Genomic DNA, 55,563 nt, shown 5'->3' on the forward strand with positions numbered 1-55,563 from the left:
TCGCCTTCGGCCATGGTCCGTCGCAACGAGCGGATCTTCTGCCCGACCGGCCAATCCTCATAGAACCAGTTTTCGGCGTTCCATACCGGCAGCGCGGCATGATCCGCCGGCATGTTCTTGGGATGCGTCGAGGCGACACCGACGGTGGATGCGAAATCGTTCATGACCGAATCCGCCAGTCCTGCCGAAGGGACCGCGCAACCATTTGAACACGCATCAAGGCGCCTGAATGCAAGACGTCTCCTCCCGTCAATCTTCTTTTGTAAATAGTATTTTCACATATGGGGTTGCGTTGCAAGCGTGAACAGGCGAAATTTTGGCTGCTCCCGCGCGCCGAAGCGCAGGCGGGCAGGGAGGAAATCATGCACAAGGATTGTCTGGTCTTTGTCGGCAGCCTGAACCGGGAGGCGCCGTATTTTCAGGGCGCTCGGGGCGTCGGCCTCAGCGTCTACAGCTTTGACGAGACGACGCTGGAAACCCGAAAGCTGGCTGAAGCCCATGACGTCGACAATCCAACCTTCTTCTCGGTGACGCCGGACGGTTCACACGTCTACGCCAATTCGGAAGTCTTCACCTGGCGCGAGGGAACTGTCTCCGCCTACAGCTTCGATCGTGCCTCGGGCGCGCTCACCTATCTGAACAAGCAGCCATCGCTGGGCAGCATCACCGCCCACAACACCATCACCCGCGACGGGACAAAACTGCTGGTCGCCAATTACGGCATGGGCGGGGGCGGCCCGGACCGCGCCGTGGCGGTTTATGGTTTCGAAAAGGACGGCGCGCTGACGGCCCCGCTGGCCAGCGTCTCGCATTCCGGCACCGGCCCGAATGCGGCACGACAGGAACGCTCGCACGCCCACAGTATTACCGAAACCATTGCCGGCGGGACAGCCATCGTCGCCGATCTCGGCATCGACCGGCTGGTGTCCTACCGGATCGAGCACGATGGCAACCTGACCAAGCTTGCGGAATCCGCTTTGCCGGCGGGCGCCGGTCCACGCCACCTCGCACTGCATCCGAACGGACGCTTCGTCTTCGTTATGAACGAGCTGGATTCGACCATCGTGGCGATGGCGCTGGACGAAGCCTCGGGCAAGCTCACGCTCATCGACGCCAAGCCGGCGGTGCCGGCCGAGGCGCGCGACAGCAACCATTGCGCCGACATCCAGATCTCGCCGGATGGCCGTTTTGTCTACGGCTCCAACCGTGGCCATGACAGCGTCGTCATCATGGCGGTCGACCAGCAGACGGGTTCGCTGAGCCTCGTCGGCTATATCTCTTGTGGTGGCGCGACGCCGCGCAATCTGGCGCTGACGCCGTCAGGCGGCCATCTGTTTTCCGCCAACCAGAACGCCGACCGCATCTCGATCTTCGCTCGCGACGCCGAGACCGGCATACTCAGCGACACCGGGCGCGCCATCGAGATCGGCACGCCGATGTGCGTCAAGATCGTGCGTTGAACGCCGACAACTGTGAAGCCTTGGACAAAATCGCCCTGGGCTCAAGCCTGTTGTATTGCCGAGAGCTTCCAGTTCGAGCCATTCTCACGCACGAATGTCCACAGCTCGGTCGTCTCTGTCGGATGATCATCGTCGCCCGCGACGACCTTGCCGCTGGCCCGTTCGCGCGTCACGTCACGAGACTCGTAGCGCAATGCGGCCGTGGCGTAGTCGCGCTCATCCTCACGCCAGCTTTCAGCGACGTCGGCCTGCAGCAACGTGATGTCCGTTACCTCGTTCCTGAGACCTTTCTGGGCATTGTCGGCCAGCTCTTCCGAGAGATAGGATACCATTTCGGGGGTAACAGCCCGGCGCAGAGCGGCATGGTCTTCGCGCCCGAATGCTTCCTGGACATCGGTCAACAGCTGCTGGAATGCGTCGAGGTCGGTCTGAGCCAGCGTGATCTCATCAGAACCGATGGCCGGAGAGCTTCCGCCCGAACCACCGCCAAAGCCGGGAATTGTGAAGGAGCCTGCAGTCTGCTGCCCTGCCGTTGCGCGGTTCTCAAATCTCGAAGCCTGGGCATTGCCGGCACCGGCGAGCGCTGGCGCAGGACCACGCGCCGATTGCGAGCGGAAGAAGCGGATAGCCAGCATGATCGCGCCACCGATGAGCAGGGCCTGAAGCAGGAAACCGAACATGCCGGCCAAGCCGCCGAAGCCTTGGCCGACGAGCAGGCCGATCAGGCCGCCGAGCAGCAGGCCCCGCATCATCGTTCCACCGAAACCGCTCATGAAGCCGGGCCTCTGCGGGCCTGCCTGCGGCTGCCGGGCCGCGTTGTTCACACCGGTGTTGGGCGTCATCGAACGCTCGACTGGAGCGGTCGGGGCCGGTGCGGTCCTGGTCGGCGGTGCCGATTGGAACGTGCGCATGCCACGACTGCCGAAACTGCCGCCGCGGCGCGCCTCGGCATGGTCTATCGCGACCATCGAAAACGCCAGGAACAGTCCTGCAAAGAGGGCTGCAAATCGGCTTGTACGGGAAGTCATCGGAGATGAACCTTTGTCTCTGCGGTTTCGGAAATTTTCAGCCGTCGCCGGGTGCCGGCGTTATACGGTCAATCGAACAACTCTTCGAAAAATGATTTCTTCCGCTTTGGATAGCGGTGGCCGTGGGAGCGGGAATAATCGTCGTCGCGGCCCTGGCCGTGTTGCGGCTGGGAGAACGCTGCCGGCTGTGGCTGCGGCGCGGGCGCCGCTTCCCTGCCGGAACGCTCGATGATCTTGTCGAGTTCTCCCCGATCAAGCCAGACGCCGCGGCACTGCGGACAGTAGTCGATTTCGATACCCTGGCGTTCGCTCATCACGAGCGCAACGCGGCAGGAGGGGCAAGTCATGCCAAGGAGAGAAGGAGATGTCATACGGCGCTCCAAACCAAAAAAGAAGGAACCCGCTCGACCGAAAAGGATGAAAACGGGCCCGTTACAGCGGTCCGACATCACAGTCGCCAAAAGCGACAGTCAGAGGGGCCCGGCCCGCAGGGGACAATTAGGAATGCAGCGCCGCGCCTTCAAGGGGCGATATTGCCCGCAAGAGTGATTTGTTCGCCATCTCTGCTCAGACCGTGACCACGATTTCAAATCGTCACCACGATTTCAGATCGTCACCACGATTTCAGATCGTCACCACGATCTTGCCGAACTGCTCGTTCGACTCCAGGTGGCGATGCGCCTCGACGATTTGGTCGAACGCGAAGGTCCTATCGATGATCGGCTTTAGAGTCCCGGTCTCGAGTCCTGCGAGGATGAAAGCCTTGGCGGCCTCCAGTTTCGCCGGGTTGCCGGTGATCTCGTGGACGAGATAGCCGCGCAGCGTCAGCGTCTTGGCCAGCACGGCGAATAGCGGAAACGGTGTCGGCGCGTGGCTCAGTCCGCCATATTCGATGAGGATGCCGCTATGCGACATGGCCGCCGTCAGCGGCTCGAAGATCGGGCCGCCGACCGCATCGAACACGACGCGCACGCCTCGCGGCCCGGCGATCTGGTTCAACCGCGCCGCCAGATCTTCCTCCGTCGAGGCCACGACTTCGGCCGCACCGGCCTCGAGCAGCGCCCGCATCTTCGCCGATGTTCGCGTCACCGCAATCGTCGTCGCGCCCACAATGTTGGCGATCTGGATCGCGGCAAGCCCGACACTGCTCGACGCCGCGGTGATCACCACGTGGTCTCCGCTGTGCAGCCCGGCGATATCGATCAGCGCGCCATAGGCGGTGAGGTACTGCATCCAGACCGCCGCTGCCGTTTGCCAGTCGAGCGACGGCGGGTGCTTGACGATAAGTTCCGCGGGATAAGTGGCAAGCTCGCCATAGGCCGGCCAGCGGATCATCGATTGCGGCGGGATGACACTGACGCTGTCGCCCGGCGCGAAATCCTTCACGCCGTCGCCTATAGCCTCGATAACACCCGCCGCCTCGAGGCCAAGCCCGGAGGGCAGCGTCGGCGTCTCGATATAGGCACCCGCGCGCAGCAGCGCCTCGGCGCGGTTGAGGCCGAGCGCCTTGACGCGGATTTGAACTTCGCCCGGACCCGGTGGGGGAAGCTCGGCATCCTCGATGCGCAGAACCTCAGGGCCGCCATGCTGGTGAAAGCGAACCACACGTGTCATTCGGGATACTCCAAATCAACTGGACCGAATGAGCTATGCAGCTAGGCTGCCTGGGGATAAATGGCTGTAAGAGAAGAACAGTAGAAACCAGGAGTTCCGAATATGGATCGGCTCGAAAGCATGGCTGTGTTCGTCAAGGCCGTCGATCTCGGCTCGTTCGCGGCAGCAGCGGTCGCCCTGGACGTCTCGGGACCGATGGTTGGCAAGCATGTCCGGTCTCTCGAAGAACGGCTTGGCGTTCGCCTGCTCAACCGGACCACACGCCGGCAGAACCTGACCGATTTCGGCCGCGCTTACTATGAACGCTGTCGGGTGGTGCTGGCCGAGGCCGACGCCGCAGATGCGCTCGCCGCCGACCAGTTTTCGGAGCCACGCGGAAAACTGCGCGTCACCATGCCGGCGCATTTCGGTCGCCACTGCGTGACGCCCGTGCTGCTGAAACTCGCCCGGCAATATCCGATGCTGGAACTCGATCTATCTCTCAGCGATCGCTTCGCCGATCTTGCCGAGGATGGCTACGATCTCGCCATTCGGACCGGTGCTCTGGGCGACAAAGCGGGGGTGATCGCACGCCGCGTCGCGCGCCAGGACATGGTCGTCTGCGCCGCACCTTCCTATCTTAGAATTCATGGCGAACCGCGACAGATCGAGGATCTCGCCGACCATCAGGCAATTGTCTACCGCCGGCTCGGCCAGATCATTCAGCCCTGGCTATTTGCGCGAGAGGGGCAACCGGTGCAGGAGATCATACCGACCGGCCGTCTGCGGCTCGACGATCTCGATGCCATCGCTGACGCGGCTGCCGACGGCATGGGCCTTGCCTGGTTGCCCTGGTGGCTGGTGCGCGAGCGCATTGAAGCCGGCGTTCTGCTGGCGCTGTTGCCGGATCAGCCGAGATATCTCTACGACTGCTACGCCCTTTGGCTGCAGACGCCGCATCTACCGCTGAAGGTGCGGCTGGCCGTCGATGCGCTGGCGGCTGCCTTACCGAAGTCGATGGCCTAACCGCAGCGTCGCAGTCGCTCTCAGTTGAGATCGCGCGGATACTCCTTGACCTCGTTGCGGTCGACGATCAGCTCATCGCCATCATGGGCGGTGATGTGGGTCTCGATCCGCCAGACGTCGCGCAGCGCGCGCACCGTCGCCTTCACTGAAAGGCGCACCTGCCAGTCGCCGCGACCATAGGACTTGTCCCATTTGCAGGTGCCGACCGCCGAGTTCGGATCGTCGGGGTGGATGGTGAACCGGTCGACATGCCTCGCCGCAACGGTCATCTGCGTATGTGGATGCCGCACCGTGCCGCCATCATTGACGACCTGGTAGACGGTCTCGCCGGTGACCTGGTCCGTCGACACCGAGCGCTGGAAGCCGTCGCCCTTGGCCAGCACCTCCTGCTCCATCGGCGCGGCGCTTTCCGGAGTCAGGAAAACCCCCAGTGTGTCGTCCAGCTTCTGCTGCGCGCGCACCGGCAGGATCAGCCGGCTGTCGCCGCAATGGATCGACAACGTCGCCTGCTCGGCCGTCGGGAAGACGATCGGCCAATGCGATGTCGCCAGCGCCAGCCGGATACGCTCGCCGACCTCGAAACGTTGCCCGCAGCAGCGCAGCTTGATGCGCACCGTTTCCGCCTGGCCAGGCACCATCGGCTCGATGTCCAGATCATCGTTGCGATGGCTCAGATTGAGGATGCCGTAGCTGATACGCGAGGCGGCACCTTCAGGAAATACCTGCGACAGCGTGGCGGACAGAAGGGCGACGGGCTTGTCGGAGGAGAGCTTGACCTCGAATTCGGGGAAGCCAAGAATCTCGACCGCTTCGGTCAACGGCGCCGTCTCGAAGATCAGGGCATTGCCTTCTTCCATGCGCTGGTCGACCGGCAAGGTCGGCATCACGCCATAGCCGCACCAGGCGCCGGATGACAGGCCGGCCGTCTGTGGCGATGAAACCTCCAGGATCGCGTTTGCGCCCTTGGCTTCGCTCAGCACATGCGGCGCAAGGTTCAGCACCTTTTCGCCGGCGCCGGGTCCCGGCCACGCCGGTTCCGCCACCCAGCGGCCGGGCCGCTCGTCATAGATCGCCGCCGGCCGTGCGGGATCCTGAATCCAGGCGCGCAGCATCGGCTCGTCGGCAATGCCGGTGTCGATGCCCTTGAGATATTGATCCCACCAGCGCAGGCACTCCTGCAGGAAGCCGATACGCGGTCCGGGCATGGCGAAGTGCGGATATTTGTGGCCCCAGGGTCCGATCAGGCCCTTGCGAGGACCGCTCAGTTTTTCCAGCATCCGGAAGATCGGATTGGGATAGCCGTCGGCCCAGCCGCCGACGGCATAGACCGGGATCTCGACATCGGAATAATCCTCGCAGATCGAACCGTGCTTGTAGAAATCATCGCGGCGCTGGTGTTCGAACCAGTCCTGCATCCAGATGCCGTTGCCGTTCAGTCGTTGCTCCCAAAGACCGCGCCAGCGGTCGCCGACAACAAGCGGATCCGGTGGCGTCATGGCGATGGCCCAAGCGGTGGTTCCCCACATCAGATTGTCGCACATCATCGCGCCGCCGAGATAATGCACGTCATCATTATAGCGGTCGTCGGTCGAGCACAGCGAGACGACGGCTTTCAGCGCTGGCGGGCGGCGGGCGGCGACCTGCAGCCCGTTGAAGCCGCCCCAGCTGATGCCGATCATGCCGACACTACCCGAGCACCAGGATTGCCGGGCCAGCCATTCGATGACCGCCAGGCAGTCATCCTGCTCCTGCTTCAGATACTCACCCTTGCACAGCCCCTCGCTGTCGCCCGAGCCGCGCATATCGACCCGCACGCCGGCATAGCCGTGACCGGCGAAATAGGGATGCGTCAGCGCATCGCGCTCCACCGTTCCGTCACGCTTGCGATATGGCAGATATTCGAGGATCGCCGGCACCGGATCGGCCTCCGCGTCTTCCGGCAACCAGATGCGTGCGGCCAGCTTGACGCCGTCCGGCATCGGAATCCACAAATTCTCGATCTCGCGGACTTTGCGCGGGAAATCGGTGACGACGCGGATATCTTGCATGGCGGCTCCTCTCAACGCCCCGGCCGACACTTGCGCCGGTGGCGATCCTTATGTGTTCAGCGGGAAATGGCAGGTCAGACGGCTGTCGCCAACTGCGACCGGGACGGGGACATCCACCGCGCAGCGGCCCTGGGCCTGCGGACAGCGTGTGTGAAATTCGCAGCCTGAAGGGCGCGCCAACAAGGACGGAACGTCAGCCGGCAGCGTGATGCGCTGATGCACCCTGTCGGGATCGGGCTCTGGATTGGCCGAGAGAAGGGCCGCCGTATAGGGATGATGCGGCGCGCGGAAGATCGCTTCGGTTTCGCCCTGTTCGATGAAGCGTCCGAGATACATCACCGCCATGCGGTCGGCGATCTGGCGCACGACATGCAGATTGTGGGTGATGATCAGCATCGACAGGCCCATGCGGTCGCGCAGGTCGTTGAGCAGGTTCAGCACCTCTCCCTGCACCGAGACGTCGAGGCCGGCTGTCGGCTCGTCGGCGACGACCAGAACCGGGTCCAGCGCGATCGCCCGCGCCACACCGACACGGCGCGCCTGGCCGCCGGAAAGCTGGTGCGGGTAGCGGTCGGCGAAATCGCGCGGCAGCCCGACCAGTGCAAGAAGTCGTGTGACTTCGGCGTTGAGATCGCGATCCGACAGTCCGTGGATGACGAAAGGCTCCGACAGCAGCGACCGCACGCTGAGCCGTGGTGACAGCGATCCGACCGGATCCTGGAACATCATCGGCATGCGCCGCCGCACCGGTTTCATGGCGGCGTTGGACAGGCCTTGCAGTTCCTGCCCTTCAAACAGGATCGTGCCCGCTTTCACCGGCTGAAGACCGTTGAGCGTGCGCGCCAGCGTCGTCTTGCCCGAGCCGGATTCGCCGACCAGCGCGAAGGTGCTGCCTCGTTGAAGCGTGAAGCTGACACCGGACACCGCTTCGATCTCGGTGGCCCGCCCCGCGAGCCTGGCGGACAGGCCGCCAACCCGGAACGAGACGCGCAAATCGCTGACGCGGAGCAGGTCGTCGGAGCTCATGCGTTCATCGCTCCCAAGGGAATGTCCGCATGCCAGCAGCGGGCGATGTGAGACCCACCGAGGATTGCGCTGGGAGGCGTCGCCAGGCATTGGGCGTCGGCGCGATCGCAGCGCGGCTGGAAGACGCAGCCGCTCGGGCGGCGGCGCAGGTCCGGCAAGGTCCCGGCGATGGTCGGCAGGCGGGCAACCCGCTGCGACAGCCGGGCCGGATCGCAGGCCAGCAGCTTCTGCGTGTAGGGATGTCGGGCGTCGTGGAATATCTCGCGGGTCGTGCCGCTCTCCACCACCTCACCGGCATACATCACGATCATCTCGTCGCAGAGTTCGGCAATCACGCCCAGATGATGCGAGATGAACAGCACCGAGCAGCCGATGTCGCGCTGCAGATCCTTGAGCAGTTCGATAGTGGCCACCTCCAGCGTGGCATCGAGCGCAGTCGTCGGCTCGTCGGCGATCAGCAGCGCCGGTTCCATCATCAGCGCCATGGCGATGGCGATGCGCTGCTTCATGCCGCCGGAGAATTCGTGCGGAAACTGCGTCAGCCGGCTTTCCGGATCGGGAATGCGAACCTTGCGCAGCATTGCGACCGAACGCGCATCCTTGTCCCGCTTCGACAGACCGGAGCGATACTGGATGTCGCGCATCTGCCGCCCCACCGAAAGCACCGGGTTGAGCGCGCCCATCGGATCCTGGAAAACGGTGGCGATCCTTTGGCCGCGCAAGCCGCGCATCGCGGTCGGGCCGAGCCGGGCAAGGTCCTTGTCGCCCTCGAAGATGATCTCGCCCGATGTGATTTCACCATTGTCGGCGAGCAGGCCGAGAATGGCGTTGATGAGCGTCGATTTCCCGCAGCCGGATTCGCCGACCACGCCGACGCTTTGGTTGGCCGGCACGGAAAAGCTCACCTGCTTCAGCGCCTCCAGTCGCCCACTCTCGGTGTGGAAGGCGACGCTCAGATTCTTGACCTCGAGAACCGTCATGAGCGCCCCTTCAGCCGGGGATCGAAGAGGTCGCGCAGCGTCTCGCCGAAGAAGGTGAAACCGAGTGTCGTCAGCACGATCGGCAGGCCGCCGGCAATCACGATCCAGTAGGAATCGCGAATGTTGGCGAAGCCGTCATTGAGGATCGCGCCCCAGCTCGGCGTCGGCGGCCGCACGCCGAGCCCGAGGAAGCTCATGCCGGCCTCGATCGCCACCACCACGGGAATGTCCATCGATATCAAGATCAGGATCGGGCCGATGATGTTGGGCAGGATGTGGACGCGCAGGATGCGGCCCGCACTGGCGCCCATCGAGCGCGCCGCCATGACATGTTCGGCTGATTTGAGCACCAGCGTCTGGGTTCTGATGATGCGGGCATAGCCCGGCACATTGACCAGCATCACCACCAGCACCACCGCGTAGAGCGAGGGGCCGAACAGGGTGACCAGCGTTAGCGCCAGCATGACGGTGGGAAAGCTCTTCACGGCGTCGAAGATAAGCAGCAGCACATTGTCGAGCCAGCGCGGCCCATAGCCTGCGATCAGCCCCAGCACGACGCCGACAACCAGCGACACCGCTGTCGCGCCCAGCGCGATCAAAAGCGCGACGCGCCCGCCATAGAGCACCCGGGTGAGAAGATCGCGGCCGAGATGGTCGGTGCCGAGCAGATGCAGGAGGCTAGGCGAAGCGAAACGTTCGGCCGGCGATATCTTGCTCGGCGCATAGCTGGTCAGGCCGCTGGCGAACACCGCCGACAGCACCACCACCGTCACCAGCGTCAGGCCGATGGCGCCCAGCGGTTCGCGCATGATGCGGCGCACGGTGCGCCATATCATGCCGAGACGGAAGCTGCGGGACGGCAGCTCAGTTGAAACTTGATCTGACACGGGGATCCAATAGGCCGACCAGGAAGTCGGCCGCTACGTTGACGAGGACGAAGAAGACCGTGGTAACCAGCACGGCTCCGGAGACGATTGGATAGTTGCGCACCGAGATCGCCTCATAGACCAGCTTGCCGATGCCGGGACGGGCGAAGACGATTTCGGCGAAGACGGAAGACGACAGCATGTGGCCGATGCCGACGCCGAGCAAGGTGATGGTCGGCAGCACGGCGATGCGCAGCGCATAGGTGTAGACGATCCGGTGCTCGGTCAGGCCGAAGGCGCGCGCCGTGCGGATATGGCTGGCCTCCAGCGTATCCAGCATCGAGGCCCGCACCATGCGCGAGATATAGCCGATCCAGCCAAGGCCGACCGCCAGAGACGGCAGGATGAGGTGCTGAAGCCGGCTGGCGAGGTCGCCCGGTTCGCCGGCGCCGATCGCCGGAAGCCATTGCAGGGCGACCGCAAACACCAGCAGCGAATAGATGGCGACGACGAAGGATGGCACGGCGATCATCGCCACCGACAGGACCCCGATCACCTGGTCGACAAAGCCGCCGCGCCGCACCGCTGCGATGCAGCCAAGCGGGATGCCCAGCGCCACCGACCACGTGATGCCGCCGACCACCAGCGCCAGCGTGAACGGAAGCTGTTCCATCACCACGTCCAGAACTGGCCGGTTCGACAGAACCTCGGTGCCGAGATCGCCATGCAAGGCAGAGCCGTAGAAGTTCACGAATTGCCGCCAGACAGGTTGATCCAAGCCCATACGCTCGCGTAGCGCCTCCTTCATCTCCGGCGTCGCGCGTGGCCCCAGCGCGACGGAGGCCGGGTCTCCGGGAATGAGGTAGACCATGGCGAACATCATCATCATGGCGACGCTGATGATGATGGCGCCAAGCCACAGACGCTTGAGGGCGTAGCGGATCATTTTCGGTACCTGTCGGATGGTCTTTGGCCGGGGCGAGCCCCGCCCGCCGATATCATGCCGGTTTGAAGTCGGTGAACACGGGTTCGCCGTTCGGCTTCAGGCCGGCCACAAGCGTGTCTCGATTCATGATGCCGGTGACCTCATGCGTCAGGAAAACGTAATTGCCGTTCTCCTCCATCAGGTCCTGCAGCTTCTTGTAGATGACATCGCGTTTTGCAGGATCGAGTTCGACCATGCCTTCAGCGTTGAGCTTGTCGAATTCCTCGCTGGAAAAACGCTCCCAGTTCCAGACGCCGATCTGGTCGCGCGTGAACCAAGCGGTCGCCCAGCTCGGGTCCGGCTGCATGGAGAAGCGGCTGATGATCATCTGCAGCTTCTTGTAGTAGTCGCCTTCCTTGGCGCCAAGCGTCCAGAAGGTGCCGCTGTCGTTCTGCTTGATCTCCACAGTGAGACCGACATCCTGCAGGTTCGACTGCACGACCTGCGCCGCGGTCAGCCGCTCGGTCTTGTTGAGGATGTCGAGCGTGATCGTGGTGCCGGCCAGCCCCTCCTTGGCGATCATGTCGCGGGCGCGGTCCGGATCGAAATCGAAGAGGTTCTTCTCGCGATGGCCAGGCAGACCGGGCGCGATGATGCCGGTGGCCGTGGCGGCCGCACCGAAATAGGCTGCGTCGACCACCGCCTTGCGATCCACCGCGTACTGAACCGCGCGGCGCATGTTCGGATTGTTGAAGGGAGCGACATCCTGGTTCATGCCGAGCCAGACAAAGGCCAGCGAAGGCTTCTCGACGACGGTCGTCTTTGGCGGCGGTGTCTGCTTCAGGCGCGAGATCGAGGAGACCGCGGTCCAGGTGTAATCGAGGTCACCCGCCTCATAGCCGAGTTCGGCGGTCTTCTCGTCCTCGATCGGATGGATGTGGATTTCCGCGAAGGCGCCTTGCTCGTACTTCCAGTCGGGATTGCGCACCAGCACGGTGCGCTGCTTGGGCAGCCATTCCTTCAGGATGTAGGGGCCCGACTGGGCCACCGGCTTGACGCCCATCTTGCCACCGAGTTCGGTGATGGCGCGCTTCGACAGGATGGTGCCGGACGGCGTCGGCAAGGTCGACGTCCATAGCGGCGCGAAGGCCTGCTTCAGATGGATCAGGCCGGACAGCTTGTCCTTGACCTCGACCTCCTTGAGCGTCGCCCAGTCGCCGGAATAGGGGCTCTTGTTGGCGGGATCGGCGATGCGTTCGATCGAAAACTTGACGTCTTCGGCCGTCATCTGGCCGTAGCCATCGGTGAAGCCGATATTGTCGCGCAGCTGGAAGGAGACGGTCAGCGGATCGAGCTGCTTGATCGTTTCCGCCGCCATGGGCCGCCAGCTCCAGCTATCGCCCGGCGTGGTGACGACGAGGCCGGCGAAGATGACGCTGGTGATGTCGCCTTCAGGCGCCGCCAGCCGGAAGCAAGGGTCGAGCGTCTGGATGTCGGCGTAGGATCGCACCTTGAGGATCGGCCCGTCGCTCGACCAGGAAACTTTTGGATTGACCATTGAGGCGAGGCCGAAAGCGCCGGCTCCGGCGAGCAAGCTGCGGCGCGAAATCCTGGTGTCGGCTAGAATGGACATGCTCTACCCCTCTGCTGTTTTCGTTGTCTTGTTTTTCAGGCCGCGGGCCATTCTCCAAGCCGGGCCGAATGTACCGGTCCGCTAAAACTGCTAATAATAGACATCTATGTCTAGCGAAAATTTTGCCGGCATGTCCGAATCTTGGATACGGACGATCTTGCGGGAAATCTTGATATCCGATCCGACCCCGCCGCTGCGTCGGCATGGGCAAGCGGCTAAGCGCGAAATGTGATCGCGCACACGGTGCGGCCTGGCCCGCCATTCGGTGGGGCCTGGATCAAGAGCTGGAGCGGAGACGCGCTCTCCGCTACCTTCACTTCCAGATTTCAGCCGCCAGGCGCACGAAATTGCCACCCAGGACATCGCGCACCGTCTGCTCGGACTGTCCGCGGCGGAGAAGAACCTCGGTCAGTTCGCGCATCTGACCTGGAGCCGAGTAGGTAGTCGCCCCCTCTGGATATTCGCTCTTGGGCCAGAATTGCGGGTTGTCGGAAATGATGCGGTCGATGCCTTTGACATCAACCGGAAAGGCGTAGTCCAGCCCGATGCCGACATGATTTGGGCCAGCCAGGTCGACGAGATATTCGATGTGGTCAGCCAGCCTGTCCGAGTCCGTCCGCCCTTCTCCCAGGAAACGATTGAGCCCGACGATCGCGACGATGCCGCCGGTGCGCGCGCAGGCCTTTATCTGCTCGTCGGTGATGTTGCGGCCATGGCCGCACAGGGCCTTGGCGTTGGAGTGCGAGAAGATGACAGGGCGGTTCGAGTATTCCATCACCTCCATCGAGGTGCGGTAGCCGGTGTGGGTGACGTCGACGAACATGCCGAGACGGTTCATCTCGTCGATGACCTCGCGGCCGAACGCCGTCAGGCTGGTCTCGACATCGTGGCAACCGCCGCCGGCGAGGTTGTTCCTGTTATAGGCGAACAGGATCTGGCGCACGCCCAGATGGTGATAGAACTCCACCATCTCGATGCGGCCGTCGAGTGCGTTCATGCCCTCGATGTCGAAGGTGATCGCCAGTTTGCCCTCGAGCTTGGCCTTGCGGATTTCCGCGACGGAGGAGACCAGCGTGTAGTGCTCGGGATTGGCAAGGATCCAGTGACGGAAATTTGCGAGCGTCCGCACTGTCTGCTCCCAGGGCAACAGGTCGAAGCCGACATCGATCGACAGATAGTCGATGCCGGCGTCGCGCCAGATCTGCAGATTGTTCAGGTCCGCAGCCGGATCCGGCATGAAGCCGGAATGCGCGTCCCATATGATTTCACTGTCGAAAATGGCCTTGGCGGCAGTCGAAACGCTCACTTTTTTCCTCGCTCTCTCGGCAACACCAACAACGGAAGGCCAGATCAAGCGGCGTTCCGGACGTGTCATCCAGATGCAGTGCGCATCAAGTATCAGGCCACAGACACATGTGTCTAGACAGCTCCGAACGGGCCTGTATGGTCGCCGTCGCTGCATGTCGCTCCGACCGGACCATCGGCAAAAGGGAGAACAAAGATGAGCTCAAACGGAAGCCATGGCGGGAGCGATAGCAGGCATATCGCCGTGATCGGCGGCGGCATTATCGGCTGCAGCGCGGCTTTCCATTTGCTGCGGTCCGGCGTGCGCCGGGTGACGGTCATCGATGCGGGTCAGCCGGGTGCCGCGACCACCAGCGCCGGCGCGGGCTTCGTCTCCCATTGGTCCGCCGGCATGATCCCGCTCGGTGAAGAAGGCCTTCAACTGCAGCAATATGGCCTCGATTTCTATCGCAGGCTGCACGAGGTCGGCGTCGAGATCGGTTATCGGCCGAACGGCACCTTGATCATGGCGCTGACCGAGGACGGGCGCGAGCGTTTCGTCCGACCGGTGCTGGACTCACCCTATGCCCCACCGGAAATGCAGGATTTGAACGCCGCGCAGATTGGCCAGAAGATGCAGGGCCTCATCGATCCGGCGCGGGTCCATTCGGCCGCCTACAATCCGCATGGCATCCAGCTCGACACCAAGCTGGCGATGGGGGTACTGACCGGCCAGATCAGCGAGCTCGGCGGTGTTTTTCGCAGCGGCACACGCGTGACGGCCGTCCATGATGCAGGCGATCGGGTGACCATCGAGACCGATCAGGGCAGCCTTGAGGCTGACGGCGTGATCGTTGCCGCCGGCGCCTGGAACAACCAGGTCATATCAGGCCTCGGCTGGAAGTTGCCGCTGCTGCGCGTCGTCGCAACGCGCATCGTCACCGACGATCGTGGGCTGCCGTCGACCATTCCCACGGTCCAGTGCCGCGAATTGCGGCTGTGGCTGCGCGAAACATTCGGCGCGGTCATGTGGGGGACCGGCCGGCATTACAAACCTCTCTACAAGACCGACGACAACGAGATCGAACCTGGCCAGCCGCACAATATCGAGCTGATGCGGGAGACATCCGAGCAGGAGCTTGCCGAGCTGCAGACTGTGTTCCCGCCGCTGCGCGGTTCGACGATCGCGAACTGGGCGCAAGGCGTGCCGTGCTACACGCCCGACAACGGCCTTGTCGTCGGCAAGGTGCCCGGCAGCGACAATGTCGTGGTCGTCGGCGGCGACAATGAGAGCGGCGTCACCCATGGACCGGGTCTTGGCCGGCTCTCCTGCGAACTGGTCCTCGGGCAGACCCCGTTCGTTTCCGCCGAGCGGTTCCGTGTCGATCGCTACGCCTCCGATGCCTTCAAGTCGGAGGCCGAGATCGAGGCCGCCATGCCGGCCTGGGGCGCGCGTCATGAAGCGTCGCGGTTTGGTCGCGAGGCCTGATCTGTTAGCTGTCGCCGACGCTGGCCTGCAGCGCCTGCGCCACCGCCCTGACCACCGGGCCGGCATTCTTCCTCATGACGATGTGGAAGGAGCCGGCGTGGCGACGCGAGGCCTTCGTCAGCCGAACGAGCTGGCCGCGGCGCAGATGCTCGTCGGCAAACCCCGCCCAGGCGAGCGCAGCTCCGCGCCCGGCGATGGTTTCGTGGATCATCGACATGTAGCTGGTGAACCGAGGCCCATCGAGTTTCCGCTCGGTTCCGATCCATGACTGCCAACTGTCGATCGCGCCGGGCGGCGTCACCTGGTGCAGCAGCGGTACCGCCAGGAAAGCCTCGGGGTCCTCCGAGGCGAGCCCCGGGTAACGCGCCAGGAACGCCGGTGCGCAGACCGGAAACCATTCGCCGTCGAGCAGTTTTTCGGTCACGAATTCGGACCATTGCCCGGCTTCGCCGAAACGGATCGACAATGCCACCTCGGGTTGGTCGAAATCCCGGTAGTCGGTGGATGTCTGCAAAAGCACCCGGCCATCGGCCACCTGCGATGTGATGAGACCGAAGCGCGGCATCAGCCATGCCTGCGCGAAATCGTGGCTGCAGCCGACCACGAATGTATCGCTGTCGTGCGCGGTCAAATCCTCGACCGCTTGCCTGATGGTGCCAAGACCCTCGCGGATCGCTTCGGCCAACGTGTTGCCGGCCCCGGTGACGGCGACGCGGTTGCCCTTGCGCGTGAACAGCTCGACCGACAACTGGCGCTCGAGATTGGCGACATGCCGGCTGACCGCCGATTGTGCGATGTTGAGCTCCTGCGCGGCCAGCGTCAGCCCGCCATGCCTGGCGGCAGCCTCGAAGACGACCATGGCGTTCAGCAGGGGAAGCGATGTCTTGAGGGTTTTCACGATCCGAACCTGCATTCATGCCTTTTCGATATGGAGGTCTATTATTTCTGTATTTGCCGCATGCCTTTCCGCATCGCACACTCTATCGAAAAATCATCCTAACGCCAGCGAGCAGAAAGGTGTTTGCCGTGCAGGCCTACACACCGAATAGCCAGCCTATCGACAGAAGCGAGACCGTCAGGCTGATCGACCGGCAACGTCCGGACTGGTCGCTGGAACAGGCCTTTTATGCCGACCCTGCGATCTTCGCGCTGGAGCGTGACTTGTGGTTTCCGCGTCAATGGATGCTTGTCGCCCATGCCAGTGAGGTGCCTGAAAGGGGCCGCTACATCGTGCGTCAGCTGTTCGACGAGGAGATCATCATCGTGCGCTTCGGCGATGGCGAGGACGACATCGCGGCCTACTACAATGTCTGCACCCATCGCGGCTCGCGGCTCTGCGCCAAGGATGGTCGCGGCAAGCTTCTGGTCTGCCCCTATCATGCCTGGTCGTTCAGGCTGACCGGTGAATTGCAGTCGCGGCAGGATCTGCCGGCAAGCGTCGATCCGGAAGCGCTGGGACTGCACCGCGTGCCCTGCCAGAGTTTCGGCGGCCTCGTCTTCTGCGGCCTCGATGGCAATTCGTTGCCCGACATCCAGCCCGTCGCGGACGGGCTGACCGGCGGCTTGCGCGAAAACGGCCTCGACCGCGCACGCATCGTCGCGCGCAAGAATTACCTGACCAAGGCGAACTGGAAGCTGGTGCTCGAGAATTTCCTCGAATGCTATCACTGCCGGCCGGCTCATCCCGAATATTACCGCGTCAATGGCCATGTCAAAGTGACCGCGACCCGCGATGCCGACAAGGCGGTCGAGTGGCAGAACGAAATCGAGGCCTGGCACAGCGTCATCGGCGATGCCGAATTCCACAAGGGTGCGTGGCAGGCTGGCGACCTCGACACGATGCCGTTTGCCATGCACCGCAAGCCGATCGGCTCCGGCCGCAACACGCTGTCCAATACGGGTGAGGGTGTCTCGTGCCTGATGGGCGGCCGTCACGCCTATGATGGCGGCGAAAGCGGCTTTCGCCTCGGACGCCTGTCGTTTGCAAGTGCTGCCAATGATTATGTCACGCTGTTCCAGATGATACCGCGCAACGCCATGGAAACAGACGTCATCCTGACCTGGCTCGTCGACAAGGATGCCGATAACGACGTCGACGCCGATGCGATCAGTTGGATGTGGGACGTCACCACGGTGCAGGACAAGAAGATCACCGAAGACAATGCCGACGGCATCATGTCCCGTGCCTACCGGCCGGGGCCCTACACGCCGCTGGAAAGCCAGACCTCGTTCTTCGTGCAGACCTATCTGTCGGAACTGCGTTCGCTAATCACCGGCACGCGCGGCGCGACCGTCAGCCAGTGGTCCGCGCCGAAGGAACTTTTCGCATCGCCGAAGGCGGCGAGTTGCAACACGCGGCTCTGACCCGTGGCCGAAGATGCCTCTTTGAGGCGTCGCATTCCGATGCCATATGAAGGTGGCCGACGGAATGTTGCGGGAGAGACAGTTTATGACCAAAGGTTCGGACTTGTTCGTCGCGGCCCTCGAGAACGAAGGGGTCGAACGGATTTTCGGCATTCCCGGCGAAGAAAATCTCGATATCGTCGAATCCATCCGCCGCTCCTCGATCCAGCTGATCCTGACCCGCCACGAGCAAGCAGCCGCTTTCATGGCCGCCACCTATGGCAGGCTCACCGGCAAGGCAGGTGTGTGCATCACCACGCTTGGCCCAGGCGCGCTCAATCTTTCGACCGGTTCGGCCTATGCGCTGCTCGGCGCGATGCCGATGATCATGATCACCGGCCAGAAGGGCATCCTGTCATCCCGGCAGGCGCGCTTCCAGATCGTCGACATCGTCGCGGCGATGAAGCCGCTGACCAAGCTGTCGCGCCAGATCGTCTCGCCGAAGATGATCCCCTCGCTGGTGCGCGAAGCTTTCCGTGTCGCCCAGGAAGAACGTCCCGGCCCCGTACATCTGGAACTGCCGGAAGACATTGCGGCGGCCGAGTGTGAGCCGATCGCACTGGTGCCGACGCACCCGGTCGAACTGCCGCTGGCCAGCCCGGGTGCGCTTGATCGCGCCGCCCTTATGATCACGGAAGCCAGGCGCCCGCTGCTGATGTTCGGCGCGGCGGCGTCGCGTCCGCGCGTGACCCCCGATGTCGCGCAGTTCGTGCTGCGGACGCAAATTCCCTATTTCACCACGCAGATGGGCAAGGGAACCGTGCCCGGCGGCACGGAGCTCTATATGGGAACGGCAGCCCTTTCGGAGCGCGACTACGTGCACGAGGCCATCGAGCAGGCCGATCTGATCATCACCATCGGTCACGACACCGTGGAGAAGCCGCCCTTCATCATGGGAGCGAAGGGGCCGAGGGTCATTCATGTCGGCTACCAATCAGCCGATGTCGAGCAGGTCTATTTCCCGCAAGCCGAAATCGTCGGCGACCTCGGCCCTTCGCTGGCGCTGCTGGCCGACCGCATCGAGGGCAAGATCCCCAACGCGCAGGTCCTGCTGCCGCTGCGCGAAGGCATTCTGAGCCGGATCGCCGCGCGCGCCACCGAAGATCGCTTCACGCCGCAGCGCATCGTGCACGACGTGCGCGCCGTGATGCCGGCCGACGGGATTCTCGCCCTCGACAACGGCATGTACAAGATCTGGTTTGCGCGCAACTACCGGACGCGCATGGCAAACACGATCCTGCTCGACAATGCGCTGGCCACCATGGGCGCGGGCTTGCCGTCGGCGATGATGGCGGCACTGCTCTATCCGCAGCGCCGTGTCATGGCCATCTGTGGCGATGGCGGGTTCATGATGAACAGCCAGGAACTGGAAACCGCCGTCAGGCTCAAGCTCAACCTGGTCGTCCTGCTGCTCGAGGACCACGCCTACGGCATGATCCGCTGGAAGCAGGCGGTCGATGCGTTCCCGGATTTCGGCATGACTTTCGGCAATCCCGATTTCGTCAAGTATGCCGAGGCCTATGGCGCCAAGGGGACCAGGGTTGCGGAGATCACCGACTTGCGGCCGGTGCTGGAACAGGCCTTCACCGGCGGCGGCGTGCATCTCGTCGTCGTGCCCATCGACTATTCCGAAAACACCAGGGTGCTTGTCGACGAACTGCGCGAGCGGCTGCCAGCGCCGCAGACGCCCTGACGGCAGCGACAAACCGCCGTCAGGATTGCTTGGGCGGAAGACCCTACACCTTGCAGTAAGGCGTCACCGGCTCGATGGTGCCGAAGTCCTTAGCGATCTCGTAGCCGATGCCGTCGGCCGCCGCCTTGCCTACATAGGAATGGCACAGCGTGTGGTTGTTGGTGGCGTCGACACGGATCTTGCCTTGCGGTGCGTCGAACTCGATCGACGGCAGCGCGGCCAGCACATCATCGTCCTTCAACGATCCAGCCTTCTCGGCGGCCAGCGCATAGAGATGCAGGCCGTTGTAGCCGGCCTCGCCGATGCCGTTGACCATCTTCTCCTGACCGAATTTCTCGCGGAAGCTCGAGATGAACTTCTTGTTGACCGGGTTGTCCAGCGCCATCCAGTAGGGTTGCGGTGCATAGGTGCCGGCCGCCACGCCGGGCGGCAGCGCGTCCTTGTTGAAGACCTCGTCGAGCGGGGCGATCAGCGGCTGCTTGATGTCGAAGCTGCGATACTGCTTGAGCTGGGTGACGGCGTCGTTGCCGACCACCATCGACCAGACGACATCGGGCTTCAGTGACTTGATCTTCTGGAAGGCCGGGCCGAAATCGGTGGTGCCGAACGGATAGTAGTCGGCGCCGATGATCTTGCCGCCGGCCTTCTCATAGGCCGCCGTGATCGCCTCGGTCATCTTCTGCGGCCAGGCATAGTCCGAAGCCATGACATAGATCGTCTTGCCGAGGTTCTCGGCCACCCATGGCATCATTGGGTCGACCTGCTGCATCGGGATCGGGCCGGTGGCGACGAAGTAGCGGTTGCATTCGCCGCCTTCGAAATTGGTCGGGTAGAAGAACAGCTTCTTGGCCTTCGAGGTGACCGACAGCGTGGCGCTGCGCTCGGGCGAAATGATCGTGCCCATGATCACGTCGACCTTGTCTTCGTTAATGAGCTTGCGCGCCTTGTCGATGGAGCCCTTGGTCGTGGTCTGGTTGTCCTCGATGATGAGCTCGACCTGGCGTCCGCCAATGCCGTTGGCGGCGTTGAGTTCGGCGGCGGCCAGCTTGTAGCAATTGAGCAGCGTCTCGCCGAGAATCGCCTGCAGCCCGGTGATCGGGATCGACAGGCCGACCTTGACGGTGTCGGCGGCGCGCAGGATCGACGGCGCGCCGACGATGGCGAAGGCGGCCGCGGCGCCGCCGGATTTCAAGACAGTTCTTCTGCTTATCATTGTTGTGTTCCCTTCCAGTCCCAGGCGCGCCCCATGCACGCCTTACAAGTCAACAAGTTCCCAGGCGCGCTTCACGCGCGCTCTATAGGGCCAACAGGTCCTTCAGCAGGGTCTCGTCGGCGAAGGTCTCAGGCGCACCTTCGTGGACGATCCTGCCCTTCTCCATCACCAGGCAGCGGTCCGATGCCTTGAGAACGAGATCGAGATTCTGCTCGACAAGAATGATCGCGATGCCGCGCTCGCGGGCGATGCGCGGCACCAGTTCGGCGATCGACTGCACGATGTTCGGCTGGATGCCTTCCGAGGGTTCGTCGAGCAGCAGCACCGATGGCAGGCCGCAGAGTGCGCGGCCGATCGCCAGCATCTGCTGCTGGCCGCCCGAAAGCGTGCCGGCGACCTGCGCTTCGCGTTCGCGCAGGATTGGAAAATAGCCGAAGATGTCGGCCGGAATGCCGCCGTCGCCACGGTCCTTGGCGGCGCGGGTGCCGACCTCCAGGTTTTGCCGCACCGTCAGCTGGTTGAAGATCCCGCGCCCCTGCGGCACATGCGCGATGCCCGCCCGCGCACGGCGGAAAGCTGGCGCGTTCGTGAGGTCTTTATCACCGAGAACCACCGCGCCTCCGCTCGCCCGCAAGCCGCCGGCGATGACGCGCAGCAGCGTCGTCTTGCCGGCGCCGTTGCGGCCAAGCAGGCCGACGACTTCGCCGGACGCGACACTGAGGTCGATGCCGTTCAGCACCGGGAGCAGGCCGTAGCCGGCCGACACCGCCATCGTTCGCAGCATGATCAGCGCCTCCCCAGATAGACATCGCGGACCATCTCGTCGGTCTCGATGTCATGGAAAGGACCGCTGCGCAGCCGGCGTCCCTGATGCAGCACCAACGTCTCGCAGTTCAGCGCCCGCACGAAGCGGATGTCGTGCTCGACGGCAACGATCGAGAACTCGCCCTTGAGGCGCAGCAGCATCTGCGCCGTCGCCAGCGTCTCCTGCGGCGTCATGCCGGCAGTGGGTTCATCGAGCAACAGCAGGCGCGGCTCTATCGCCAACGCCATCCCGATCTCCAGCCATTGCTTCTGGCCATGCGCGAGCTCGCCGGCCAGCGTGGCGGCACGGTTACCGAGCGCGACCAGTTCCAAGAGTTCACCAACCGGGCGCACTGGCGAAGGCGCGCCCCAGCGCGCGACCTTCAGATTGTCCTCCACCGAGAGGTTCGGGAAGACCGAAGGAATCTGGAATTTGCGGGCGATGCCGAGCCGGGCGATGCGATGCAGCGGCAGTCCGGCAATGTCGTGGCCGAGGAAGCGCACGCTGCCGCTGGTCGGACGCAGCGTGCCGGTCAGCACGTTGAGGAAAGTGCTCTTGCCAGCGCCGTTCGGCCCGATGATGCAGCAAAGCTCCTTGTCTCGTACGGTGAGGTTCAGAGCCTCCAGCGCCTGCAGTCCGCCAAAGCGGATACCGACATTTTCAGCCTGCAGCAGGATGTCGCTCATTGCGCGCGCCTCCTGCCCTTGAACAGGCCTTTCAGCCGCGCGTAGATCGACAGGATGCCATCCGGCAGGACGAAGACGATGATGACGAAGACACAGCCGAGGAGAAGGGGCCACAGGCTCGGGTTGAAGCTGCTGATCGTCTGCTGCGCGCGCTGAATAAAGATGGCGCCCAGTACTGGCCCAAGCAGCGTGCCGCGTCCGCCGACCGCCACCCAGACGATAACTTCCGTCGACAGAAGCAGCCCGGACAGATCGGGTGCCACCAGCCCTGCCATGCAGACATAGAGGGCGCCGGCAAGGCCGGCGATCGCCGCCGACAGGACGAAAGTGACAAGCAGCCGCAACGGCGCATTGTGGCCGAGCGCGGCCGCCCGGATTTCATTGTCTTGAATGGCGGTCAGCACCGTGCCCCAGCGGCCACGGCTGATCGACCAGAGCGCCAGCACCGTCATGGCGACGATGGCCGAGACGAAGATGTAGCTGGGCAGATCCTGGCTGAGATCGACGTGCAGCCCGCCAAGATCGAACTCGATCGGCGGGATGCCGATCAGGCCGCTGTCGCCGCCGGTAACCGAGCTCCAGGAGACCGCGGCCTGCTGGCAGATGACGCCCATGGCCAGCGTGACGATGGTGAAATAGCTGCCACGGATGCCGCCGAAGAACAGGAAGTAGCCGATGATGGCGGCGACGAAGGCCGCACCCGCCACCGCACCCATGATGCCGAGTAAGCTTCCAAAGGGGATGGCATCATTGAGTGTGACCAGCGCCATGATGTAGCCGCCGATGCCGAAAAAGGCGGCGTGGCCGAAACACAGGATTCCGGTGCGGCCCCAGAAGAAGTCGAGGCTCGCCGCGAACAGGCCGAAGATCAGCGCGTCGCGGATCACCGTCAGCTGATAGCCGCCGGCAAAGAACGGATAGATGATCGCGAGCGCCACGCAGGTGGCGAAGATCAGCAGCCAGTTGCGATCACGGGCGATCATCGCGACGCTCCGTTGAACAGACCGTTGGGCCGCAGACGGACAGCGACGATGGCAGCCAGCAGCACGATCGCCTGCGCCAGCGACGGCGAGATCTGATAATTGAGGATGCTGGTCAGCCCGCCGACAAAGACGCTGCCGGCGACAAGGCCGCCAATCGAGCCGACGCCACCGACGATGACGACGAAGAAGGCGTTGGCGAGATAGTTCACCCCCATCTGCGGCAGCACGATCGCCAGTGGCGCGACCAGTCCGCCGGCAAGCCCGGCGATGGCCGCGCCGAAGGTGAAGGCAATGGCGTAGGTACGCCGCGTGTTGATGCCGACGCCCTCGGCCATCTCGCGGTTCTGGATGACGGTTCGGATATCGAGGCCGAAGGGCGTCCGGCTGATCAGCAGGATGACGCCGAGCAAGGTCAGCATGGCGATGCCGATCAGGATCAGCCGGTAGGCCGGATAGACGGTGAAGACGAGATCGAGCGTGCCCTCGATCGGCGGCGTCACCGGCTTGGCGCCGAGGCCGAAGGTCAGTTCCAGCCCTTGCTGCAGGATCAGGCTGACGCCCCAGGTGGCGAGCACGGTCGAGACAGGCCTGGAATAGAGATGGCGGATGATGGCGAATTCGAGGATACAGCCGACCACCGCGCCGGCGATGGGCGCGGCGGCCAGGCCCAGCCAGAAAGAGCCGCCTATGCTCTGGACGAAATAGACAGCGAAGGCGCCGACGGTGACGAACTCGCCATGCGCCAAATTGGTGACGTTCATCAGCCCGAAGCTGATCGCCAGCCCGAGCCCGACCAGCATCAGGATGCTGATCAGCGTCAGCGCGTTGAGCAGCGTGGTGATGAGAAAATCCATCGCGTCAGGCCGCGCTTGCGAGACGTTGGCGCAGGCCGGCGAGCAGCCCCTCCGCGGCATCGATCGCAGCAGCCTGGTGTGGCTGCAGATCCTGCCCAGCCCACTCGTCGATATGGTCCGACAGCGGATCGACCACTTCGGTACGGTGATTGGCCAGCGTCTCGATGACGGCATGGCCGCAGAACGGCACATAGCCTTCGGAGTAGCCGCCTTCATGGGTCATCATCAGGCGCCCTTGCGAAGTTTCGGCGGCCAGCGCCACCATGCGCGCGGCGAGCCGCCTGAAGCATTCGCTGTTGAGCATCATGCGGCCGAGCGGATCGAAGCCGGACGCATCGAAGCCGGACGCGACGATGACGAGGTCCGGCCTGTAGGCGCGCAGCGCCGGCGCGACGACGCGGTCGAAGGTCGCTTCATAGGCGCCGGTGCCGCTGCCGGCCGGCAGCGGGATGTTGATGTTGTAGCCTTCGCCGGCATCTTTGCCGTTGTCGGCCAGCGCACCACGCCCGGTCGGGTAGAGATTGTCCTGATGCAGGGAAATGGTCAGCACCGACGGGTCGGAATAAAACACCGTCTCGGTGCCGTTGCCGTGATGCACATCCCAGTCGACTATCGCCGCGCGCCCGAGCAGGCCTTCATGCTGCAGCCGGCGGACAGCAACGCCGATGTTGGAGAACAGGCAGTTACCCATCGCCTGGTCGGGTTCGGCATGATGCCCCGGCGGCCGCGCCAACGCGTAGGCATTGTCGACGCGGCCGGTCAGCACCGCGCGCATGGCGGCATAGGTGGTGCCGGCAGACAGCAGCGCGATGTCGAAGCTGTTGAGACCGATCGGCGCCTGTGGTCCGGCGAAACCGGAGCCACGCTCGCTCAGCATGCGGATATCGTCGACATGGCGTTGCGTGTGCACGCGCAGCAGGTCTTCGACCGAGACCGGCTCGGGGATGATCGGGACGAGATGGCGCGACAGGCCGCTGACCTGGATCAAATTGTTCAGCCGGCGCTTCGAGCCGGGCGATTCCAGATGGCGGCCGGGTTCCACGAAACGGCCGGGCGGCATCATGTCGGCGCTGGGGCCGGTGTCGTGCCACATCAGCTGTTCGTGAAAAACGTAGCCTGTCGCCATCCGCAGCGTCCTCTGAAAACCAGGTGACGCTAGCAGGCTAACGATTACGTGGCCCGACCCGAAAGAGGGGCTGTGCCAGATGTTTATGCCCCTCCTTTCGGAGGGGTATGGGCGCCTGCGGACCCTTGCGCGGCGCGCACGGCCTGGACCCGGTTGGTCACCGCGAGCTTGCCGAAAATGTTCTTCAGATGCCACTTCACCGTGGTTTCGCTCACCGACAGCGCAAGGGCGATATCGCGATTGGACATGCCCTCGGCGAGATAGCGCAGCAGTTCGGCCTCGCGCTGGGTGAGCTGTTCCTTCTCAGCGGCTGGTGCGGCCAGCTTGCGCGTCGCCACGGGCATCGCCTGCGCGGCATCGATGATGCGTGCTGCATAGGCTGACAGCGCGGGATCGGTCTTTGCCTGAGCCGCACGCAGCCGCATCAACCCTTCGACGACAGACCTTCCCTCGTCGACGAAGGAACGGATGAAGCCTGACGGCTGGGCAAGACGTAGTGCTTCGAGGAGATTGCGGTCTGCCTCGCGTTGGTCGTGGGCAGCGCTGGCAGCCTTGGCGTCCAGGATCAGCGCCAATATATGGCGGCGCATGCGCCCGCTGTCTCTCGTGCGCTCCAGCAGCGCGTCGAAAATCCGCGCGGCATCGGCATAGGATTTCTCGGCCGTCAGCAGGCGGCCTTCGGCGAAGAACTCGAACTCGTTGGCTGTGGTGATGGCCATCGAAGCCTCGGTCCCTTCGCCGCGATGCTCGGTCAGCAGCGCGCGCGCCTCGACATTGCGGTTCTGGTCGAGCAGCACACGTATGCGGTCATGCACGATCATCGATGCCAGGCGGCGATAGACGGTGCCGCGCACGCGTTGATAGATGCGCTCAAGCATATCCAGTGCCGCTTCGGTGCGGCCGGTCAGCTGCAGCACGCGGGCATAGGTCGGCACGCTGGCCAAGGGATAGACGATGACCGCCGCGCCTTCGATCTGCGGTCCGAGATTCTCGACCAGCGTCAACGCCTCGCCCGACGCATTGGTCTCGTAGGCGAGTTCGGCAAGCAGCGTTCCGGCTAGGGCTTCGGCATAGGAGTTTGCACCGATCCGCGCCCTGGCCTCGATGATGGCGTTGCGCAGCAGCCGCTCTGCGGCGGGCAGGCGGCCCGCCGAACGCTCGATCACGGCCATGTAGCAATTGGCGATGGTGACGCCGAGCAGGCTGCCGCTTCGCTCGTGCGCCCGTCGTGCCGCGTCGATGGCGGCGCGGGCACCTTCGAGGTCGCCCAGCGCATAGAGGTTGTAGCCTATGACGTTGGCGGTCGCGCCCTCCATGAACCAGGCATCGGGCGCAATGACGCGCAGGGCCGCAAGGGCTGTGTCGCGCGCCTGATCGAACTGCTCCAGCGTGCTGTGCACGGCAGCGGCGAGGACCACGAGCTCGGCCTTTATCGTCGTGCCGGTCATGGTGCCCGGGTCACTGCCGTCGGCCGGTCCGGCCTCGACCAGCTTGCGCGCGTTGCTAAGCGTCTGCTGCGCAATCTCGGGTTGGCTGCTGTGCACCGCCAGCCACAGCACGACGAGTTGCAGCCGGATGCGCTGGTCAATCAGCGTCCTCGGCAGCAGCGCAAGCAACTGACGCACATAGAGGAGCTGGCACTGGGCGATGAGGTCGAGCGCATTGTTCTCGACGAACACCGCCGCGCGGGCATGGTCGCCGGCGGCCAACGCGTGCCCGATCGCCTCTGTCAGCATCCTGCGTTCGCCGAACCATTCGGCGGCCGCCAGATGCAGCGGCGCGATCATCTCCGGTTCGCGCCGCTCCATTTCGCGGCTGAGGAAATCGCGGAACAGATGATGGTAGCGGAACCAGCGCCGTTCTTCGTCGAGCGGCACCAGGAACAGGTTGCGCGTCTCGATCTCGGTAATCGCCGCCTCGGCATCGGCCGTCCGCATCACCGCTCGGCAGGCCTCGGCACTGAAGCGTTCGAAGATCGAACTGTAGAGCAGGAATTTTGCGATTGCCGGCGGCAGTTCCAGGAACACTTCGCCCATCAGGAAGTCGGCGACGTTTCGGTTGGCGCCGGTGAAGTTGCCGATGACGGTTTCGGGTGCATGTGCGGCACTCAGCGACAGCGAGGCCAGTTGCAGGCCGGCGGCCCATCCTTCGGTGCGCGAGCACAGGGTTTCCACCGCACCGCTGCTGACGCTCAAGCCCAGCTTGTCGTTGAAGAAGGCTTCCGCTTCTGACGAGGCGAAGCGCAGATCGTCCGGGCCGATTTCGAAGACGTCGCCAAGCACCCGGAGCTTGCCGAGCTGCAGGTCGGGCAGGCTGCGCGAGCCGATGACGAAGGCGACGTTTGCCGGCGCCTGCCGGGTCAGACGCTCCATGAACCGCTTCACCGCCGGCGCCTCGATGGCGTGGTAATCGTCGAAGAACAGGGTGATGTCGGCCTGGCGCGCCGCCAGACCCGCCACAAGTGCCGAGAGCACGACATCGAGCTGGGGGATCGGGCTCGACTGGAAGGCAAGATCGAGTTCCGCCGGACTCTGGACCAGTTGGCGCAGCGCGCCCACCAGATGCGACAGGAAGGCGCCCTCGTCATTGTCCGTCGCTTCGCAAGACAGCCAAGCGGTCAGCCGACCGTGGCGCGCGACTTCCGCGGCCCATTGCGCCATCGTCGTCGATTTACCAAAGCCGGCGGGCGCGGCGAACAGCACGATGCGCGTGTCGATATGGCGCTCCAGCGTCGACAGGATGGTCTCGCGGCGAACCCATCGGCGATGGTGCGGCGACGCTTGGCTGACGGATTGCGGGGCTGTTCTCATCTAGGTCCGCGCAACTTGTCGCTTTTCCGGGGAAAGCGCGGCTCCCTTGCCATTGCTCCACTCCGTTTCGATCAGCGGAATCTGCGGTGCGGCATCGCGCGGCAAGGTTCCCTTGATCCGGGGATCGTCGACGATCTCAAATCCGGTCGCGAAGGGCACGAACCCGCAGGCACTGTAGAACCCGATGACAGTGTGATGATCGAAGCTGCTTGTATGCAGCCAGATGCGGCTCGGGTTGAGACACCATGCGAGGCCCAGTGCCCCGGCCATCAGCCGTTTGCCGAAACCCCTGCCGGTCAGGAACGGGAACAGGCCAAAATAGATGATCTCGATCTCGCTGCTGTCGGCGACGAAGAATTCGACCATACCGAGATGGGCGCCGGTCTCGTCATGGCCGTAGTAGAGATGCTGGCGCGGGTCGGCGAAATGCTCGGTGATTTCGGCATCGGACATTTCGGAAACACGGTCCCAAAGCCAGGGCGCGCCGATCTCGAGGAAGATCGCCCGATAGGAAGCGCAGTCGGGCGTCGTGATCCGTGTCATGGCCAAGGGGTGCGCGAGATCGGGCTGCGGCGAGCGCGCCTCCATCCACGTCACCGCATTGGCAAGCTTGCCCGCCGGCAGGCGATGGTAGCCAATGGCGAGATCGGTGATTTCGGCCGGCATCGTGTCTTCGGTGATCAACGCATTCCTCGTCATGTCTTCCAGAGATAGCAGTATCGGCATGCTGCATCCGATGCCAACTCCCCAAGACCATGGCAGCATCGAACGGCAAGTCCTGGACTGAAAGTTTGGCGCGTACGCCTCTTGCATTTCACAGGAATGGCATATGAGATATGATACACCACCCAGAAGAAAGTGAAATATGATGCCTGAGCGGATTGCGGATGAGGCCATTCTGAGCGCGGTCGATGACGGCTTCGCCCGACAGGTCGCGTTTCTGCAAGACCTCGTGCGGTTTCCATCCCATCGTGGCGAGGAACACGCTGCGCAGTCGTTCATGGCGTCCGCCTACGAGGCGGATGGCTACGCGGTCGACATGTGGCGCGTCGATGTCGATGCGATTCGCGACTTGCCCGGTTTTTCACCTGTGGCGGTTTCCTATGATGATGCCTTCAATGTCGTTGCCACGCACACTCCGAGCACCGCGACCGGCCGCTCGCTGATCCTCAACGGCCATATCGATGTCGTGCCGACCGGACCGCTCGACCGCTGGGTGCGCGATCCCTACGATCCGGTGGTCCAGGACGGCTGGATGCAGGGCCGCGGCGCCGGCGACATGAAGGCCGGCCTGTCCGCCTGTCTCTATGCGCTGACCGCCTTGCGCAGCCTTGGCTATCAGCCGGCCGCGAACGTTTACCTGCAGTCGGTGGTCGAGGAAGAGTGCACCGGCAATGGTGCGCTTGCCTGCCTGCAGCGCGGCTACCGCGCCGACGCCGCCTTCATTCCCGAACCGCTGGAGCCGAAGCTGATGCGGGCACAGGTCGGGCCGATCTGGTTCCGGGTCGAGGTCGACGGCGATCCGCAGCACGCGTCGGGTGCATTCTCGGCCGGCGCCAATGCCATCGAAAAGGCCTTCGTCATCATCCAGGCGCTGAAGCAGCTCGAAATCGTCTGGAATGCGCGCAAGGTCGACGACAAGCATTTCCATGATCACCCGCACCCGATCCGCTTCAATCTCGGCAAGATCGAAGGGGGCGAATGGACATCGAGCGTTCCGGCGCGATGTGTCTTCGAGATGCGCGTCGCCACCTATCCCGGCCAGAGGCTCGAAGACGCGAGAGCCGAGCTCGAGGCCTGTATCGCCGAAGCGGCGCGTGCCGATCCGTTCCTGGCCAATCGTCCGCCGAGCCTCACCTACAACGGCTTCATGGCCGAAGGCTATGTGCTGGAGGGTGCCGACGAGATGGAAGCCGTACTGCGCCGCAGCCACACCGCCGTCTGGGGCGAGCCGCTGACGGAGCACGTCACCTCGGCGACCACCGATGCGCGCTTCTTCGGCCTCTATGCCGACACGCCGGCGATCGTCTATGGCCCGATCTGCCGCATGCCGCATGGTTATGACGAGGCGGTCGATCTCGACTCGGTGCGCAAGGTCACCCAGACCATCGCGCTGTTCATCGCCGACTGGTGCGGGCTTGAACCTATCGAGGCTAAGCCATGAATGCGGCCGTCCCCGATGCGTTCGGCGAAACACTCGCCGAGGACGCGCCTGATGTTTCGGCGGCCGAAGCGCTTGCCATCCTGCGCCGGCACTACGGGCTGACCGGCACCGCGCGTCCGCTGCCTGGCGAACGCGACCACAATTTCCACATCCAGGCCGACGGCGAGCGTGAGTTCGTTCTAAAGATCTCCCATCCGGCGGAAGAGGCCGGCTTCACCGATTTCCAGAACAAGGCGCTCGACCACATCCTTGCAGTCGACCCCACCTTGCCGGTTCCCTCGGTGCGCAAAAGCCTTGAAGGCGAAGCGCAATTTGCGGCCAGTGTTGGTGGATCGGCGCCGCGCATCATCCGGCTGGTGACTTATCTGCCCGGTCAGCTGCTGTCGCGCTCGCCGACTTCCGATGCGCAGGATCGCAATCTCGGCGTCTTCCTCGCCCGCCTTGGCCGGGCGCTGCGCGGCTTCTTCCACCCGGCCGCTGGCAACGACCTGCTCTGGGACATCCGCAAGGTCGCCAAGACACGGCCGATGATGGCGCATATCAGTGATCCGAGCCGGCGGGCGATGGTCGAGCGCGCGATCGACTCCTTCGAGCAGCATGCGGCGCCGGTCATTCCCACCCTGCGCGCGCAGATCGTTCACAACGACATGAACTCCTACAATGTGGTGATGGACGCGTCGCGGCCGGAGATCGTCAGCGGCATCCTCGATTTCGGCGACATGATCCATTCGCCGCTGATCTGCGACCTCGCCATCGGCGCCGTCTATCGCTGGCCGGCGCAAGGCCATCCGCTGGCGCCGGCCGCGCGCTTCGTCGCCGGCTATCAGTCCGTGCAGCCGCTCGAGGAGGAAGAGATCAGCATTCTCTTCAATCTGATCCGTGCCCGCCTTGCGCTCATCGTCAATATCGCCAGTTGGCAGGCCGAGCGCTTCCCGGCCAAGCGCGACTATGTGCTGCGCCTCGCCACCGAGGTCTGGGCCTCGCTTGAAAAGCTGGATGGTCTGTCATCCACCGATGCCCGCCGCTATTTTCTCGACAATTCCAATCCGGAGTAAATGCTCGTGTCCCAGTCCTCGCCATATCCTTCAAATGCCGACGCGGCTGCATCGGAGCGCGCGCTGCTCGAGCGCCGCGCCAGGCTGCTCGGGCCGACTTACCGCGCCTTCTACCGCAACCCGATCCATCTGGTGCGTGGCAGCGGTGTGTGGCTCTACGATGCCCAGGGTCGCAGATTCCTCGACGCCTACAACAACGTCGCCTCGGTCGGACACTGCCATCCGCGTGTCGTCGAGGCGCTGTCAGCGCAGGCCGCCACGCTCAACACACACACGCGCTATCTCAGCGAGATCATCCTCGACTACGCGGAGAAACTTCTCGGCACCGTTCCGGCCCATCTCGGCCACGCCATGTTCACCTGCACCGGCAGCGAGGCCAACGACCTCGCCATCCGCATCGCCCAGCATTCCAGCGGCGGCACCGGCGTGATCATCACCGACTTCGCCTATCACGGCGCCACCATCGCGACGGCGCAACTGTCGCCGGCGGCGGTCGGAGGTAAGGGCGTGCCCCCGCAGCACCGCACCGTGGCAGCGCCGGACACGTTCCGCGACCATGGTCGGGCCGCGCATGATTTCGCCAGAAATGTCGCGGCCGCCATCGAAGATATGCGCGCAAAGAATATCCGGCCGGCCGCATTGCTTCTCGACTCGGCCTTTTCCAGCGATGGCATCTTCTTTCCGGATGCGGCGGTAATGCGCGAGGCGGCCGACCATGTAAAAAAGGCCGGCGGCATCGTCATTGCCGATGAGGTCCAGTCTGGCTTCGGCCGGCTCGGCCAGGGCATGTGGGGCTTCGCGAATTACGGCGTCGAGCCCGACATCGTCACGATGGGCAAGCCGATCGGCGATGGGCACCCGATGGGTGCCGTGCTGGTGCGGCCGCAGCTTGTCGCCTCCTTCGGCTCGAACACCGGTTACTTCAACACTTTTGGCGGCAATCCCGTCGCTGCCGCCGTCGGCCTCGCCGTTCTGGAGGTGATCGAAGGTGAAGGACTGATCGAGAATGCGCGCAATGTCGGCGCCTATACGGCTGAGCTGCTGCGCGCCCTGCAGAGCCGGCATGGCGCGGTCGCCGATATCAGGCACAACGGCCTCTATTTCGGTGTCGAGCTGACGGCGGACGGTGACGAGGCGCTGGCCGCCACCAAGACATCGGCGGTCGTCGAAGCCATGCGCGAGGACGGCGTGCTGATCTCGTCCTGCGGTCCGCACGGCAATGTGCTGAAGATCAGGCCGCCACTGCCGTTTGCCAGGGACAATGCCGAGCAACTGGCCGAGACGCTCGATCGCGCGCTGTCGAACTGGTGATCGGGCCGATCGCATGCTGAAGCTCGAACATCAAACCCTGAATGACCGCGCTTATGGCGCGCTCAAGCAGGAGTTGATTTCAGGCGGCTTCAGCCCGGGGCAGACGCTGGTTATACGCAAGCTCGCCGAGACGTTCGGCATCTCGACCACGCCAATCCGCGAGGCGCTGCAGCGGCTTGTCGCCGAGCGACTGCTCGAGATGCAGAACAACCGCTCGGTCATCGTGCCGTTGCTGTCCGCGCCTGCCTTCGAGGAACTGACGCGCATCCGTATCGCCGTCGAGGGACTGGCGGGCGAGATGGCGGCGACCAGGATGAGCGAAAGCGGACTGGCTGACATACAGGCGACGCTCGCCGGCATGCAGCGTGCCATCGAGGCCGGCGACGCCAGGGCCTATCTCTCGTTGAACGAGGCGTTCCACTTCGCCATCTACCAGCATGCCGGCGCGCCGATCCTTTTGAACATGATCCGCGACCTCTGGGGGCGGGTTGGGCCTTATCTCAAGCTGCTGATGCAGGCCGATCGCTACATCCCGCACTCCAACGACGCGCATCGCAAGATCGTCGCCGCACTGGAGCAGCGCAGCGGCCCCACTGTGCGGGTCTTCATAGAAGAGGACATCGCGATGGCGGCCGCCGTGCTGTCGGCAAACCTTGACGCTGCCAGGTAGCCGTCGGCCTAGCTCGTCCCGTCCAGCCGGTCGCGCAGCATGCTCCAGCCGAGCAGCATGTTGGGCGCGTGCCGCAGCAAGGCATGGAACGGGATTGGCGCCGGCGGCGCAAAGGGCAGCGGCAGGTCGCGGGCCTCGGTTCCAGAGGCCCAGTCCGCCAGCACCTTGCCCATCGCCGTGGTCATGGCGATGCCGCGGCCGTTGCAGGCGCGTCCGGCGATCAGGCCTGGGCCGAGGTCGATCAGGTGCGGCAGGAAATCCGGTTCGACCGCGGCCATTCCCGACCAGCTGTAGGCAAGCGGCGGCAGGTCGGGCAGGTCGAGATGTCGCCCAAGCCTTCGCCAGATCGTCTGTGGTACGCGCGTATCAGCACCAGCGCCAAGGATGTTCATGCCGCCGCTGATCAGCCGGTTTTCGGCGTCGAAGCGGAAGGTGAACAGATTGCGTCTGGTGTCACCGACACCTTGCCCGCCGGGAAGCAACCGGCTGCGTACTTCACGAGGCAATGGCGCTGTCGCGATCTGGAAGACTTTCAGCGGGAAATAGGTTCGCTGCAATGACGGATTGAAGGGCCAGCCATAGGCGTTGGTGGCGATCAGGACCTTGCCGGCGCGTACTGAGCCAGATGGGGTTTTCAGCATCCAGCCATCGGCTATGCGATCAACCGAGGCGACGCGCGTCTGCTCGAAGATCTTCGCGCCTGCTTTCTCCGCAGCGTCGGCAAGCCCGCGCGCATAGGCGACCGGATTGAGCACGCCGCCGCAACGATCCATCCAGCCGCCGACATAGCCCGGCACGCCCGTCAGGGCTTCGATTTCCTGCCGATCCAATGTGACTGCCGGCCGGCCAAGCTGTGCCCATTGCCCGGCACGTGACTTGACCTTCTCGAAGGCGGCAGGCGAATGCGCAGGCTGGATCCATCCGTTCTGCACGGCGTCGCAGTCGATGCCGTGCTGCCGGATCAGGCGGAAGACCAGGTCGGCGCTGCCGGCGGCGAAATCGATCAGCCTTTCGCCGCGCGACGGTCCGAGATGGGCCAGTATGTCGACTGGATCCATTTTGGCGAAGTTCGGCACGACAAAGCCCGCATTCCTGCCGGTCGCACCCCAGGCGATGAATTCGGCTTCGAGAACGGCGACGGAAAGGCCTTTCCCCGCCGCGTGCAGCGCGGTGGAAAGACCGGAAAAGCCACCGCCGACGATGGCCAGGTCGACAGCGAGCCCGCTCTGCAGCGCCGGCCGCTCGCGGCGGTTGCGGCTGACGGCATGCCACAGCGAAGCGCCATGCGTTTCCCGCCGAACCGTGGCATTCATGACGGCGAAATGCTCCTGGCCGTCGCCGCCTTCGCCCGCTTACCTAACCAGGACCGCCGCGGTCTGTCGCCGAATAGGCCGTTCGGCCGGATCAGCAGTATGACGCAGAGCATGACGCCGATGGCGGCGATCTGCAGCGCGGCGGCGCGAGCCTGCTGTTCCGGCGGGAAGAGGATGCTGGTCAGCGTGCCCGATCCGGCCCATATCGCCCACACCAGGATGCTGCCGATGACGGCGCCGAGATTGCTGCCCGAGCCGCCGACGATCAGCATCACCCAGACCTGGAAGGTCAGGATCGGCAGATAATTGTCCGGCGCGATGAAGCCGGTGAAATGCGCCTGCAGCGCGCCGGCCAGCGCCATGATGGCGCCGCCGACGGCAAAGGCCTGGACGCGGTAGAAACGCGCGCTCTTGCCAAGCGAGATCGCCGCCCGCTCATCCTCGCGCAACGCCTTCAAGACCCGCCCCCACGGGCTGCGCGACAAATGTTCCAAGGCGAGATAGGCGATCAGCGTCACCACCGAGACCACGCCAAGGTTGGACAGGTTGAACAGCAGCGGCGTCTCGGCAAGGCTGCCGAAGGGGCGCGGAATAAAACCGATGCCGAACGGGCCGCCGGTCAGTTTCTGCGCGTTGAGCGCGACCAGTTGCACGACGACGGCGACGCCGAAGGTGGTGATCGCCAGATAGTCGGATTTCAGCCGCAGCGTTGCCATGCCGGTAAGCGCTGCAGCGATGCCGCCGACGACCATGGCGCCCGCCCAGCCGACAAGGATCGGCAGGCCGAAGCCGCCCAGCCGCGCGGCATCGTCCGGTGTGGTCAGCAGCGCCGATGTGTAGGCGCCGATGGCGACGAAGCCGGCGAGGCCGACATTGAACAGCCCGGTCAGGCCCCACTGCAAATTGAGCCCTAGCGTGACCAGCGAGAAGATCAGCGCTGTGGTCAGGAAGAAGGCGCCGTAGCCGAGCAGGTCCATCAGCGTTCCCTTACACCAAACAGGCCGATCGGCCGCACGAACAGCACCGCCATCAGGATGATGAAGGAAACGGCGGCGCGCCACTCGGCGCCGATCAACTGCACCGCACCAGCCTCGGCGAGCCCGATGATCAGGCCGCCGAGCACCGCACCGGGAATGCTGCCGATGCCGCCGAGAATGGCGGCGGCGAACATCGGCAGCAGCATGTCGAAGCCCATGAACGGGCGGATCTGCACCAGAATGCCGATCATCACGCCGGCCACGCAGGCGAGAGCGCCGCCGATGACCCAGGTGACGCGCACCACGCTGGCGACATCGATGCCGACGATGCGGGCCAGTGCCGCGTTCTGGCTCAAGGCCTGCATCGAGCGGCCGGTCTGCGTGCGCGTTATCAACAGATGCACGCCGAGCACCAGCACCGCGGTCAGCAGCAAAAGCGCGATCTGGTCGGGCGTGATGCGGATGCCGAAGCCCACCGGCATGGCGATCTGGATCGCGCGGCTGAAATAGGTCGGCCGCGAGGTGAAGGTGAATTCGAGCAGGCTTCTCAGCGCCATCGAGGCGCCGAAGCTCGCCATCACCACGATGATCGCCTGGCCTTGCGAGCGAAGCCGCGAAAACAGCACCTTGTCGAGCAGCAGCGCCAAGAGCGCGGTGAAGGCCATGCCGATAACGAGCGCAACAATGAGCGGCCAGCCGAAGGACAGCGGTGCGATCGGCGCCACCTTGCCGACTGTCGCGCCGATGGCGCTGACGACGGCCAGCGTCGCATAGGTGCCCCATGCCATGAAGTCGCCATGGGCGAAGTTCGAGAAGCGCAGGATCGAATAGGTAAGCGTCACGCCGATGGCGCCGAGGCCGATCATCGAACCCGTCAGCAATCCGTCGACGACAAATTGCAGGCTCATGCCTCACCTCCTTTCCCTGCCTTAGATGGGCGCTGGCCGAGATAGAGTTCGGCGACCACCGGATCGTTCCACAATTCGGAGGCGATGCCCTGGTGCCGGCCCTTGCCTTCGACCAGGACATAGGCGCGGTCGCCGATGGCGAGCGCCGCCTTGGCATTCTGTTCGACCAGCAGGATGGTGACGCCGGACTTGCGGATGCCGGCCAGCATCTCGAACACCATCGAGACGAATTTCGGCGACAGGCCGGCCGACGGCTCGTCCAGCACCAGCACTCTGGGGTGGACGATCAGCGCCCGTGCGACAGCGAGCATCTGCCGCTGTCCGCCCGACAAATTGCCGGCGGCGGTGCGGCGCTGGCGGACGAGGTCTGGGAAGGCGGCATACATCTCCTCGATGCGGGCAGGGATTTCGCGCCGCTCGAGGACGCCGCAGGCGACCCTGAGATTGTCCTCGACCGACATCAGCGGGAAGATGTTTTCGGTCTGCGGCACGAAGGCCAGTCCAAGCCGCACCATGGTGTGGGCAGGCGCAGCGGTAATGTCCTTGCCGTCCAGAAACACCGTGCCACCGGTGATCGGGACGAGGCCGGCGATGGCCTTGATGAAGCTCGACTTGCCGGCGCCGTTGGGGCCCAGAACGACGACGATCTCGCCTTTTTTGACAGTGATCGAGGCGCCGCGCACGATCGGCACGCCGGGCTCGTAACCGGCTTCGAGGTCGCGGACATCGAGGACGATCTCGCTCATGCCGCGCCTCCGAGATAGGCCTCGATGACACGTGGGTCGCGAGCGACTTCTTCGGCCGTGCCTTCGCTGAGCAGCTGGCCGCTCGCCATGACGAGGACGCGATGGCAAAGCCGCGTCACCATATCGATATTGTGCTCGATCAGCAGGAAGGTGATGCCACGCGCGTTGATGTCCCGGATGCGGTCGATGATGACCTCCAGCAGCGTCGCGTTGACGCCGGCCGCCGGTTCGTCGAGCAGTATGATCGCCGGGTCGGCCATCATCACGCGGGCGAGTTCGAGCAGCTTGCGCTGGCCGCCGGAAAGCACCCGCGCCGGCTCATGCGCGAGATGGGTGAGGGTGACCAGTTCCAGCAGTTCGAGCGCCTTTGTCCTGGCGGCTCTTTCCTGCGCGGCGACGCGCCATGGCGTGATGAAATTGGCGAGCAGCTTTTCGCCGGCCTGGCCCTGTGCGGCCAGCATAATGTTTTCGATCAGCGTCAGATTGGGCAGCGGGCGCGGGATCTGAAAAGTTCGGCCAAGGCCATGACCGATGCGCAGATGCGCGGCTTCGCCCGAGACAGGCGTGCCGTTGAGTAGGATCTCGCCGCTGGTCGGCAGGATGCTGCCGGCGAGCAGGTCGAACATCGTCGTCTTGCCTGCACCATTGGGGCCGATCAAGCCGAGGATTTCTCCCGCTTTGACGTCAAACGAGACATCGTTGACCGCGACAAGGCCGCCGAACCGCCTGACGACATTCCTTGCCGTCAGAACCGGCGCGCGGGTTTCCCCTTGCCGTTTGGTTGCCTCGCTCATCAAACCCTCTGGCCGAAGACGATCGTTGCCGTCTCCTGATTATGATTTGTGATCACACTTGCTTTGATCACGCTATTCGGCTTTAATTTCATCCGCAAGCCGAAAACCGGCCAAGAACGGAATTCCATGCAAAAGGCTGCCATCGAAAAGAACAACGAGGCGATCGCGGCCCAGCTTGCGCCAGTCGGCCGCGAAACTGTGCAGGACCGCGTCTACTCGGAATTGCGCCGCGCCTTGATCGGCGGCCTGTTCGAGCCGAGCCAGGTGCTGACCATCCGTGGCCTAGCTGACGCCTTGGTCACCTCGACCATGCCGGTGCGCGAGGCGCTCGGCAGGCTGATCACGGAAAAGGCGCTGGAGGCGCTGCCCAACCGTTCGGTGCGTGTGCCGCCGATCACATTGGAACGGCTGGATGATCTCTTGCGTGCCCGCATCCTGATCGAGGGCGAAGCGATCGCGCTGGCCGCCGCCCGCATGGGCCCGCGCCAGATCGCCACCATCGAAACCATTCTCGGCGAATGGGACGAGATGCGGGCGCTGAAACACAAGAAGGACGTCGATCGCGAAGTGACGCTCAATCAGAGCTTTCATTTCGAGATCTACCGCTCCTGCGGCTCGGCCGTGCTGATCCCGATGATCGAGAGCCTGTGGCTGCAATCGGGGCCCTGCATCCGCGTCGCTATCTATGCCTTCTCGGAGGCCGGCGAAGTCGACACCGCCCAGTATCACCGCCGCATCGTCATGGCGCTGTCCACGCAGGATGCGCAGGCGGCGCGCGAATCGCTTGTCGCCGACATCAGCCGCCCCTTCACCTTCCTGCGCAGCAAGCTGCAGGCCGCCGCCGCGAAAGACCAGACATGACCGCCATCAGGATCACCGAGCCGCGCTCGCAGCTTTCCGTCACGGCGCTGCTGCTGCCCGAGAAGGCACCGGAAAACGCTGCCTTCCTCTCGGCCTATCTCGGCACGCCACGTGTCGTCCCTGGCATCCATGCGATGTGGACGGGGCCGGAAATCTCCTGTCCGGTTCCCGCGGCCGATCTCGAGGGCCAGGCCTATGCGAAACCGTTGCCGGCCGAGAACGCGACGCTGACGCCGCAGCCGGGCGACATCGTGCTTTCCTACGTGCCGCCACGCATGTGGGGCGGCAATCCCAATGCGATCTTCGACATCGGCCTCTACTACGGGCAGGGCGCGCGGCTCTTGTTCCCGATCGGCTGGCTGGCCGGCAGCGTGGTGGCGCAAGTGCGCGTCGAAGAGCGTGACCGGTTCGCCGCCGCTTGCGGTGTCATCCGCCGCAACGGCGCCTGCGATGTTACCTTCAGCCTGATGGAGGCCTGAATGGCCGACGACAGTTTCGAGCTGTTCGATCTTCGCGTCGAGGCGGTCATCCCGGAGGGCAAGCCGATCTATTGCGGCGCCAAGGAAGGCGACTATTTCGAACTTAAGGGCGAGATGCTGTCGATGCCGGCAGGGCAGGGTTTTTCGATCTATTCGCTCGCCGCCGTCTTGCCTCTGCTGGCGGCCAAGCAGCGCCCAACCCACCCGAACGACTGGATGACCTCGGACGCGGAGATCGCTTGTCCCGATCCCAATTGCGGCAGCCGGCTGAGGATCGTCAGGATGGCCAAGCGGCGGTTCAGCCACGCCGAGACCACGGCGGTGCCGCTGCCTAAAGAGGATGACCTGAGATGAGTGCCAAGACCTTCGAACTCGGCTCTGGCTACACCATCTCGCGCGTCATCCGCGGCGGTTGGCAGCTGGCCGGCGGCCACGGCGCCATCGACCGCAGCCAGGCGGTGGCCGATCTGATCGCCACCTTCGATGCCGGCATCTGGACCTATGATTGCGCCGACATCTACACCGGCGTCGAGGAATTGATCGGCACCGCGCGCCTGCGACTGGCCAGTGAGCGCGGCCTCGATGTCGCCGCCCGGATGAAGGTGCACACCAAGCTGGTGCCCGACCTCGAACGACTGGCCAGCATCAGCCGCGACTACATCAGGAGCATCGTCGACCAGTCATTGCGGCGGCTGAAGACCGAGCGGCTCGATCTCGTTCAGTTCCACTGGTGGGACTATGCGCAGCCTCGCTATGTCGAGGCGATGGGCTGGCTCGACGAGCTTCGGCTGGAAGGCAAGGTGCGCAATCTCGGCACCACCAATTTCGACACGTCGCGCCTGGCCGAAATCCTAGCTGCCGGCATCCCGCTGGTCAGCCAGCAACTGCAGTATTCCGTGCTCGACCAACGCCCGGGCAACAGCCTGGCGGCACTCGCAAAACAGAACGGCGTCAGTTTCCTCTGCTATGGCTCGGTTGCCGGCGGTTTCCTCAGCGACAAATGGCTCGGTGCGGCCGAACCCGCCACGCCGCTCGAAAACCGTTCGCTGGTCAAATACAAGCTGATCATCGACGATTTCGGCGGCTGGGGCCTTTTCCAGCACCTGCTTCAGGCGCTGAAGGCCGTTGGCGACCGCCACGGCGTCGACATCGCCACCATCGCCAGCGCCTGGGTGCTGGAGCAGCCGCAAGTGGCGGCCGTCATCGTCGGCGCCCGCAACCAGGCGCATGCGCTGGCCAATGCAAAGATCATGGACGTTGCGCTCGACGCCGAAGACCGGGCGCGGATTGCCGCTGTCATCGCGCAAGGCACCGGTCTCAAGGGCGACGTCTACACGCTGGAGCGCGACCGTCACGGCCGTCACGGCTCGATCATGCACTACAACCTCAATGCGGGGAAGAAATGAGCGACGAGCCCTCCCTGTTTTCACGCGCCAGCGCCGAAATCATCGACCTGCACCGCTTCTTCGTCGACTGGTTCGTCGCTGCGCGCGCCAACACGGTGGACTTCGGCCGCTTCGAACGCGCCATGGGCAAAGACCTCAGCATGGTGGCGCCGGACGGGCAGATCCTCGACCGCGAAGCGGTCATCGATCATGTCCGCGCAAGCCGCGCTTCCTGCGACGATGGTTTTGCCATTTCGATCGAGGACATCCGGCCCGGCTGGCAGGACGCCGATACCATCGTCGTCCTCTATGTCGAAGCGCAGCTGCGCGCAGGCAAGCACAGCCGCCGCCAGTCCAGTGCCGTCTTCACCACCAGTTCATCGGCGCCCAACGGCGTTGAATGGCGACATCTGCATGAGACCTGGCTGCAGGTGCCGGAACGCTGAACAGGCTCCAGAATTCAAATACAGTCGAGTAACGAAAGGGGAACAACAATGACAAAGACGATACTCCAACTCACCACCGCGCTCGCCCTCGTCACGATGGCGGGTGCTGCGCAAGCCGCCGATTGCAAGATCACCGTCGGCCTCGTCATGGAGCTGACCGGCCCGGCCGGCGAATACGGCCAGGCCGGCGCCAAGTCGGTCGAGATGGCCTTCCGCGACATCAACGGAGCCGGCGGTGTGCGCGGCTGCGATCTCGTCACCGACACGCGCGACAGCCAGAGCCAGGGCAACGTCGCCGTTGACGCCGCCACCCAGCTGGTTCAGGTCAAGAAGGTGCCGGTCATCATCGGCGGCATCATCTCCTCGGTGTCGATCCCGATCCTGACTTCGGTCACCGCACCAGCCAAGATCGTCCAGGTCTCGCCGGCTTCGTCCTCGCCGACGCTGACCGCGCTCGGCCGCGACGGCAAGACCAACGGCATCTTCTTCCGCACCATCACCTCGGATGCGCTGCAGGGCGTCGCCGCCGCCAAATACGCCGTCGACAAGGGTTTCAAGAAGCTGTCGATCATCCATGTCAACAACGATTTCGGCGTCAACATGGTGGCCGAATTCTCACGTGCCTACAAAGCGCTCGGCGGCACCATCGTCTCCGACACGCCCTACAATGAGAAGCAGTCGAGCTATGCCTCGGAAGTCACGGCGGCAATGGCCGGCGAACCGGACGGTCTTTACCTCGTCAGCACGCCGGTCGACGGCGCTACGGTCGCCCGTACCTGGATCTCGCAGGGCGGCGTGCAGAAATTCCTGCTCAATGACGGCATGAACAGCCCTGATTTCATCGAGTCCGTCGGCGCCGACTATCTGAAGGAAGCCTACGGCACGTCCTCCGGCACCAGCCCGACGGCCTCGACGGAGTATTTCACCAAGAACTACAAGGAATTCTCCGGCATCGAACCGACCAATCCGGCGGCCGACCGCTCCTATGACGCCGGCGCGATTGTTGGTCTGGCCATCGCCATTGCCGGTTCTGAGGATCCGGCCAAGATCAAGGATGCGATGTACAAGGCCGTCGATCCGGCCGGCACGCCGATCTTTGCCGGCAAGGAAGAGTTCGCCAAGGCGCTCGGCCTGATCAAGAACGGCAAGCCGATCCGCTATGAAGGTGTCATCGGCCCTGTCGCCTTCGACAAATATGGCGACATCACCGGCCCGTTCCGCCTGTGGAAGATCGTCGACGGCAAGGTGGCAACGGACGGTGAAATGACCACCGACGATGTCAACGCGCTGCAAGCCAAGCTTCAGTAAGACAACTCTCCGGTATCGATCACGATCCATCGTGATCGATACAGGACGATTGTCCTGTTTTACATTGCCGACGGACACGGACGACGCCCGGCAGGCGGCGTTTCGGCCGAACATGGCATCGGCCTCGACAAGAAGAAGTGGCTGCATCTGGTCCGCAGCGACGCCGAGATCGCCACGATGCGGCGGCTGAACGCAGCGCTTGACCCGAGAAACATCCTCAATCCGGGACGGGTCTTCGACCTCGACCCGACTGCCTTCTGCCGATGACGATCCCGCACAGCCTGACGCATCAGCCGCTTTGCCTTGCCGCTTCGCGGATGGTCTGCAGCAGGATGGAAAAGGCCGGCGAGGGCGCGGTGTCGGTCCGCATGGTCAGGCCGACCGGTCCCTTGGTTTCCTCGGTGTTGACCGGCAGGGCGACGAAGGCGCCGCTGCCGAGTTCATTGGCAACGACGCCAGCCGAAATGATCCAGACGGCATTGCTTTGCCGCAGGAAGGCGCGGCCGAAGGAGTCTGAAACGGTTTCGATCTCGGTTGCCGGCGCCGTCATGCCGTTGGTGATGAACAGGCGGTCGACGAAGGGGCGGATGACCGATTCCCGCGTCGGCATCAGCATCGGGAATTCGTCGAGCCGTGCGAACACATCCTGTCCCGGATCAAGCAGCGGATGTCCGGCTCGCACCACGAACAGCACCGGTTCAGAATAGAGGTGCTCGAAGAAGAAGCCGGTCATGTTTTCCGGCGCCGCCAGCCTTCCGACGACGAGATCGAGCGCTCCGGTGCGCAACTGTTCGAGCAGCACGGCGTTCTCGCCGGTGACGATCTTGATCGCCGCACCTGTGTCCTCCTCGAGGAACAGGCCCATGGCGAGCGGTATCACCCGCGCCGACACTGTCGGCAGCGCACCGATGCGGATCGGGTGCCGGCTGACCGCTCCGTCCTGGCGGACGGAATCGACGCCTTGCTTGAGTGCCGTGATCGCCGTTCCGGCATGGCGAAGAAAGATCTCGCCAATGCGCGTCAGTCGGATGCCACGGCCGTCGCGCTCGACCACCGCAACCCCCAGCGCCCCTTCCAGCTCGCGCAATGTCTTGGTCACTGCCGGCGGGCTGACATGCAGCAAGTCAGCCGCTCGTGCCACGCTTCCCTGCCGCGCGACCTCCAGGAATGCCTGCAAATGGCGGAACCGGATCCGGCTCTCGGACATGAATTAATAACCCATGAGTTAATGAAACGACGCAAAATATCATTTTACCGAACCAAACGCCTTGTGCAATGTGGGGGCGGAGGACCGAAACCGTGCCATTCCTCACCATCGGCGGCATCACGCTGCACCATCGCCACATCAAGGCGAGCGGCAATGCGCGCCCTATCATATTCATCAATTCACTGGGCACCGACTTCCGGATCTGGGACGAAATTGTCTCGGCGCTTGATGGTGAAATGCCGCTGCTGGTCTATGACAAGCGCGGTCACGGGCTGTCCGACATCGGCGACATCAGGTCGATCGACGATCATGTCGATGATCTCTCGGCCCTCATCGATCATTTCGAATTGAGCAAAGTCGTGCTGTGCGGCCTGTCGGTTGGCGGCATGATCGCGCAGGGGCTCTATGCCAGGCGACCTGAAATCGTCGAAGGCCTGATCCTTTGCGACACGGCGCACAAGATCGGCACGACGGACAGCTGGAACACACGCATCGCAACGGTCGAAAGCAAGGGCATCCAGGCGATTGCCGATGGCGTGCTAAAAATGTGGTTCACCCCCGCCTTCCACGCAGCGCGTGTGGCCGAGCTCGACGGCTATAGGAACATGATGACCAGGCAAGCGCTCGCCGGTTACATCGGGACCTGCGCTGCCGTTCGCGATGCCGATTTCACCGATGCCGCACGCCGCATCGCGGTGCCGACACTCTGTGTCGCGGGCGACCAGGATGGCTCGACGCCGCCCGATCTCGTCCGCTCGCTGGCCGAGCTGATCCCCGCCGCGCGCTTCGAGATCATCCGCGACGCCGGACACATTCCTTGCGTCGAACAACCTGAAGCGCTGGTCGCCCTGATCCGCAGTTTTATCGCGTCGCTTGCCCCTGGGACAGCAACCCATGGATGAAGCCCCCGGCGACGCAGCCAGATATCGCAAGGGGCTTGCGGTGCGGCGCTCGGTACTCGGCGACCGGCATGTCGACCGGGCCGAAATCGCCGCCACCGATTTCGACCAGCCTTTCCAGGAGCTGATCACCGAGGCTGCCTGGGGAACCGTGTGGGCGCGGCCGGGCTTCACCAAGCGTGAGCGTTCGATCGTCACGCTGGCGCTGCTGGCCGCACTCGGCCATGATGAGGAGATCGCCATGCATGTGCGCGCCACCGCCAACACCGGTGCGTCGCGCGACGACATCTGCGAGGCGTTCCTGCATGTCGCCATCTATGCCGGCGTGCCGGCCGCCAACCGTGCCTTCAAGATCGCCAAGGAGGTGTTTTCGGAAATGGACGGGAGCCAGAATGCCCGCTGAGTCCGGCTCGACCCGGAGGCCCGAGACCGGCGCCTTCTTCCAGCGCGACCGGACATGGCATCCGCCGGCTCTGACGCCGAACTATAAAACCTCGGTGCTGCGCTCACCGCAAAAGGCGCCGCTGTCGTTCGACAACACGCTATCGGAGATTGCAGGCCCGGTCTTCGGTCACGCCATGCTCGGCGAACTCGACGCCGACCTGATCCACAATTTCGCCAGGCCCGGCGAGAGCGCGCTCGGTGAGCGCATCCTCGTCTATGGGCGGGTGCTCGACGAACGCGGCGTTGGCGTGCCCGGCGCGCTGCTTGAGTTCTGGCAGGCCAATGCCGGTGGCCGCTATCGCCATAAGAGGGATGGCTATCTGGCGCCACTCGATCCGAATTTTGGCGGTTGTGGCCGAACTATTACAGGCGAGGATGGCTTCTATGCGTTTCGTACCGTCAAGCCCGGTCCCTATCCCTGGCCGAACGGGCCGAACGACTGGCGGCCTTCGCACATCCATTTCTCTGTCTTTGGTCACGGCTTTGCGCAGCGGCTGATCACGCAGATGTATTTCGAGGGCGATCCGCTGATCTGGCACTGCCCGATCGTGCGCGGCATCCCCGACAAGGCGGCCATTGAGACGCTGATCGCAACGCTCGACATGCAAGCGACGATCCCCTTCGACGCGCGCGCCTACAAGTTCGACATCGTTCTGCGCGGGCGCCGCGCGTCGCGGTTCGAAAACAGGCTGGAGGGCAATTGATGGCCCAGTCGCTCGACCGGCTCAGGGAGAGCCCCTCGCAGACCGCCGGACCGTACGTTCATATCGGGCTGACGCCCAATTTCGGTGGCATCGGCTGCGTCTACCCGACCGACCTCGGCGCGACCATGGTCAACGACAAGACCAAGGGCGAGCGCATCGGCCTGCGCATCCGGGTGCTCGACGGCACTGGCACGCCGCTCAAGGATGCGCTGATCGAGATCTGGCAGGCGGATGCCGACGGGCTCTACAATTCGCCGGCAGAACCGCGCGGCACGGCCGATCCCAACTTCTTCGGCTGGGGCCGTTGCCCGACCGACATGGACACCGGCCTGTGTGCGTTCGAGACGATCAAGCCTGGCCGCGTCCCGTTCAACGATGGTCGCCTGATGGCGCCGCATATCACGCTCTGGATCGTCGCCCGCGGCATCAATCTCGGCCTGCACACAAGACTGTATTTTTCCGATGAGGAAAAGGCCAATGCTGAAGATCCGGTCCTTGCGCGGGTCGAGCACCGCCTTCGCGTGCCGACGCTGATCGCCGAGCGCCAAGGCGATATGTATGTCTTCGACGTCCATCTCCAGGGGGAGAAGGAAACGGTCTTCTTCGACAGCTGATGCTCAGGAGGCCTGTGACATGACTGTATCGCCTTTCGACCATCCGCTGCTCTCCGCTCTTCTCGGCGACGAAGAAGCGGCGAGGCATTTTTCCGTCGAGGCGGAAATCGAGGCCATGCTGGCCTTTGAACAGGCGCTGTCGCAAGCGGAGGCCGATAACGGGATAATCTCCAAGGATGCGGGGGCAGCGATCGTGGCGGCGCTTGGCACCTTCCGGCCGAACACGGCTCTGCTGCGAGCCGGGGTCGCCAAAGACGGCGTCATGGTGCCGGAGCTGGTGCGCCAGATCAGGGCGGCGGTCGGCGAACCGCATGGCCGGAAAGTGCATTTCGGTGCGACCAGCCAGGATGTCATCGACACCGGCCTGATGCTCCGGCTCAAATCCGTCGTCGAGCATCTCGATCTGCTGTTGACCGAAACAGTCATGCGCCTCGTCTCGCTCCAAGAGCGCTTTGGGAGCAGGGCGCTGACCGGGATGACGCGTATGCAGAAGGCGATTCAGATCAAAGTGCAGGATCGTGTGGCAGCGTGGCAGGGGCCGCTGCAACGGCACCAGGAAAAGCTGCCGGAACAGTCGAGACGCCTGCTGGTGGTGCAGTTCGGCGGTGCCGCCGGCACACTGGAAAAACTAGGCGACAAAGGGAAGGCGGTGCGCGCAGCCCTGGCCGTCAGGCTTGGTCTTGGCGACGCACCGCAATGGCAGAACCAGCGCGACGCGCTCGCTGATTTTGCCGGTTGGTTATCGCTGCTGACCGGCAGCCTCGGCAAATTCGGCCAGGACATCGCTCTGATGGCGCAAGATGGAACCGAGATCAAACTTTCCGGCGGTGGCGGCTCGTCTACCATGCCTCACAAGCAGAACCCGGTGAAGGCCGAAGCGCTGGTGGCGCTTGCCCGTTTCAACGCCACGCAGCTTGCCGGCCTGCATCACGCGCTCGTGCATGAGCAGGAGCGGTCAGGTGCTGCCTGGACGCTGGAGTGGCTATTGCTGCCGCAAATGGTCGTCGCAACGGCGGCGTCGCTGCGCCTTGCCGCCGAACTGGCCGCACAGGTCGAAAGTCTCGGCCACTGATGCGCACGCAGATAGTCATTGTCGGGTCCGGACCTTCCGGCCTGCTGCTTGGGCAATTGCTGGCCGGCATCGGCGTCGAGACGGTCATTCTGGAACGTGCGAGCCGCGAGCACGTGCTTGGCCGCGTGCGGGCAGGGGTGCTCGAACAGGGCACCGTCGAATTGCTGGAACAGGCCGGCGCGGCGGCAAGGCTGCATGCCGAAGGGCTGCCGCATGCTGGCATCTCGCTTGCCTTCGACGGACGCTTGCATCGCATCGACCTCGAGGCGCTGACCGGCGGCAGGCAGGTCACCGTCTATGGCCAGACCGAGGTGACGCATGATTTGATGGACAAGCGCGACGCGGCAGGGCTGACCACGATCTACGAGGCGGCAAATGTCGCTCTGCACGATTTCGACGGCACCGCGCCTTTCGCCACCTATGACAAGGATGGCGTCACGCATCGCATCGACTGCGACTTCGTTGCCGGCTGCGACGGTTATCATGGCGTCAGCCGCAAATCGGTGCCCGAGCGTACCCTAAAAATCTTCGAGCGGCAGTATCCGTTCGGCTGGCTCGGCGTGCTGGCCGAGGTGCCGCCAGCCGACCGCGAACTGGTCTACGCCAATCACGAGCGGGGTTTTGCGCTGTGCTCGATGCGCTCGACGCATCGCAGCCGCTACTATGTGCAGTGCCCGCAGGACGATCGCGTGGAGGCGTGGTCGGATGAGCGCTTCTGGGACGAGTTGCGCCGCCGCTTGCCGGAGCAGACGGCGGCAAATGTCGTCACCGGCCCATCCTTCGAGAAATCGATCGCGCCGCTGCGCTCCTTCGTTGCCGAGCCAATGCGCTTCGGCAGGATGTTCCTGGTTGGCGACGCCGCCCATATCGTACCGCCGACCGGGGCGAAAGGGCTCAACCTCGCCGCCAGCGACGTGCGCTATCTCTTCGCAGGTTTGCGCGACTTCTACGTCGAGAAGTCACATGATGGCATCGATGCCTATTCCGGCAAGGCGCTGGCACGGGTCTGGAAGGCGGTGCGCTTTTCCTGGTGGATGACGACGATGCTGCACCGTTTTCCCGACACCGGCGATTTCGGCCAACGCATCCAGGAGGCCGAACTCGACTACCTCATGCACTCGCGCGCCGCATCGACCGCGCTCGCCGAGAACTATGTCGGCCTACCTTATTGAGGGCTGCGGATCATCCCGCGCCTTGCTGCCTGGCAAGATCCAAAAGCATCGGGCGCTGCCCCTTGAGGATTTTCACCTCGGCCTCGGGCAAGGTGAACCAGCCCGCTCTGTCGACCTCCGGGAACTCCTTCAGGGATCCCGACCTTGGCGGCCATTCCATGGTGAAGCTGTTGCTCTTGATGGAGGTCACATCGATGTCGATGGTCGCCTCGACGGACCAGGCCGAGACGATCTTGCCGCCCGGTTGCCTGTAGTCGCCGAGACGAGTGAAGTATCCATCGACCTTGACGCCAAGCTCTTCCTCGGTCTCGCGTTGCGCTGCCGTCAACTCATCCTCGTCCTCGCCGACGAGGCCCTTCGGTATCGACCAGGCACCATCGTCCTTCTTCGCCCAGAAGGGTCCGCCCGGGTGAACCAGCAACACCCTGAGATCGTCGTCGCTGCGGCGATAGATCAGCAATCCCGCACTGCGTTTTGCCATTTTTGTATGTCCGTTTGCGAAGCTGGCAGCCTGCCGATGGTCCTTGAATCGTTGACGCGAACCTTGCACCAGGGGATTGCGACGCTATGTCAGGCGCGGCTGCATTGCACCTCACCCGCGAGTCCGGCAATCTGATACCATCGCCTATTTGGCGGCTCGAAGGCTAGGTGACGATGCAACTCGGTCTTATTGGCTACTACAGCGACTTCGTCGTGTATCCGCTGGTAATCGCCGTGCTGGCAGTGGCTGGGCTGCTCGAGGCCGGCGAAGAGGGTGCGCCGGGCTGGATAGGCACGGTCCTCGCCTGTCTCGGCCTCTGGACGCTGATCGAGTATGTGCTGCACAGGTTCGTTCTTCACCACATTCCCTACATCAAGGACCTGCACGACCGTCACCATGTCGAGGAGCGCAGTTCGGTGGGCACGCCGACCTGGCTCAGCCTCGGGGTGCATGCGCTGGTCGCGTTCCTGCCGGTATGGATGATCTCGGATTTAGCAACCGCGAGCGCGGTAAGCTGCGGGTTGATGCTGGGGTACCTCTGGTACATCAGCATCCACCACATGATCCATCACTGGCATCCCGCGCATCCGAGCTATCTCTACACGCTCAAGCGTCGCCACGCGGTCCATCACCACATCGACGAAGCGGCCAATTTCGGTGTGACGTCGGCGTTCTGGGATCGCGTTTTCGGGACGGCGCGGCTCTGAAGCCAGTTCAGCCTCGGCCGTTCAACGCCTCTTGCCGCGACCGCCGGGAGACTTGGCTCCGCGGGGTCCGCTCTGAGCCGGCGTGTTGTTCTGGTTTTCGTCGGACAGTTTTCGCCAGCGGGCAAGGCGCTCCGGATCGAGCGTTCCGGCCTTCAAGGCAGCCTGCACAGCGCAGCCCGGCTCATGCACATGCGTGCAGTCGCGGAACTTGCACAGTGGCGCGAGTTCGGTGATTTCGGCAAACAGCGTGTCGATGCCGGAGGCGACGTCACTGACCTGCAAAGTCCGCATGCCCGGCGTATCGATCACCCAGCCGCCGCCGGCAATGGCGTGCAGCGATCGCGACGTGGTGGTGTGGCGTCCCTTGGCATCGTGCTCGCGAATGCCTCCGGTCTGCTGCGGCGATTGCTGCCCCGATCCGGCCAGCGTGTTGACCAGCGTCGATTTGCCGACGCCGGAGGAGCCGATCAGCGCCACCGTCTGGCCGACACCGCACCAGGCAGCCAGGATGGTTGCCGCATCCGATGTCCGGGGGTTCAGCGTCACGACCGGCAATCCACGCTGCAACGCGGCAGCCTGCCTTGCATATGTCTCGGCGTCTTCAGCGGTATCGGCCTTGGTCAGCAGGATCACAGGCGTCGTTCCGGCCTCATTGGCGAGCGCCAGATAACGCTCGAGCCGGGCGGGATTGAAGTCGGCATTGCACGAGGTGACGATGAACAGCGTGTCGACATTGGCCGCGGCAAGCTGCGGCACCCTGCCGCCCTGGGTGCGGCGCTCCAGCACCGTCTTGCGGACCAGGCGGCGCTGCACAAGGTGTTCATGCCCATCGACCAGTACCCAGTCGCCGACCGCATAGTCGCCGGTGTTCGCCTGCGCCGGCAGCGTCAGATCGACCGGCCCTGCCTGGGACAGGCCGGTCAGGCGATCGCGGTGGACGGTGGCGATCCGCGTCGGGACAAGATCGGCGTCGCCGGGTTCGAGCTGGTCGCCAAAAAAATCCGTCCAGCCCAGGCCGGCAAGCGATGGCATGGAGTGGTCCGTCACGGCTTTGACCACGGCGTCGCGGACATTGGAGAGTATCCCTGGCAGGTGAGGCGCGGACGGGGTGGGCAATTGCCCAGCTGTATGGGGGGCATGGCGACATTTGGCAAGCAGGCCCGAGAGCGAGCGGCAAGCTTCTGCAGCCTATCCCTCGATCGTCGAACTGACGATCAAGTCGACGAAACAGCGCTATCCGAAAGCGTTTGGCGGGAAAAAACGGCGGCGAGCCGCCTCAGTTTTGAAACGTTAACGAATAATTTGACGCATGCAATATTTCTGGGTTCTATTGGTAACTGTGAAAATTGACTGAATAAGTTCCATCCAGGATTGTCGCATCCGGTCAACGGCCGCATGACTGGGGGCGGGCCGATCATGGCAGGGGATCAGGAATATATCGATGGCGGAGAAGACGCACCGCACGATGGATGACTTCGCCCAGGCATGCGGCGTGTCCCGGCCGACGCTGTCCAAATATTTCGACGATCCGGCGAGCGTGAAGCCGGCGACGCGGGCGCGCATCGAAGCCGCCCTGCGCTCCTCGGACTATCAGCCCAACCTTTTCGCCCGAAATCTCAACCGCAAGCGCACCCGCAACATCGGCATCGTCGTGCCGACGATCACCGATCCGTTCTACGCCGAGATGGTCAGCCGCATCGAATTTCGCTGCCGCGACGAAGGCTACTGGCCGATCGTCATCTCCTCGCATGGTTCGCCGAAGCTGGAGGCGGAGTCGGTCAGGACGCTGCTGTCCCTGAAGGTCGCCGGCGCGATCATCGCCCCACTGGGTCTGGCTTCCGACCGCGGCGTCTTCGACAAGCTCGGGCAGGATATTCCGATCGTCTATTTCGACACCTATATCGAGGGCGATACGCCGTTCGTCGGCAACGACAACCGGCAGAGCGTCTCGACCATCGTCGACTATCTCTGCCGTTCGGGTGAGCCGCCGGTCTATCTCGACATCCCACACGTCAACCACAACTCCGGCGAACGCCAGGAAAGCTACATCGTCGCGATGGAGACCGCCGGGTTCAAGCCGGTCGTCATCGAAGGCACCCGCGATTACACCTGGGACTTCGAACGCATCGGCTACGAGCAGACGGAAAAAATGCTGGAGGCCGGCTCCTTGCCCGGCCGCACCATCCTGTGCGCCAATGATCGTCTCGCCTTTGGCGTGATGGCGGCTGCGTACTCGCGCGGCCTGAAGGTCGGCCGCAGGCCCGATTGCGATCTGCGGGTTGCAGCACACGACGATCATCCGCTGAGCCGCTACACCTGCCCGGCGCTGACCACCATGGCGCAGGATTTCGCCGCCATGGCCGGCCGCAGCGTCGAGATACTGCTGGCTCTGCTGGACGAGGCCGATCCGCCGAAGCAAGGCCTGGCCCGCACTGTCAAGCTCGGCGCCACCCTGGTGATGCGTCAGTCGGCCTGATCGTCAGCGATCTTCTCGAAGTGGCGCCAGGCAGCCACCGCCTCGGCCACCGCTTGCCGGGCAGCGGGAATATGGCGTCCCATTGAGACGAAGCCATGGATCTGGCCCGGCCACTGCCGGAGGATCACCGGCACGCCCGCGGCTTGCAGGCGCGCCGCATAGGCTGCCCCTTCGTCGGCGAGGATGTCGCAGCCGGCAAGCGCTACAAAGGTCGGCGCAACGCGGGCGAGGTCAGGCGCCAGCAAGGGCGAGACGCGCCAGTCCGTGATATCGTCGGGCGTTCGCACATAGTGGTCGCGGAACCATGCCATGGTGGTTGCGGTGAGCCCGAAGCCGTCGCCGAAACGCTGGTAGCTATTCGATGCCTGCCGCGCGTCGGTGTTGGGATAGATCAGGAGTTGCGCCGCAAGCGGAGGCGCAAGCCCATCGCGGGCAAGCAGCGCCAGCACCGTGGCGAGATTGCCGCCGGCGCTGTCGCCGGCAACGCCGATGCGTCTGATGTCGATGCCGAGACCGGCGGCATTCTCCGCCATGAAGTGCAGTGTTGCCAGGCAATCCTCGATCCCGGCGGGAAATTTGTGCTCTGGCGCCAGGCGATAATCGGGACAGACAATGACGGCGCCGCCGAGATTGGCCATCAGGCGGCAGATCTCGTCATGCGAATCGAGGTTGCCGATGACCCAGCCGCCGCCATGCAGGTAGAGCAGCGCCGGTGCCCCGCTTTGCGGTGCGCCGATGCCGCGATGGATGCGGAGCGCTATAGGCCCATTCGTCCCGTCGATCTGCCGTTCCTGGGTCGCAGCGACCGGCTCGTGCTCACCCTGTAACGTCGGGAACGAGGCGTTGTAGGCAGTTCGCGCCGCCGCCACGCTGCCGGTCTCGAATGGCTCGCCGCCGGCTGCACGACCAATTTCGAGGACGCGCAGCGCATCCGGATCGAGCGTCATGGTCATGTCCTCAGGCCAGCAGGCTGCTCGCCTCTTCCTCGGTCAGCAGGGCCGGCTGCACGACATCGCCCGCGATGGCGACTGATCCCTGTGTTTCACCGGAGCGCAGGATAGCCTCCATGATCTCCAGTACATGCAGCGCGAGGCTGCCGGAGGCCCGTGGGGTGTTGCCGGTTTGAAGCGAGCGCACCAGATCGGCGACGCCGAGCATGCGGTAATTGGCGCGATCGGGTGCCGCATAAGGCCAGTTGCGGGCGCCGTAGAGTTCGCCCTCGCTGACGAAATCCTGCCAGTCGGTGCCGCGTTCCGACAGCGACACCGTGCCGCCGAACGTGTCGGGATCGGGCAGGCGCAGCGAGCCCTCCGTGCCGTGCAGTTCGATCGGATGGTTGGAGTGGCGAAAGACGTCCCACGAGGCGCCGAAGGTGACGGTCGCGCCGGAGCGGAACTCGAGCAGCGACAGCACATTGGTCGGCGTGCCGACCTTGAATGTGGTGTTCTTGAATGGCCCTTCGGCTGATATCAGCCTTTCTTCCTGGCCGCGTGTCGCCATTGCCATGACGCGCTCGACCGGGCCGAGCAGATTGACCAGCATGGTCAGATAGTACGGACCCATGTCGAACACGGGGCCACCGCCTGGCTGGTAGTAGAATTGCGGGTTGGGGTGCCAGTGCTCCATGCCGCGGCCCATCATGAAGGCGGTGCCGGTGACCGGACGGCCGATGGCGCCGTCATCCATCAACCGGCGCGCACGGCGCCCGGCAGCACCGAGGAACGTGTCGGGCGCCGAGCCGAGCAGCAGGCCGCGCGACCGCGCCTCGTTGACCAGGCGTTGTCCGTCGGCGGCCGAGGTGGCGAGCGGCTTTTCGGTGAAGACGTGCTTGCCGGCCGAAAGCGCGGCAAACGAAATGTCGAAATGCGCCGCCGGAATGGTCAGGTTGAGGACAAGATCGATCTCCGGGTCGGCCAGCAGCGCATCGACGCCGAGTGCCTGGATGCCATATTCCTTCGCCCGCACCGCCGCCATGTCGGCCGAAATATCGGCACAGGCGCGCAATTCGATCCCGCCAAAAAGCCCGGCGTTGCGCAGGTAAGTCATCGAGATGTTGCCGCATCCGATGACGCCGATCCCGAGTTTGGTCTTTGATGTCCCGTGCATTTTCGATCCTGCCTCCCAATGCGCTCATGGCCTGCCGGGATCCGCCCAGCCGCTAGGCGGATCGCATTCGCAAAAGGCTATACAACATTTTAAATATTGACGCGCGTAAAATTTTTATACAACATGCGAAAATGCTGGTGCGATATCGGGAGGCTGCCAGTCCTGGGAGGAGAAAATGACCGAAAGAACGGCCGTCGATGCGGATCCCGTGGCTCATGCGCGCATCGGATATTTCCGCCGCGGCCAAGACCGCGACGGGGTCAGGCATAGATCACCTTGGCCCCGGTCCTATCAAGCTGGCTGCGTATCGGGTCGGACAGGCCATCGTCGGTGATCACGACATCGACGCTCGACAGCGAAAAGGCCTTGGACGTTCCGCTGACGCCCCATTTGCTCGAATCCGCAAGGAGGACAACGCGCCGGGCCATGCGCACGAGGTTTCGCTTCGTTCGCGCCATGTCTTCGTTCACGTCGACCACATCCAGTGACGAGTCAATCGCATGCGCTCCAACAAAGACCTGATGCGCTACCAAGCCGCCGAGAGCCGTGTCGGCATCGGTGATCAGTGTGCTCACCGTGTCTGGATAGACCCGGCCGCCGATCATGTGAACGTCGAGCCCGGGCCGATGCATCAGATGCTGCACGATATTCATCGCCGTGGCCGCGACCACGACATTGCTGAGCGGCGGTAACAGCATGGCAACCTGCATCAATGTCGAGCCGCCGTCGAAGATGACCGATTGGTTGTCCTCGAACAGTTCTACCGCTGCCCGGGCGATGCGTTTCTTTGCATCGAGGTTGGTTTGCATCCGCCGGGCGAACGCGGCCGTGGTCGAATCCGTGGTCCGGGTCACCGCGCCTCCGCGGGTCTTGGTCAGCAGTCCCTTACGGTCCAGTATCTCGAGGTCGGAGCGCACCGTGACTTCCGATACGCCAAAATCGTCTGACAGGTCCTTGATGCGGACCTGTCCGCTACGTTGCACTTCACCCAGGATCGATTGGCGTCTCTGCTCTGACAACATTGCCCTGTCCTTGCCTCCATCCGCCAAGCAATCACCCTGGCCTCGGTTCACTCTACCAAAAATATGCGAATTCGAAAGGTTTCGAAAGATTGCATTTGTCTTTTCTTTCGCAAACACTGGGTGCAGGATTTTGAAATCAATCGATTGGAGAATTTTGGACTCATGAGCCTCGGAACCAAGGTGCGCCTGGCGCGCCTCTTCTCACATCCATCGGGGAATCTTTTTGGCGGCGCGGTCGACCACTTTGTCGGCTATGGCGACGTGCGCAAAGGAGGTCTTGCCGATCTGCCGGGCGCCCTTGCACGCGTCAT

General features: G+C 63.8%; 55 protein-coding genes and 1 pseudogene (2 of these 56 running past the window's edge). 25 read left to right on the forward strand and 31 right to left on the reverse strand.

The features are described from left to right. Window positions 1-164, reverse strand: partial view of a MaoC family dehydratase gene (locus AC0L3E_RS16385; protein ID WP_127270127.1) — the 5' end (the start) only. It extends 388 nt beyond the left edge of the window; 164 of the gene's 552 nt are visible here — the first part of the coding sequence; it begins with the start codon at window positions 162-164; its stop codon lies beyond the left edge, outside the window. A gap of 198 nt (window positions 165-362) precedes the next feature. Between AC0L3E_RS16385 and AC0L3E_RS16390 the strand changes: the two genes are divergently transcribed. Next, window positions 363-1,460, forward strand: a complete 1,098-nt coding sequence (locus AC0L3E_RS16390) for a lactonase family protein (RefSeq protein WP_128307262.1) — start codon at window positions 363-365, stop codon at window positions 1,458-1,460. A gap of 41 nt (window positions 1,461-1,501) precedes the next feature. Here the strand turns inward: AC0L3E_RS16390 and AC0L3E_RS16395 are convergent, their stop codons facing one another. The 3 genes from AC0L3E_RS16395 to AC0L3E_RS16405 all read right to left on the reverse strand — a co-directional run bounded on the left by AC0L3E_RS16395 (window position 1,502) and on the right by AC0L3E_RS16405 (window position 4,102). Next, entirely contained in the window at window positions 1,502-2,488 is a 987-nt protein-coding gene (locus AC0L3E_RS16395) for a Tim44 domain-containing protein (protein ID WP_128307263.1), read from the reverse strand. 68 nt (window positions 2,489-2,556) lie between these two features. After that, window positions 2,557-2,859: a TFIIB-type zinc ribbon-containing protein gene (locus tag AC0L3E_RS16400; protein WP_127270121.1), complete on the reverse strand. Its 303-nt coding sequence runs from the start codon at window positions 2,857-2,859 to the stop codon at window positions 2,557-2,559. Window positions 2,860-3,112: 253 nt separating this feature from the next. After that, window positions 3,113-4,102 carry a zinc-dependent alcohol dehydrogenase family protein gene (locus tag AC0L3E_RS16405; protein ID WP_473605170.1) on the reverse strand — a complete coding sequence of 330 codons (990 nt, stop codon included), beginning with the start codon at window positions 4,100-4,102 and terminating at the stop codon, window positions 3,113-3,115. A gap of 102 nt (window positions 4,103-4,204) precedes the next feature. Here AC0L3E_RS16405 and AC0L3E_RS16410 point away from each other — a divergent pair, with 102 nt between their 5' ends. Further along, a complete protein-coding gene (locus tag AC0L3E_RS16410; RefSeq protein WP_127381975.1) occupies window positions 4,205-5,107 on the forward strand; it encodes a LysR family transcriptional regulator in 903 nt (300 codons plus the stop codon). Window positions 5,108-5,127: 20 nt separating this feature from the next. On the opposite strand, the gene AC0L3E_RS16415 is transcribed toward AC0L3E_RS16410, so the two are convergent. The 7 genes from AC0L3E_RS16415 to AC0L3E_RS16445 form a co-directional block, all read right to left on the reverse strand. After that, entirely contained in the window at window positions 5,128-7,155 is a 2,028-nt protein-coding gene (locus tag AC0L3E_RS16415) for a CocE/NonD family hydrolase (RefSeq protein WP_473605171.1), read from the reverse strand. A 48-nt stretch (window positions 7,156-7,203) separates the two neighbouring features. Next, the gene (locus tag AC0L3E_RS16420; protein ID WP_128307266.1) at window positions 7,204-8,181 is read right to left on the reverse strand and encodes an ABC transporter ATP-binding protein; all 978 of its coding nucleotides are present in this window, start codon (window positions 8,179-8,181) and stop codon (window positions 7,204-7,206) included. Beyond that, complete coding sequence (locus tag AC0L3E_RS16425) at window positions 8,178-9,161, reverse strand: ABC transporter ATP-binding protein (protein WP_473605172.1); 984 nt, start codon at window positions 9,159-9,161, stop codon at window positions 8,178-8,180. Before AC0L3E_RS16425 ends, AC0L3E_RS16420 begins: the two co-directional genes overlap by 4 nt. Beyond that, complete coding sequence (locus AC0L3E_RS16430; protein WP_127395805.1) at window positions 9,158-9,997, reverse strand: ABC transporter permease; 840 nt, start codon at window positions 9,995-9,997, stop codon at window positions 9,158-9,160. The genes AC0L3E_RS16425 and AC0L3E_RS16430 overlap by 4 nt, the downstream gene beginning before the upstream one ends. A gap of 28 nt (window positions 9,998-10,025) precedes the next feature. Next, window positions 10,026-10,973 (reverse strand): ABC transporter permease, encoded by a 948-nt coding sequence (locus AC0L3E_RS16435; protein ID WP_473605173.1) that lies wholly within the window; start codon window positions 10,971-10,973, stop codon window positions 10,026-10,028. Between the two features lie 52 nt (window positions 10,974-11,025). Then, window positions 11,026-12,585: an ABC transporter substrate-binding protein gene (locus AC0L3E_RS16440; RefSeq protein ID WP_128307268.1), complete on the reverse strand. Its 1,560-nt coding sequence runs from the start codon at window positions 12,583-12,585 to the stop codon at window positions 11,026-11,028. A gap of 313 nt (window positions 12,586-12,898) precedes the next feature. After that, entirely contained in the window at window positions 12,899-13,891 is a 993-nt protein-coding gene (locus tag AC0L3E_RS16445) for a dipeptidase (RefSeq protein WP_128307269.1), read from the reverse strand. Between the two features lie 195 nt (window positions 13,892-14,086). Here AC0L3E_RS16445 and AC0L3E_RS16450 point away from each other — a divergent pair, with 195 nt between their 5' ends. Further along, window positions 14,087-15,358 (forward strand): NAD(P)/FAD-dependent oxidoreductase, encoded by a 1,272-nt coding sequence (locus AC0L3E_RS16450; RefSeq protein WP_473605175.1) that lies wholly within the window; start codon window positions 14,087-14,089, stop codon window positions 15,356-15,358. A 4-nt stretch (window positions 15,359-15,362) separates the two neighbouring features. Here the strand turns inward: AC0L3E_RS16450 and AC0L3E_RS16455 are convergent, their stop codons facing one another. Further along, window positions 15,363-16,271 carry a LysR family transcriptional regulator gene (locus AC0L3E_RS16455; protein ID WP_473605176.1) on the reverse strand — a complete coding sequence of 303 codons (909 nt, stop codon included), beginning with the start codon at window positions 16,269-16,271 and terminating at the stop codon, window positions 15,363-15,365. Window positions 16,272-16,384: 113 nt separating this feature from the next. Between AC0L3E_RS16455 and AC0L3E_RS16460 the strand changes: the two genes are divergently transcribed. Both AC0L3E_RS16460 and AC0L3E_RS16465 read left to right on the forward strand, forming a co-directional pair. Further along, window positions 16,385-17,722, forward strand: a complete 1,338-nt coding sequence (locus AC0L3E_RS16460) for an aromatic ring-hydroxylating oxygenase subunit alpha (protein ID WP_473605177.1) — start codon at window positions 16,385-16,387, stop codon at window positions 17,720-17,722. An 85-nt stretch (window positions 17,723-17,807) separates the two neighbouring features. Beyond that, window positions 17,808-19,454: an acetolactate synthase large subunit gene (locus AC0L3E_RS16465; RefSeq protein WP_473605178.1), complete on the forward strand. Its 1,647-nt coding sequence runs from the start codon at window positions 17,808-17,810 to the stop codon at window positions 19,452-19,454. A 43-nt stretch (window positions 19,455-19,497) separates the two neighbouring features. On the opposite strand, the gene AC0L3E_RS16470 is transcribed toward AC0L3E_RS16465, so the two are convergent. The 8 genes from AC0L3E_RS16470 to AC0L3E_RS16505 form a co-directional block, all read right to left on the reverse strand. Further along, window positions 19,498-20,667, reverse strand: coding sequence for a substrate-binding protein (locus AC0L3E_RS16470; protein ID WP_127327020.1), 1,170 nt, complete (start codon window positions 20,665-20,667; stop codon window positions 19,498-19,500). A gap of 82 nt (window positions 20,668-20,749) precedes the next feature. After that, entirely contained in the window at window positions 20,750-21,451 is a 702-nt protein-coding gene (locus tag AC0L3E_RS16475) for an ABC transporter ATP-binding protein (protein ID WP_473605179.1), read from the reverse strand. Window positions 21,452-21,453: 2 nt separating this feature from the next. Then, window positions 21,454-22,158, reverse strand: coding sequence for an ATP-binding cassette domain-containing protein (locus AC0L3E_RS16480; protein ID WP_127327022.1), 705 nt, complete (start codon window positions 22,156-22,158; stop codon window positions 21,454-21,456). Beyond that, window positions 22,155-23,141 (reverse strand): branched-chain amino acid ABC transporter permease, encoded by a 987-nt coding sequence (locus AC0L3E_RS16485; RefSeq protein WP_128307276.1) that lies wholly within the window; start codon window positions 23,139-23,141, stop codon window positions 22,155-22,157. Before AC0L3E_RS16485 ends, AC0L3E_RS16480 begins: the two co-directional genes overlap by 4 nt. After that, window positions 23,138-23,995 (reverse strand): urea ABC transporter permease subunit UrtB, encoded by an 858-nt coding sequence (gene urtB / locus AC0L3E_RS16490; protein WP_127320912.1) that lies wholly within the window; start codon window positions 23,993-23,995, stop codon window positions 23,138-23,140. The genes AC0L3E_RS16485 and urtB overlap by 4 nt, the downstream gene beginning before the upstream one ends. Before the next feature lie 4 nt (window positions 23,996-23,999). After that, the gene (locus AC0L3E_RS16495) at window positions 24,000-25,121 is read right to left on the reverse strand and encodes a class II histone deacetylase (protein WP_473605180.1); all 1,122 of its coding nucleotides are present in this window, start codon (window positions 25,119-25,121) and stop codon (window positions 24,000-24,002) included. Between the two features lie 83 nt (window positions 25,122-25,204). Next, complete coding sequence (locus AC0L3E_RS16500) at window positions 25,205-27,931, reverse strand: winged helix-turn-helix domain-containing protein (RefSeq protein ID WP_128307278.1); 2,727 nt, start codon at window positions 27,929-27,931, stop codon at window positions 25,205-25,207. Next, window positions 27,932-28,657: a GNAT family N-acetyltransferase gene (locus AC0L3E_RS16505; RefSeq protein WP_473605181.1), complete on the reverse strand. Its 726-nt coding sequence runs from the start codon at window positions 28,655-28,657 to the stop codon at window positions 27,932-27,934. It abuts the gene before it with no gap. A gap of 142 nt (window positions 28,658-28,799) precedes the next feature. Between AC0L3E_RS16505 and AC0L3E_RS16510 the strand changes: the two genes are divergently transcribed. Genes AC0L3E_RS16510 through AC0L3E_RS16525 form a run of 4 tightly spaced genes read left to right on the forward strand, consistent with a single transcriptional unit; the run spans window position 28,800 to window position 33,131 of the window. Further along, the gene (locus AC0L3E_RS16510) at window positions 28,800-30,095 is read left to right on the forward strand and encodes an ArgE/DapE family deacylase (protein WP_164898475.1); all 1,296 of its coding nucleotides are present in this window, start codon (window positions 28,800-28,802) and stop codon (window positions 30,093-30,095) included. Next, window positions 30,092-31,150, forward strand: coding sequence for a phosphotransferase (locus AC0L3E_RS16515; protein WP_473605182.1), 1,059 nt, complete (start codon window positions 30,092-30,094; stop codon window positions 31,148-31,150). The genes AC0L3E_RS16510 and AC0L3E_RS16515 overlap by 4 nt, the downstream gene beginning before the upstream one ends. Further along, complete coding sequence (locus tag AC0L3E_RS16520; RefSeq protein ID WP_164898476.1) at window positions 31,151-32,461, forward strand: aspartate aminotransferase family protein; 1,311 nt, start codon at window positions 31,151-31,153, stop codon at window positions 32,459-32,461. Window positions 32,462-32,474: 13 nt separating this feature from the next. After that, entirely contained in the window at window positions 32,475-33,131 is a 657-nt protein-coding gene (locus tag AC0L3E_RS16525; protein ID WP_127327028.1) for a GntR family transcriptional regulator, read from the forward strand. 8 nt (window positions 33,132-33,139) lie between these two features. Here the strand turns inward: AC0L3E_RS16525 and AC0L3E_RS16530 are convergent, their stop codons facing one another. Genes AC0L3E_RS16530 through AC0L3E_RS16550 form a run of 5 tightly spaced genes read right to left on the reverse strand, consistent with a single transcriptional unit; the run spans window position 33,140 to window position 37,869 of the window. Next, window positions 33,140-34,444, reverse strand: a complete 1,305-nt coding sequence (locus tag AC0L3E_RS16530; RefSeq protein WP_473605183.1) for an NAD(P)/FAD-dependent oxidoreductase — start codon at window positions 34,442-34,444, stop codon at window positions 33,140-33,142. Further along, window positions 34,441-35,424, reverse strand: a complete 984-nt coding sequence (locus AC0L3E_RS16535; RefSeq protein ID WP_164874023.1) for a branched-chain amino acid ABC transporter permease — start codon at window positions 35,422-35,424, stop codon at window positions 34,441-34,443. The genes AC0L3E_RS16530 and AC0L3E_RS16535 overlap by 4 nt, the downstream gene beginning before the upstream one ends. Next, complete coding sequence (locus tag AC0L3E_RS16540; protein ID WP_127327031.1) at window positions 35,421-36,329, reverse strand: branched-chain amino acid ABC transporter permease; 909 nt, start codon at window positions 36,327-36,329, stop codon at window positions 35,421-35,423. The genes AC0L3E_RS16535 and AC0L3E_RS16540 overlap by 4 nt, the downstream gene beginning before the upstream one ends. Further along, complete coding sequence (locus tag AC0L3E_RS16545) at window positions 36,326-37,075, reverse strand: branched-chain amino acid ABC transporter ATP-binding protein (RefSeq protein ID WP_473605184.1); 750 nt, start codon at window positions 37,073-37,075, stop codon at window positions 36,326-36,328. The genes AC0L3E_RS16540 and AC0L3E_RS16545 overlap by 4 nt, the downstream gene beginning before the upstream one ends. Next, entirely contained in the window at window positions 37,072-37,869 is a 798-nt protein-coding gene (locus AC0L3E_RS16550) for an ABC transporter ATP-binding protein (RefSeq protein ID WP_127398307.1), read from the reverse strand. The genes AC0L3E_RS16545 and AC0L3E_RS16550 overlap by 4 nt, the downstream gene beginning before the upstream one ends. 126 nt (window positions 37,870-37,995) lie before the next feature. Between AC0L3E_RS16550 and AC0L3E_RS16555 the strand changes: the two genes are divergently transcribed. The 7 genes and pseudogenes from AC0L3E_RS16555 to AC0L3E_RS16585 all read left to right on the forward strand — a co-directional run. Beyond that, window positions 37,996-38,730, forward strand: a complete 735-nt coding sequence (locus AC0L3E_RS16555) for a GntR family transcriptional regulator (RefSeq protein WP_127270675.1) — start codon at window positions 37,996-37,998, stop codon at window positions 38,728-38,730. After that, window positions 38,727-39,209, forward strand: coding sequence for a DUF3830 family protein (locus AC0L3E_RS16560; protein WP_127270673.1), 483 nt, complete (start codon window positions 38,727-38,729; stop codon window positions 39,207-39,209). The genes AC0L3E_RS16555 and AC0L3E_RS16560 overlap by 4 nt, the downstream gene beginning before the upstream one ends. Beyond that, window positions 39,210-39,563 (forward strand): TIGR04076 family protein, encoded by a 354-nt coding sequence (locus tag AC0L3E_RS16565; protein WP_128307393.1) that lies wholly within the window; start codon window positions 39,210-39,212, stop codon window positions 39,561-39,563. Then, window positions 39,560-40,615 carry an aldo/keto reductase gene (locus tag AC0L3E_RS16570; protein WP_473605185.1) on the forward strand — a complete coding sequence of 352 codons (1,056 nt, stop codon included), beginning with the start codon at window positions 39,560-39,562 and terminating at the stop codon, window positions 40,613-40,615. Before AC0L3E_RS16565 ends, AC0L3E_RS16570 begins: the two co-directional genes overlap by 4 nt. Continuing rightward, complete coding sequence (locus AC0L3E_RS16575; protein WP_127266587.1) at window positions 40,612-41,040, forward strand: DUF4440 domain-containing protein; 429 nt, start codon at window positions 40,612-40,614, stop codon at window positions 41,038-41,040. Before AC0L3E_RS16570 ends, AC0L3E_RS16575 begins: the two co-directional genes overlap by 4 nt. Window positions 41,041-41,088: 48 nt before the next feature. Beyond that, entirely contained in the window at window positions 41,089-42,348 is a 1,260-nt protein-coding gene (locus AC0L3E_RS16580) for an ABC transporter substrate-binding protein (RefSeq protein ID WP_473605186.1), read from the forward strand. A gap of 93 nt (window positions 42,349-42,441) precedes the next feature. After that, window positions 42,442-42,615, forward strand: a pseudogene (locus tag AC0L3E_RS16585) (FAD-linked oxidase C-terminal domain-containing protein); the annotation flags it as partial. A gap of 22 nt (window positions 42,616-42,637) precedes the next feature. Here the strand turns inward: AC0L3E_RS16585 and pcaQ are convergent. Continuing rightward, window positions 42,638-43,555, reverse strand: a complete 918-nt coding sequence (gene pcaQ, locus AC0L3E_RS16590) for a pca operon transcription factor PcaQ (RefSeq protein ID WP_127266585.1) — start codon at window positions 43,553-43,555, stop codon at window positions 42,638-42,640. 92 nt (window positions 43,556-43,647) lie between these two features. Between pcaQ and pcaD the strand changes: the two genes are divergently transcribed. From pcaD to pobA, 6 genes are read left to right on the forward strand one after another with little or no spacing between them, the layout of a single operon-like run. Next, a complete protein-coding gene (gene pcaD, locus AC0L3E_RS16595) occupies window positions 43,648-44,457 on the forward strand; it encodes a 3-oxoadipate enol-lactonase (RefSeq protein ID WP_473605188.1) in 810 nt (269 codons plus the stop codon). Next, on the forward strand, window positions 44,450-44,857 hold the full coding sequence (gene pcaC, locus AC0L3E_RS16600; RefSeq protein WP_256747245.1) for a 4-carboxymuconolactone decarboxylase: 408 nt from the start codon (window positions 44,450-44,452) through the stop codon (window positions 44,855-44,857). The genes pcaD and pcaC overlap by 8 nt, the downstream gene beginning before the upstream one ends. Continuing rightward, on the forward strand, window positions 44,847-45,602 hold the full coding sequence (gene pcaH, locus AC0L3E_RS16605) for a protocatechuate 3,4-dioxygenase subunit beta (protein ID WP_127318461.1): 756 nt from the start codon (window positions 44,847-44,849) through the stop codon (window positions 45,600-45,602). The genes pcaC and pcaH overlap by 11 nt, the downstream gene beginning before the upstream one ends. Next, entirely contained in the window at window positions 45,602-46,216 is a 615-nt protein-coding gene (pcaG, locus tag AC0L3E_RS16610; protein ID WP_473605189.1) for a protocatechuate 3,4-dioxygenase subunit alpha, read from the forward strand. Before pcaH ends, pcaG begins: the two co-directional genes overlap by 1 nt. A gap of 19 nt (window positions 46,217-46,235) precedes the next feature. Beyond that, window positions 46,236-47,288: a 3-carboxy-cis,cis-muconate cycloisomerase gene (locus AC0L3E_RS16615; RefSeq protein WP_473605190.1), complete on the forward strand. Its 1,053-nt coding sequence runs from the start codon at window positions 46,236-46,238 to the stop codon at window positions 47,286-47,288. After that, on the forward strand, window positions 47,288-48,460 hold the full coding sequence (gene pobA / locus AC0L3E_RS16620) for a 4-hydroxybenzoate 3-monooxygenase (protein WP_473605191.1): 1,173 nt from the start codon (window positions 47,288-47,290) through the stop codon (window positions 48,458-48,460). Before AC0L3E_RS16615 ends, pobA begins: the two co-directional genes overlap by 1 nt. A gap of 10 nt (window positions 48,461-48,470) precedes the next feature. Here pobA and AC0L3E_RS16625 read toward each other — a convergent pair whose 3' ends face one another. Then, entirely contained in the window at window positions 48,471-48,941 is a 471-nt protein-coding gene (locus AC0L3E_RS16625) for an NUDIX hydrolase (RefSeq protein WP_127266578.1), read from the reverse strand. Between the two features lie 173 nt (window positions 48,942-49,114). Here AC0L3E_RS16625 and AC0L3E_RS16630 point away from each other — a divergent pair, with 173 nt between their 5' ends. Beyond that, entirely contained in the window at window positions 49,115-49,648 is a 534-nt protein-coding gene (locus tag AC0L3E_RS16630) for a sterol desaturase family protein (protein WP_127266577.1), read from the forward strand. A gap of 21 nt (window positions 49,649-49,669) precedes the next feature. Here AC0L3E_RS16630 and rsgA read toward each other — a convergent pair whose 3' ends face one another. After that, on the reverse strand, window positions 49,670-50,680 hold the full coding sequence (rsgA, locus tag AC0L3E_RS16635; protein WP_164898490.1) for a ribosome small subunit-dependent GTPase A: 1,011 nt from the start codon (window positions 50,678-50,680) through the stop codon (window positions 49,670-49,672). A 409-nt stretch (window positions 50,681-51,089) separates the two neighbouring features. On the opposite strand from rsgA, the gene AC0L3E_RS16640 reads away from it, so the two are divergent. After that, window positions 51,090-52,124 (forward strand): LacI family DNA-binding transcriptional regulator, encoded by a 1,035-nt coding sequence (locus AC0L3E_RS16640; protein WP_128307384.1) that lies wholly within the window; start codon window positions 51,090-51,092, stop codon window positions 52,122-52,124. On the opposite strand, the gene AC0L3E_RS16645 is transcribed toward AC0L3E_RS16640, so the two are convergent. From AC0L3E_RS16645 to AC0L3E_RS16655, 3 genes are all read right to left on the reverse strand, one after another. Continuing rightward, window positions 52,112-53,071: an alpha/beta hydrolase gene (locus AC0L3E_RS16645; RefSeq protein WP_473605192.1), complete on the reverse strand. Its 960-nt coding sequence runs from the start codon at window positions 53,069-53,071 to the stop codon at window positions 52,112-52,114. The genes AC0L3E_RS16640 and AC0L3E_RS16645 overlap by 13 nt on opposite strands. A gap of 10 nt (window positions 53,072-53,081) precedes the next feature. Then, window positions 53,082-54,230 carry a Gfo/Idh/MocA family protein gene (locus AC0L3E_RS16650; RefSeq protein ID WP_473605193.1) on the reverse strand — a complete coding sequence of 383 codons (1,149 nt, stop codon included), beginning with the start codon at window positions 54,228-54,230 and terminating at the stop codon, window positions 53,082-53,084. Window positions 54,231-54,490: 260 nt separating this feature from the next. Beyond that, complete coding sequence (locus AC0L3E_RS16655) at window positions 54,491-55,252, reverse strand: DeoR/GlpR family DNA-binding transcription regulator (RefSeq protein WP_127319228.1); 762 nt, start codon at window positions 55,250-55,252, stop codon at window positions 54,491-54,493. A 162-nt stretch (window positions 55,253-55,414) separates the two neighbouring features. Between AC0L3E_RS16655 and AC0L3E_RS16660 the strand changes: the two genes are divergently transcribed. Continuing rightward, window positions 55,415-55,563 carry the 5' portion of a beta/alpha barrel domain-containing protein gene (locus tag AC0L3E_RS16660; RefSeq protein ID WP_127255183.1) on the forward strand. It continues 652 nt past the right edge of the window, so 149 of the gene's 801 nt are visible here — the first part of the coding sequence; it begins with the start codon at window positions 55,415-55,417; its stop codon lies off the right edge, out of view.

It is taken from the genome of Mesorhizobium sp. WSM4822, from assembly GCF_055811155.1.

Bases quoted from the DNA above. Each gene is read 5' to 3' on its own strand.
- AC0L3E_RS16400 (WP_127270121.1), bottom strand. From the start codon at position 2,859: ATGACATCTCCTTCTCTCCTTGGCATGACTTGCCCCTCCTGCCGCGTT.
- AC0L3E_RS16455 (WP_473605176.1), bottom strand. From the start codon at position 16,271: ATGCAGGTTCGGATCGTGAAAACCCTCAAGACATCGCTTCCCCTGCTG.
- AC0L3E_RS16495 (WP_473605180.1), bottom strand. From the start codon at position 25,121: ATGGCGACAGGCTACGTTTTTCACGAACAGCTGATGTGGCACGACACC.
- AC0L3E_RS16475 (WP_473605179.1), bottom strand. From the start codon at position 21,451: ATGCTGCGAACGATGGCGGTGTCGGCCGGCTACGGCCTGCTCCCGGTG.
- AC0L3E_RS16430 (WP_127395805.1), bottom strand. From the start codon at position 9,997: ATGATATGGCGCACCGTGCGCCGCATCATGCGCGAACCGCTGGGCGCC.
- AC0L3E_RS16425 (WP_473605172.1), bottom strand. From the start codon at position 9,161: ATGACGGTTCTCGAGGTCAAGAATCTGAGCGTCGCCTTCCACACCGAG.
- AC0L3E_RS16410 (WP_127381975.1), top strand. From the start codon at position 4,205: ATGGATCGGCTCGAAAGCATGGCTGTGTTCGTCAAGGCCGTCGATCTC.
- AC0L3E_RS16500 (WP_128307278.1), bottom strand. From the start codon at position 27,931: ATGAGAACAGCCCCGCAATCCGTCAGCCAAGCGTCGCCGCACCATCGC.
- AC0L3E_RS16645 (WP_473605192.1), bottom strand. From the start codon at position 53,071: ATGACGCTCGATCCGGATGCGCTGCGCGTCCTCGAAATTGGTCGTGCA.
- AC0L3E_RS16565 (WP_128307393.1), top strand. From the start codon at position 39,210: ATGGCCGACGACAGTTTCGAGCTGTTCGATCTTCGCGTCGAGGCGGTC.
- AC0L3E_RS16420 (WP_128307266.1), bottom strand. From the start codon at position 8,181: ATGAGCTCCGACGACCTGCTCCGCGTCAGCGATTTGCGCGTCTCGTTC.
- AC0L3E_RS16520 (WP_164898476.1), top strand. From the start codon at position 31,151: ATGCTCGTGTCCCAGTCCTCGCCATATCCTTCAAATGCCGACGCGGCT.
- pcaH (WP_127318461.1), top strand. From the start codon at position 44,847: ATGCCCGCTGAGTCCGGCTCGACCCGGAGGCCCGAGACCGGCGCCTTC.
- AC0L3E_RS16435 (WP_473605173.1), bottom strand. From the start codon at position 10,973: ATGATCCGCTACGCCCTCAAGCGTCTGTGGCTTGGCGCCATCATCATC.
- AC0L3E_RS16465 (WP_473605178.1), top strand. From the start codon at position 17,808: ATGACCAAAGGTTCGGACTTGTTCGTCGCGGCCCTCGAGAACGAAGGG.
- AC0L3E_RS16625 (WP_127266578.1), bottom strand. From the start codon at position 48,941: ATGGCAAAACGCAGTGCGGGATTGCTGATCTATCGCCGCAGCGACGAC.
- rsgA (WP_164898490.1), bottom strand. From the start codon at position 50,680: ATGCCATCGCTTGCCGGCCTGGGCTGGACGGATTTTTTTGGCGACCAG.
- AC0L3E_RS16415 (WP_473605171.1), bottom strand. From the start codon at position 7,155: ATGCAAGATATCCGCGTCGTCACCGATTTCCCGCGCAAAGTCCGCGAG.
- AC0L3E_RS16540 (WP_127327031.1), bottom strand. From the start codon at position 36,329: ATGAGCCTGCAATTTGTCGTCGACGGATTGCTGACGGGTTCGATGATC.
- AC0L3E_RS16650 (WP_473605193.1), bottom strand. From the start codon at position 54,230: ATGCACGGGACATCAAAGACCAAACTCGGGATCGGCGTCATCGGATGC.
- AC0L3E_RS16630 (WP_127266577.1), top strand. From the start codon at position 49,115: ATGCAACTCGGTCTTATTGGCTACTACAGCGACTTCGTCGTGTATCCG.
- AC0L3E_RS16515 (WP_473605182.1), top strand. From the start codon at position 30,092: ATGAATGCGGCCGTCCCCGATGCGTTCGGCGAAACACTCGCCGAGGAC.
- AC0L3E_RS16480 (WP_127327022.1), bottom strand. From the start codon at position 22,158: ATGAGCGACATCCTGCTGCAGGCTGAAAATGTCGGTATCCGCTTTGGC.
- pcaC (WP_256747245.1), top strand. From the start codon at position 44,450: ATGGATGAAGCCCCCGGCGACGCAGCCAGATATCGCAAGGGGCTTGCG.
- urtB (WP_127320912.1), bottom strand. From the start codon at position 23,995: ATGGATTTTCTCATCACCACGCTGCTCAACGCGCTGACGCTGATCAGC.
- pcaG (WP_473605189.1), top strand. From the start codon at position 45,602: ATGGCCCAGTCGCTCGACCGGCTCAGGGAGAGCCCCTCGCAGACCGCC.
- AC0L3E_RS16550 (WP_127398307.1), bottom strand. From the start codon at position 37,869: ATGAGCGAGGCAACCAAACGGCAAGGGGAAACCCGCGCGCCGGTTCTG.
- AC0L3E_RS16530 (WP_473605183.1), bottom strand. From the start codon at position 34,444: ATGAATGCCACGGTTCGGCGGGAAACGCATGGCGCTTCGCTGTGGCAT.
- AC0L3E_RS16395 (WP_128307263.1), bottom strand. From the start codon at position 2,488: ATGACTTCCCGTACAAGCCGATTTGCAGCCCTCTTTGCAGGACTGTTC.
- AC0L3E_RS16405 (WP_473605170.1), bottom strand. From the start codon at position 4,102: ATGACACGTGTGGTTCGCTTTCACCAGCATGGCGGCCCTGAGGTTCTG.
- AC0L3E_RS16440 (WP_128307268.1), bottom strand. From the start codon at position 12,585: ATGTCCATTCTAGCCGACACCAGGATTTCGCGCCGCAGCTTGCTCGCC.
- AC0L3E_RS16575 (WP_127266587.1), top strand. From the start codon at position 40,612: ATGAGCGACGAGCCCTCCCTGTTTTCACGCGCCAGCGCCGAAATCATC.
- AC0L3E_RS16655 (WP_127319228.1), bottom strand. From the start codon at position 55,252: ATGTTGTCAGAGCAGAGACGCCAATCGATCCTGGGTGAAGTGCAACGT.
- AC0L3E_RS16560 (WP_127270673.1), top strand. From the start codon at position 38,727: ATGACCGCCATCAGGATCACCGAGCCGCGCTCGCAGCTTTCCGTCACG.
- AC0L3E_RS16510 (WP_164898475.1), top strand. From the start codon at position 28,800: ATGCCTGAGCGGATTGCGGATGAGGCCATTCTGAGCGCGGTCGATGAC.
- AC0L3E_RS16580 (WP_473605186.1), top strand. From the start codon at position 41,089: ATGACAAAGACGATACTCCAACTCACCACCGCGCTCGCCCTCGTCACG.
- AC0L3E_RS16470 (WP_127327020.1), bottom strand. From the start codon at position 20,667: ATGATAAGCAGAAGAACTGTCTTGAAATCCGGCGGCGCCGCGGCCGCC.
- AC0L3E_RS16505 (WP_473605181.1), bottom strand. From the start codon at position 28,657: ATGCCGATACTGCTATCTCTGGAAGACATGACGAGGAATGCGTTGATC.
- AC0L3E_RS16555 (WP_127270675.1), top strand. From the start codon at position 37,996: ATGCAAAAGGCTGCCATCGAAAAGAACAACGAGGCGATCGCGGCCCAG.
- AC0L3E_RS16640 (WP_128307384.1), top strand. From the start codon at position 51,090: ATGGCGGAGAAGACGCACCGCACGATGGATGACTTCGCCCAGGCATGC.
- AC0L3E_RS16615 (WP_473605190.1), top strand. From the start codon at position 46,236: ATGACTGTATCGCCTTTCGACCATCCGCTGCTCTCCGCTCTTCTCGGC.
- pcaQ (WP_127266585.1), bottom strand. From the start codon at position 43,555: ATGTCCGAGAGCCGGATCCGGTTCCGCCATTTGCAGGCATTCCTGGAG.
- AC0L3E_RS16570 (WP_473605185.1), top strand. From the start codon at position 39,560: ATGAGTGCCAAGACCTTCGAACTCGGCTCTGGCTACACCATCTCGCGC.
- AC0L3E_RS16525 (WP_127327028.1), top strand. From the start codon at position 32,475: ATGCTGAAGCTCGAACATCAAACCCTGAATGACCGCGCTTATGGCGCG.
- AC0L3E_RS16390 (WP_128307262.1), top strand. From the start codon at position 363: ATGCACAAGGATTGTCTGGTCTTTGTCGGCAGCCTGAACCGGGAGGCG.
- pobA (WP_473605191.1), top strand. From the start codon at position 47,288: ATGCGCACGCAGATAGTCATTGTCGGGTCCGGACCTTCCGGCCTGCTG.
- AC0L3E_RS16545 (WP_473605184.1), bottom strand. From the start codon at position 37,075: ATGAGCGAGATCGTCCTCGATGTCCGCGACCTCGAAGCCGGTTACGAG.
- AC0L3E_RS16485 (WP_128307276.1), bottom strand. From the start codon at position 23,141: ATGATCGCCCGTGATCGCAACTGGCTGCTGATCTTCGCCACCTGCGTG.
- AC0L3E_RS16450 (WP_473605175.1), top strand. From the start codon at position 14,087: ATGAGCTCAAACGGAAGCCATGGCGGGAGCGATAGCAGGCATATCGCC.